Source organism: uncultured Roseibium sp., assembly GCF_963675095.2.
GTDB lineage: Bacteria > Pseudomonadota > Alphaproteobacteria > Rhizobiales > Stappiaceae > Roseibium.
This window is the reverse complement of record NZ_CAXXSJ010000056.1, coordinates 180,001-237,671: the sequence shown is the minus strand read 5'-3', so window position 1 is coordinate 237,671 and position 57,671 is coordinate 180,001. Positions and strand designations below refer to the sequence as shown.

Here is a 57,671-nt window from a genome sequence, read left to right as displayed (position 1 = left end):
CGGTTGTCGCCATGTAGACGTGAATAAGGACGAACAGAGCCATGGCATAGGCGGCGACCACGTGCGTCCAGGCGACCGTTTCCAGCGGCAGACCGGTCAGGGAGACGGTCAGGTAAAGTACGCCGGTGATCCAGATTGCCGGATTGATCACCAGTTTCAGAAACAGGTAGCTCAGCCGTTGCAGGGGATTGTGCTTGCGCCGGATCGTCGGTTTCGACGGGTGCGGCGCGCCGGTGAAAATACCATAGGCATAGTAACGGATTACCGCGCCGAGCTTGTTGAAGGTCGGCAGGTATTGCTGCCATTCGCCGGTGGTGAAATGCCAGAAAATGGCAAAGATCCACAACAGGATGATGAGGCCGGCGGCGATCAGGTGTATGCCGAAAGCCTTCTGCCATGGCAGACCCTCATAAAGACCATGCAGGCGGCCGCCGGTATAGAGAAGGAGCAGCACCAGTGCTGCCTGGCTCCAGTGCCAGAAACGCTCGAAACGGGCGAAGATCCTGACGTATTTCTTCTCGGCCATCTCAGTTCTCCTTCCCGGTTCCGGTTGCCCGGTTCTTTCCGCTCATGACGATGCGCAGGCCGGCATGGCCGGCAATACCGAGGGCTGCCAGGGCAAGCGCCAGCAGTCCGATCCGGTCGGTCAGCGGGAAGCCGTCGCGGCCGGGGAGGTAGAACCCTCCGAGGCTGGCCAGGCGACCGTCCTTCGCATGGCAGGACTCACAACGCAGAGCCTCGCTTGCGGGCGCGACCATGTGGGTGGTCGGCCAGTGCATGGTGGTTTCGACGAAGCCGAATTTCCCCGAATAGGGCACGTCGCTGCCCTTCATGCCGGCGGCGATCGCCTTGCCCCAGTCGAAGTTGGTCCAGAACGCTGTATCCGTGTCCGGACCGAAGACGTTGGAGTAGACCAGGTTCTTGTTTTCGGTGTCGTAGGCCTGCTTGCCGTGCATCACCTTGAACGGATAGATGCGGGAGTTGGGATCATCCGGTCCGCCGAAGATCCTGTTGACCTCGACGATCGTCTCCGGATCGATCTTTTCGCCGAGCAGGGTGTATTCGACCACGCCGTTCCAGAAGGCGTAATCCGGGACGACATCCTCTTCCCATTTGAAGTGGCCTTTTTGCGACAGGTAGGTGTGGCGGCCGTTCTCGTCTTCCTCGTGATAGGGCTTGCCGTCCTTCAGCTTACCCGCGGTCGACCAGTCCCACCAGGTCTTGGTGGCGACGCCGCCCTTGGCGAATTCCGGGATATGGCAGGTCTGGCAGGCCACACGGTCGGTGTGGTCGTTCAGCTTCATGCCCATGACCGAGGTCGTCTTGTGCGGCTTTTCCGTGTGGCAGCTCTGGCAGGTCGCGATGTCGTCGCGCCGGAAGCCGGGTTTCGGCTTCTGGCCGTCGTCCTTGACCGTGCCCAGATACCGGGAGCCGGGCCATTTGTGGCCGTGGGCGGTGTGGCAATCCGTGCAGACCATGTTCGCGCCTTCGGGCGACATGTGCACGTCCACATGGGGCGAAGGGGATATCAGCGCGGTGGAGAGGTCGCCGTGTTTCACGTTGTCGCCGCCGCCGCCGAAGAAATGGCAGGCGCCGCAATTCTCTCGTCCCGGTTCGCCGACGGACTGGGCGACCTTGGCCAGGTCAGGGGGCATGTGCACCTTTCCGCTGGCATCCGTCAGTGGGGTATAAAGCGGATGACCCGCCTTGGTCGGCCACTTGGAATAGGTTTCGGTCTGGTCATGGCAGACCAGGCAATCGACCTTGGTCTGGTCGGTGAAGTCGAAGGTCTTCTCGTCTTCCCAGCCGTAACCCGCATGGCATGAGGTGCAGCGCGGCTCATTGGAGGCGATATTGCCGCAAAAGGCGTTGATGACCGTCTTCTTGCCGAGCTTCTGGCCCGTGACCGGGTGGGTGTAGTCCCACTTCCAGTGAATCGACTCCTGAACCTGCTTGGCGGCTTCCGTATGGCACGTCAGGCAGGCCTTGGTCACGTCAGGGCCGGTGGCGAAGGGGCCCTTGAGAACTTCAAACTTGCTGTGATCCGCGGTCGTGTCCGAATCAGGACCTGCCGCAAGCGCCGAGAAGGCCATTACGAGAAAAAGAAAACCGCCGATAAACGGTATGGGGCCAAATATCTTGGCTTGGCACATGGCGTCGACCTCCAGCCAGACCGAACAAGGTGATCCGCTCAACGCCTGACGGCGCTGACGGTATAGATGCCCCATGTCTGCGATTGGAGCATGAACGGAATTAAATTTCAATTATATGAAAGTAGGTGCGTCGAACTGTCGGGTTTCTGGTTCGTCTGTTGCGGCATTCGTCGTGTCCCCAGGCCATCCGGTCAAGAATCTTGACGTTGCCTGGTAAGGGGATTCAACTTCCTTCTGTTGTGTTCATTCGAATCAGGCTGCGTTCCGACTGATCGCGATGTGCGATCCGGTCGTTGGAGTGGGCATTGGGAAAATCTGCGAAACTTGAGCTTCTGAGACGATTGCTGCCGCTGTTTCTCGGCGTGCTCGGCATTGTCGGCGCGCTCAGCTTCCTGAGCCCGCTGAGCGGCCTCCTTTGCCTGATCGCCGGTGTCGGGATCTATACCGCCATGCCGCGGCCGAAGGTGCCGAAAGGCGCGGTGAAGCCGGAGCCCAGACCGCCGGTCTGGGTCACGGACCTGATCGGTTTTGCCGTCGGCATTTCGCTGTTTTCCCTGTCGTTCCTGGGTGCGCTTTACGCGTCAGGTGCCGGGGTGGTGCTGTTTGCGGTTCTGCTCGTGCCGGCCAGCCTGTCCATCCCGATTTTCATGATCGCGGTCCGGCAGGAAACGTCGTGGATGCGCTTTTTCGGCAATGGCTTCGAGTTCGCTCAGTTCGGCCTGCGGGCGCGGGTCCCTTACGCGGACCTGAAAGGAGTACGCGTGCGGGTGTGGAGCGCGCGCAATGGTATTGGCTGGCTGCTTTCGACGGTCGGTTCCAGGAGCCGGGGACAGGTAGCGCTGTTGTCGGGTGAGAAACAGACCAAGACCCTGGTCTTTACCCGCAGGGATGGGTCGGAATTCGCAGTGTCCTCGGAGGTGATCCCCGATCTGCAGCGGATCCTGATCGGCATGGACCGCGCCGGGATCGATCTGCCGGAAGACCTGAGCGAACGCCAGCGCAAGAAAATCCGCAAGACCCGGGAGAAGCTCTACGGCCGCAAGCCGGAACCAGAGACCGAGCATCTCGATGTCGCCCGGATCGCCGCCGCGGTTCGCAAATACCGGCAGAACAAGACTTCTTGATACCCACTCCTAGGAAGCTGCCACCCAGTTCGGCTTGCGCTTGTCGAAGAAGGCGGAGATGCCCTCCTGCGCCTCCGGGGTTTCCCAGGTATCGGCCAGACGGCGGATGGTGTCGTCGATGACGGCCTCCGACATGTCCGGTCCGAGTGATCGCGCCAGCGCCTTGCTGGCGGCAACAGCTGCGGGGGCTGCTGCAAGATAGGGTTTGATTTCCGCTTCCACGGCTGCGTCCAGCTCTTCGGTCGGGACGACCTTTGCCACCAGATCCAGATCGCGTGCCTCCTGGGCGCCGAAGATCCGGGCGGACATGAACACGCGGCGTGCCTTGCCTTCGCCCATGCGGGCCAGAACATAGGGGCTGATGGTGGCCGGGATCAGGCCGAGGCGGACTTCCGTCAAGCCGAATTTGGCCTCCTCGACCGCGACCACCGTGTCGCAGACGCTCATCATGCCGATGCCACCGCCGAAGGCCTGGCCCTGGACCCGGCCGATGACCGGCTTTGGCATTTCGTTGAGGGCCTTCAGCATCAGCGCCAGCTTGCGGGCTTCCGCCATACGGGTCTCGCGCGTGGCGTCAAACTGTTCGCGCATCCAGCCGAGATCGCCGCCGGCACAGAAGCTTGCCCCAGCCCCGGTCAGTACGACCACACGGACCGCCGGATCGGCGGCCAACTGCCAGGCGGCCTCCGCCAGTTCGTCGATCATTTTGGCGGACAGGGAATTGTGCTTGTCGGCGCGGTTCAGAAGAAGCGTTGCGACACCGCGTTCGTCGGTGGTGATGGCAATGGTTTCGAAAGTCATTCGCTGTCGCTCCTCAAACCCCGGGCGAAGGCGGCGACCTCCGCCAGCTTTTCCAGATCGAGACCGGTCTCTAAGCCTTTGCGGACCATCAACTCCGCGACCGCTTCGGTCGCGACATTGCCCTTGGCGCCCGGCGCATAGGGGCAGCCGCCAAGGCCGCCGATGGCGGAATCGAAGGTGCGCAGGCCCTTGTCGAGGCTGACCTCGATGTTGTCGAGCGCCCGGCCCTTGGTGTCGTGATAATGGCCGGCGAGGCGGTCGGCGGGCACTTCGGCCAGAACCGCGTCGAGCATGCGCCCGATCGTCTCCGGCGTGCCGGCACCGATGGTGTCGCCGAGGGAAATTTCATAGCAGTCGAGATCGAAAAGCAGCTTTGCGACCCGGGCGACCGCTTCCGGCGGGGTGGCTCCGTCATAGGGGCAGTCGGTGACGCAGGAGATATAGCCGCGCACCGGCATGCCGTCTGCATGGGCCTTTTCAATCAGCGGCGTGAAGCGCTCGATGCTTTCGGCGACGGAGCAGTTGATGTTCTTCTTCGAAAAGCCTTCAGAGGCTGCCCCGAAGATGGCGACTTCGTCGACATAGGCGTTACGAGCGGCCGTATAGCCTTTCACATTCGGCGTCAGGGCCGTGTAGAAGACGCCCGGATGACGGTAGATACCGGCCATGACTTCGGCCGCATCGGCCATCTGCGGCACCCATTTGGGGCTGACGAAGCTGGTGACCTCGATCTTGCGGAAGCCGCAGTCCGACAGCATGTCGACCAGTCGGATCTTGTCTGCAGTCGGGACGAAATTCTTCTCGTTCTGCAACCCGTCGCGCGGGCCCATTTCGAAGATGGTGACAAAATCGGACATGTCTCAGGCTTTCGTTTTGTGTGTGGCGCGGTCGCGCAATTCGCGGCGGATCACCTTGCCGGTGGTGGTCATGGGCAAAGCGTCGACGAAGCTGATTTCGCGCGGATACTCGTGCGCCGCAAGGCGGGTTTTGACGAAATCGGCAATTTCCCTTGCCAATTCGTCGCTGCCGGTCACGCCGTCCTTCAAAACGATGAAGGCCTTGACGATCTCGGTCCGCTGCGGGTCCGGCTTGCCGACGACGCCGGCAAGGGCGACGGCCGGGTGTTTCAGGAGACAGTCCTCGATCTCTCCCGGTCCGATGCGATAGCCGGAGGAGGTGATGACATCGTCGTCGCGGCCGACGAAGCGGATCCAGCCCTTGGCGTCGCGCATGCCGGTGTCGCCGGTGAGCAGCCAGTCGCCGGCGAATTTCTTCTGCGTGGCGTCCGAGTTGTTCCAGTAGCCGAGGAACATCACCGGATCGGGACGCCGGACGGCGATATTGCCAAGTTCGTCGTCGCCAAGCACGTTGCCCCGGTCATCGACGATGTTGACGTCATGACCGGGGACGGCGCGGCCCATGATGCCTGGACGGGCGTCCATGATCGCGGACGAACTGGAGACGATCATGTTGCATTCGGTCTGGCCGTAGAACTCGTTGATGGTCAGGCCGAAGGTCTTGCGGCCCCAGCCGATCAGTTCTGCGCCCAGGGTTTCGCCGCCCGACGCGACCGAGCGCAGGTTCAGCTTCCAGCGCGTCTCGGGGCTCTCCACCTGGCGCATCATCTTGAGCGCGGTGGGGGGCAGGAAGGTGTTGCGGATCTTTTCCCGCTCCAGAAGGTCGAAGGCGGCCTCGGGCGTGAATTTCTTGAACCGGCAGGCAACGACAGGCACGCCCAGATAAAGCGCCGGCATGAGCACGTCGAGCAGACCGCCGATCCAGGCCCAGTCGGCCGGCGTCCAGATCCGATCTCCGGGCTGGCCGAGGAAATCGTGGCTCATCTCCACGCCGGGCAGGTGGCCGAGGAGCACCCGGTGACCGTGCAGCGCGCCCTTGGGCTGGCCGGTGGTGCCGGAGGTGTAGATGATGATCGCCGGATCGTCGGCTTTGGTCTGTTTCGGCGTGAAAGCTTCCGGCTGCGCCGCCATGGCCGGAGCCAGATGTTCCGCGCCATGCACCGCGCTGTCGATACAGAAGACCGTTTGCAGCTCGGGCAGTTCGCTCCGGATCTTTTCCAGTTTCGCTGCGCCGCCGGTATCGGTGACGACGACTTTGGCGCCGGAATTGCCGAGTCGGTAGGACAGGGCCTCATCGCCGAAGAGCGTGAACAGCGGAATGGTGATCGCACCGAGTTTCAGCGCCGCGATATGGGCAAAGGCGGTTTCGGGGGCTTGCGGCAGCAGCACGCCCACCCGGTCGCCCGGCTGCACGCCTCGAGACGCGAACAAGTTGGCGAGCTGGTTGGAGCGCCGTTTCAGGTCGGCATACGTGTAACGGGAGGTATCGCCGCCTTCTTCTGCAAAGACCAGCGCCTCGCGGTCCGGCTCCCGGCCGGCCCAGGCGTCGCAAACGGCCGTACCGATATTGAAGTCGTCCGGAATCTCCCAGGAGAAGCGGCCGGCGAGCTCCTCGTAGGTCGAGGCCTCAGGCAGCATCGCTTTCCTCCTCCACAAGCATCAGAAGCACGGTGCCGTCCTGGACCTGTTCGCCGGCGGCGACCATCACCTCGCCGATCACTCCGTCGCGCGGGGCCTTCAACGTGTGTTCCATCTTCATGGCTTCCAGAACCACGAGCGGCTGGTCCCTTGTAACCGTGTCGCCGGGCTTGCCCTGCAGCAGTTTCACCAGGCCCGGCATGGGGGCGATAACCTGATCGCCGGCACCGGCGGCCTCGTCGTCATCGGCCAACCGGTCGGGCAGGCCGAAACTGTGCGCGTTGCCGCCGAAGAAAACGGTCAGATCGTCGAGCCCCATGGCAATCGCAGCCGTTCGGTGGACGCCGTTGCAGTCGAAGACGATGGTACCGTTCTCTATCTCGCGCAGCGCGTAGGTTTGCGGCTCATCGCCCAGATGAACGGTGAACCGGCCTGCGCCGAGCGCGTGGACCTCAACATCGCGGCGTTCGCCGTCGATCTCCAGAAGTGCGTATTGGCGCGACGCGCTCCACATGCGCCAGCCGGCGAGGCTGTCCCAGGGATCGGAGCCTTTGTGGGGTTCGGTCAGGCCGAGGGCTGAAAGCGCGGCCAGCGCAATGGCTTCGTCGGACGGTGCGGACTCGGCGATCAGGCTTTGCAGGTCGCGGTCGATCAGGCCGGTATCGACATCGCCTTTCGAAAAGCCTTCGTGGCGGCACAGGCTTGCCAGGAAGGCGGCGTTGGTCACGCAGCCGGCGACCTCCGTTTCCTCCAGGGCGGCGAGCAGCTTGGCGAGTGCGGCATCGCGGGTCGGTCCGTGCACGATCACCTTGGCGATCATCGGATCGTAAAAAGGCGTGATCTCGTCACCGGAGCGCACGCCGCTGTCGATGCGAACCGTGCCTTCGGGAAACCGCAAATGAGACAGTGTGCCGATTGCGGGTAGGAAGCCCTTGGGGGCGTCTTCCGCATAAAGCCGGGCCTCGAATGCCCAGCCGGAGAAGGTGATCTCCTCCTGGGTCTTGGGCAGCGGATTGCCGGCCGCTACCTGAAGTTGCCACGCGACCAGGTCCTCGCCGGTGATCATCTCGGTCACCGGATGCTCCACCTGAAGCCGGGTGTTCATTTCCATGAAATAGAACCGGTCTGCACTCAGGCCCTCGGAGACATCGGCGATGAATTCGATGGTGCCCGCACCCGAATAGTCGATCGCCTTGGCGGCTGTGACGGCGGCCTCGCCCATGGCCTTGCGCATCTCCTCCGGCATGTCCGGAGCGGGCGCTTCCTCGATCACCTTCTGATGTCGGCGCTGCAGCGAGCAGTCGCGCTCGAACAGATGCACGGCATTGCCGTGATTGTCGCCGAAGACCTGGATCTCGATGTGGCGCGGCTTGGTGAGATATTTCTCGATCAGCACCCGGCCATCGCCAAAGCTGGCCTCGCCCTCGCGTTGCGCGCCTTCGAGGGCACTCAGAAAATCCTTGGGATCGTCGACCCGGCGCATGCCCTTGCCGCCGCCGCCGGCGCGCGCCTTGATCAACACCGGATAGCCGATCTTGTCGGCCTGGTCCTTCAGGAACGTCGGGTCCTGATTGTCGCCGTGATAGCCGGGAACGACCGGCACGCCGGCCTTTTCCATCAGCGCCTTGGCGGCGTCCTTGAGGCCCATGGCGCGGATCGCATCGGCGCTCGGGCCGATGAAGGCGATGCCGGCCTTTGCCAGTGCGTCGACGAAGATCGGGTTTTCCGACAGGAAGCCGTAGCCCGGGTGCACCGCTTCCGCTCCGCTCCTGCGGCAGGCGTCGATGATGGCGTCGATTTTGAGATAGCTTTCGCCGACGGGTGCTGGGCCGAGCCGGTAGGCCTCGTCGGCCATGGCGACATGTTTCGCATTGGCGTCGGCGTCGGAATAGACGGCGACCGTACGGATGCCGAGCTTCCTGGCGGTTTCCATGACCCGGCAGGCGATCTCGCCGCGGTTGGCAATGAGGATTTTCCTGAACATCACGATTGAGCTCTCCTCAAAGCGGTTTCGAGGTGGGTTTTGCTGGAAGCGTCGAAGGCGACGAGGGTCACCTTTTCGACCTGGGGCAGGTCGGACAGTGTCTCGCGGATTGTGCTGACGGCGATCTCTGCCGCCTGGTCTGCGGGATAGCCGTAGACGCCGGTCGAGATTGCCGGAAAGGCGAAGGTCTTGCAGCCTTTTCCGGCACCGAGTCGGAGCGAGGTGGCATAACAGGAGGCTAGCAAGTCCGGCTCGCCGTCGTTGCCGCCGCGCCAGACCGGGCCGACCGTGTGGATGACGTATTGGGCCGGCAGGTTATAGCCGCCGGTGATCTTGGCATTGCCGGTTTCGCAGCCGTCGAGGGTGCGGCATTCGGCGAGCAGCTCTGGGCCGGCCGCGCGATGGATCGCGCCGTCGACCCCGCCGCCCCCGAGCAGCGACGAATTCGCCGCGTTGACGATGGCGCAGACGTCCAGCTTCGTAATGTCGCCCTGTAGGATTTCAATTCGGTCCATGGGATTACATCCTGAACAGGCCGAAGCGCGTGTCTTCGATCGGCGCGTTGAGGGCAGCCGACAGGACAGGCCGAGGATGTCGCGGGTCTTGCGCGGATCGACGATGCCGTCGTCCCAAAGACGGGCCGAGGCGTAGAGTGGGTGGCCCTGTTCCTCGAACTGGTCGATGATCGGCTGCTTGAAGGCGGCTTCCTCTTCCGCCGCCCAACTGCCGCCCTTGCGCTCGATGCCTTCGCGGCGGACGGTGGCCAACACACCGGCGGCCTGTTCGCCGCCCATCACCGAAATGCGCGAGTTCGGCCAGGTCCAGAGAAAGCGCGGGCTGTAGGCGCGGCCGCACATGCCGTAGTTGCCGGCGCCGAAGGAGCCGCCGACCAGCATGGTGATCTTCGGTACCTTGGTGGTGGCGACCGCCGTCACCAGCTTGGCGCCGTCCTTGGCGATACCGCCGGATTCGTATTTGCGGCCGACCATGAAGCCGGTGATGTTCTGCAGGAAGACCAGCGGCACCTTGCGCTGGGAGCAGAGCTCGACGAAATGCGCGCCCTTGACCGCGCTTTCCGAGAAGAGCACGCCGTTGTTGGCGATGATGCCCACGGGAAGCCCGTGAATATGGGCGAAGCCGCAGACCAGCGTGGTGCCGTAGCGCGCCTTGAATTCGTCGAAGCGGGAGCCGTCGACGACACGGGCGATCACCTCGCGGATGTCGTAGGGGGTCTTCAGGTCGCCGGGCACGACGCCGAGGATTTCTTCCGGGTCGTAGAGCGGGTCTTCCGGCGTCTGCCGTTCCACGCTGGTCGGCTTGATCCGGTTGAGGCTTGCGATTGCGCGGCGGGCAAGCGCCAGGGCATGGGCATCGTCCCGGGCGAGATGGTCGGCCACGCCGGACAGGCGCGTGTGGACGTCGCCGCCGCCGAGATCTTCTGCGGTCACTTCCTCACCGGTTGCCGCCTTCACCAGCGGCGGGCCGGCCAGGAAGATCGTGCCCTGGTTCTTGACGATGATGGTCTCGTCCGACATGGCCGGCACATAGGCGCCGCCGGCTGTACAGGACCCCATCACCACGGCGATCTGGGAAATGCCTTTCGCCGACATGTTGGCCTGGTTGTAGAAGATCCGGCCGAAATGGTCCCGGTCCGGGAAGACCTCGTCCTGCTGGGGCAGGTTGGCGCCGCCGGAATCGACCAGATAGACGCAGGGCAGGTTGTTCTGCTCGGCGATCTCCTGGGCACGCAGGTGCTTTTTCACCGACATGGGGTAGTAGGTGCCGCCCTTCACCGTGGCATCGTTGGCCAGGATCATGACCTCGCGGCCTTCCACCCGGCCGATGCCGGCGATCATGCTGGCGGATGGGGCAGCGCCGTCATACATGCCGTTGGCTGCAAGCATGCCGACCTCCAGGAAGGGCGAGCCCGGATCAAGCAGGCGGGAGACGCGTTCGCGCGGCAGGATCTTGCCGCGGGAGACGTGGCGCTGGCGGGCGGTTTCGCCGCCGCCGTCGAGGGCGGTCTGGGCGGCCGTGCGCACCAGCTCCAGGGCGTCTTCATGGGCCTTGCGGTTGGCGGTAAATTCCGCGCTGCGCGGGGACAGGCTGGATTTAAGGATGCTCATGTCATCCGGCTCCCATCGGTTTCGACGTTTCGGGTGCCACGCATTTGCGCACCATCGTCAGGTAAAGGGTTTCGATGTCTTGTCGGGAAAGGCCGCGGCCGGGCCTGTACCAGGTCGGAATCCCGGTCAGCATGGCGATGATGGCGCGGGTGGCGACTTTCGGGTCGGCGACGGAATAGCGTCCGGCTCTGACGCCGTCTTCCAGAATGTCGGACAGGATCTTTTCATATTGCTGGCGGGCGGCCTCGACCTCGGCAAAATTCACCGGCTCCAGGTTGCGCAGCTCCATATAGGCGACAAACACCTCGTCGGCGCGTTCCAGGTGATAGCGGATATGGAAGCGCACAAAGGCGTCGAGCGGGTCTTCGTTTGGAGACCGGCTGGTCGCGTCGCGGTCCCAGGCCGCCAGCAGGTCGGCCATGTGGGCCAGCATCAGATCCTTGAGGATGTCCTGCTTGGTCGGGAAGTGATTGTAGAGGGCGCCGGGCTGGACGCCGACGTCGGTCGCGATCTGGCGGACGGAGACGGCCGCATAGCCATGGCGCGCGAACAGCTTCAAGGCCGCGGCGCGCACACGGCGCGCGGTCTCGTCACCCTTTCTACGGGCCGGCTGTTCCGCCTCGACTTGCATGTCTTTTATGTCCTCCCGATTTCAAAAATAAATGAACGATCATTCATTTTCAACTGAAATCTGGTGATCTTGAATTCCGGCTCTGTTGGCGAATACCGGAACTGTCAAAAAAGCGACACACAGACGCGGTTCACAGTACGATTGTGATCATGCCGATCAGGATCGAAGGGATGTGCGATGAGCGACGATAGTGCCAAGAGCTGGGTCCAGGCCGAATGGGAAGACAGCCTGGATGAAGAATTGGAAATGGAGATCGACGATCTGCTGATCGCCAAGGATCTCGCGTTCATTTCCGAGTTGAAGCACAAGTCCTCGATCGAACGGAATACCTACTTTCACGAGCTGCTGCGCCTTCAGGCAGAGCTGGTGAAGATGCAGGACTGGGTCCAGCACAGCGGCGAAAAGCTGGTGGTCATCTTCGAAGGCCGCGATGCCGCCGGCAAGGGTGGGGTGATCAAGCGGATCTCCCAGCGGCTCAATCCGCGGGTCTGCAGGGTCGTGGCGCTGCCCGCGCCCACCGAGCGGGAGAAGACCCAATGGTATTTCCAGCGTTACGTTCCCCATCTTCCGGCTGCTGGCGAAATGGTTCTGTTCGACCGGTCCTGGTACAACAGGTCCGGCGTGGAGCGGGTCATGGGCTTTGCGAGCGAGGCTCAGGTCGAGGAGTTTTTCAACGACGTGTCGGAGTTCGAGCGTATGCTGGTGCGCTCCGGCATCAGGCTGGTCAAATACTGGTTCTCGATCACCGACCAGGAGCAGCAACTGCGCTTCCTGATGCGCATCCACGATCCGCTGAAGCAGTGGAAGCTGAGCCCGATGGGACCTGGAATCCCGCGTGCGCTGGGAGGACTACACCAAGGCGAAGGAAGAAACCTTCGAGCGGACCAACATTCCCGAAGCGCCCTGGTTCATCGTGGAAGGCAACGACAAGAAGCAGGCCCGGCTGAATTGCATCAGCCATCTCCTGTCCATGGTGCCTTACGAAGACGTTCCCCACGATCCGATCAAGCTTCCCGACCGGGTGGTCCCAACCCGGACTACGAGCGGAAGGTCCATGCCCGAGCACCTTTACGTGCCCAAGAAATACTGATTTTCCGCCTTTGCCCTTGCCACTCCGGCAGGGGCTTGCCATGACTATCGCAATGATATGAGGAGCGTTCCTCAAAACAGTTCATGGAGGCGGACAATGGCGGGGCAGGCAAAACCAATCCGGTGGGGAATTCTGTCGGACGGCGAAGATTCGGGGTGGAGAAGGGTCATCCCGGCCATCGGGCGTTCGCAAACCGGCAGTTGCCGTCCCGCGATTGCGTCGCGGGGGGCTGGACCGGGCGCAGATGGTGGCCGCGGATCTCGGCATTCCGAAGGCCTACGGGACTTACGAGGACCTTGCTTGCCGATCCGGGACATCGACGCGATCTACAATCCTCTGCCGAACCATCTGCATGTGCCGCTGACGGTCCAGGCGGTCGAAGCGGGCAAGCATGTCCTGTGCGAGAAGCCGATTGCTCTTAATGCAGAAGAAGCGCGTCAGCTTCTGGGCCCTGCCGAAGAATCGGGCTGGGTGGCGGAAGGTTTCATGGTGCGAGCGCATCCGCAATGGATCCGGGCCCGAGAGGATCATCAGGTCCGGCGAACTGGGCGAGCTGCGTGCGATCCAGTCGCTTTTCAGCTACTACAATGCCGACCCGGGCAATATCCGCAACATGGCCGATATCGGCGGCGGCGCCCTACTGGATATCGGTTGCTATCCGATGGTGGCGGCGCGTTATTTTCTTCGAGGCTGAGCCGAAGCGGGCGATTTCCATGATCGACCGGGATCCGGTCATGAAGACGGACCGTCTTTTCCAGCGGCATCCTGGATTTCGGTGAGGGGCGTCGGCTTGATTTCACCGTGTCGGACCCAGATGGTTCCCTATCCAGCGGCTCAACCTGTGCGGCACGAAGAAGCGCCTGGAGATCGTGATCCCGTTCAATGCCCCACAGCAGCAGGAAGCGGTTTATCCGGCTCGACGACGGCTCCATCCTCGGCGACGGCGCGGCGACCTCCGAGGACGATCCCGCCGAGCGATCAATATGCCGAACTCGTCGACACCTTCGGCCCGTTCGATCCTGGGAGAAATCAAGCTCCCCTACGGCCCAGAAAGGACGCCCGTCCCAGAACATGGCCATCCTCGACGCGTTGTTTACCTCGGAAAAAAACCGATGGTTTGGGTGACGATCGGGTAACGCCGCTCGGGACTGTCGCGAACAAAACAAAAAAACCCCGCCGTTCGGCGGGGTTTGCAATTCAAACGGACACTCGTCCGCAGCGGGTTGCCCGCTTATTTTGATCGGTGCGAGGACCATCACCATCTGCCGGCCTTCCAGCTTGGGATGGGATTCGACCTTGGCGATTTCCCGCCGTTTCGTCGCGCACCTTGTGCAGGAGCTTCATGCCGAGATCCTGGTGGGCCATTTCACGGCCCCGGAACCGGAGTGTCCACCTTGACCTTGTCGCCGTCGTTGAAGAACCGCAAGCATGTTTTTCATCTTCACCTCGTAGTCGTGGGTGTCGATGTTCGGACGCATCTTGATCTCCTTGATCTCGACGGTCTTCTGCTTCTTGCGGGTTTCGGCAGCTTTTTTTCTGCGCCTGATATTTGTAGCGGCCCATAGTCCAGGATCTTGCAGACTGGCGGCTGCGCGTTTCGGTTGGATCTCTACCAGATCGAGACCGGCTTCCATGGCGATATCCATGGCCTCTTCGGTCGGAATAATGCCCCGGTTGGAGCCTTCATGATCGATCAGCTGGACTTCGCGAACGCGAATTTCTTGGTTGGTGCGCGGGCCTTCCTTGGTCGGGGGCGGGGCGCGGAACGGACGGCGAATGGTCGCTAACTCCCTCTAACGTTGCCAGTTTTCATGCTCAAAAGTTCTGCCTTCCGAAACGATGCACAGATACCCCCGCACGCAAGCGCCAGGGGTGAAAAGTCATCGGGTGCCGGTCAAGGCAGTCCCAGAAAAATCCGGCGAAATGGGCAAAATGTCAACCGAAATCAGTGTTTCAGCGTAGTTCGGGGTCAATTGTTTCCCTGCTTCGCCACACTTTCATGGTCGTTATCGTGGCGCAATGGGTGGTACAGGGTTTTTGTCGGTCAGGCATTTGAATTTCATAATCTTGCTCTTTAGATGAGGCATCCGGAAGGACGCCGTACCGGCGACGGGGGAAAAGGGAAAGCCAATCATGGTTCACGGCGGCAAACTGGGTCTGGCAGATCGTTCGAATTGTCTTCGGCTTCGTCGCCGGCGTTCTGGCGGCGGGTCTCTTTCTGTCCTGGGGCCTGTTCCAGACTTCCGGACCGGATCAGGATCCGGTTGCCTTCGCGGCGATGCTCGGGGACCGGGTTTCGTCACCGCGAGCGTACTGGGGAAGCCTGGCCTTCGTTTCCCCGCGGGCCGTGGCCGTCGTCCTGGCGGAGCTGTTTGCTTGGCGGGGGGATCATCTATCATCTGGCGGCAGCAGGCCTGATCGCGCTTGGGACTGTGGACGCTCGGTGGCGAAGCCATGGATACAGGCCCGAGGCCCGGAACATCGGTTGCGATCGCCGCTGGTTTTTTCGGTGGCCTGGTCTATTGGCTGATTTGCCGGGCGAAGCTCCGGACAGTGGCGTTCGAAAAAGCCTGACACTCGGGATTCGGATTAGATCTCGTCGTCTTCCAGGGCCTTGCGGGCCGCTTCGTAATGCTCGTCGGCGGATGTGGCTCCGGATCAGCGCGATAGAGGCCAGGAGCACGGCCGCATCGTCGCCGAAGCCGATCCCGAGCAGAATGTCGGGGATGCCGTCCCAGCGGCAGCACGAAATAGGCAAGCGCAAGCAATGGCGGTGGTCCGCACCTTGCGCGGCGTCGCGGGATCGAAGGCGCAATAATAGGTAGCAAGGACATCATCCCATGAACGGGGATCTGCCTTGCCGCCTTGCGCACGGTTCTTGCCAGCTTTTCGCGGACGGTCCCGGCGCTGCTCTTCTTCCGGCCCGAGAATTTCCGGATCGAAGTTGAGATCGTCAAAGGGCGACGTCATGAAGCTGTCCAATGATTGGGGTCATGGGTCCTTAGATAGGAGTTGGTATGGGCTATCTTCAACCGTTTTCCTCCCTTCCGCAATCATGCGAGGATGCCGGCTCCCGTTGGGGAAGGTGTCGCGGGCCTGGGGCTGCTTTTCGTGAAAGGACGTCAGGAGAGATCATGATCAAGGCTAGGAAAACTGTTTGCAAACTGCCGTGCTGGCGGCCTGTCTCGCACCGGTTGCCTGTTCAAGCGGGTGAAACGCCCGCACCGGACGGTGCCAAGGTCTATTTCATCAATCTGAAGGACGGCGATACGGTTGCCAATCCGGTCAAGATCCAGTTCGGTCTGTCCGGCATGGGCGTCGCGCCGGCAGGTGTCGAGGACAAGAAGAACACCGGCCATCATCAATCTTTTGATCGGACACCACCCTGGAGGGCGAGGCGCTCAACGAGGCCGATTCCCGGCCGATGACCAGCATCGTCATTTCGGCGGTGGTCAGAACGGAGACAAGCGTCGACTTGCCGGCCGGCACCCACACCCTGCAGCTTGTCCTGGCCGACTGGAGCCACATTCCCCACAATCCGCCGGTGATGTCGGAGAAGATCACGATTACTGTCAAATAGCGGTCGCAGGCCGTTGAAAAACATAGAAGGCGCGGCAAACGAATGCCGCGCCGCTTGTTCGATGACAAAGCCCGGAAATGGCTCGGCCTGACCCCAACCCTCTGTTGTCATCCCCGCGAAATGTACAGACCGGGGACATGGCTGACAGGTGTTCGGGGACATGGTTGACACATTTATATCGCGTTGAGGTCGATTTGTGCGACCTTGTTGGCGCCGAAATAGATGCCGTATTTTCCCGGGTGAGAAGTTGGGCGAATAGCCAGGCTGTGTCCCCTGAATTGCTTTCGGCACAGACCAGAGGCGTCCTTTATAGCTGATTTGGGCCTTGGTTTCTGGGAACCTTGCGGGTGATGGTGCTGTTTTCATAGATCATCTCCGGCAAGGTCTTTGACCAACTGCGCAGCGACGGACGGTAGCGGCTCGCGGGAAACCTTGTCAGACAGGGCTTCATGCGGGCGATGATGGTTGTAAACCAGCCGCCAGCGGTCGAAGGCCTGCTGGAGCTGCTCCTGGCTACGGTAGCAGCGCAAGGCCAGCACCTCTTCGTTCAAGGTTCGGTTGAAGCGTTCATTCTTGCCCTTGGTTTGCGGATGGAATGGCCGGGCGTAGATCACATTCACGCCCAACCTGGCCAGCCAGACCCGTAACGGTGTCCAATGACTGTCCCGATAACTGGAACCCCAGGGGGCGCCATTGTCGACCAGAAATGCATCCGGCAGGCCATAGAGGCTAAAGCTGCGCTCCAGATGGGTCTGGACGGTATGTGTGCGCTGATCCGGACAAGCCGCCAGGCACACCGCGAAGCGGGAATGGTCGTCGACAACCGTTAGCGGATGGCACTCCTGTGCATTGCCCAGGACGGACCCGACCCTTGAAGGTCCATCTGCCACATACGGTTGGCCTCCTCTTCTTCAAAACGCTGCCAGTCTGTCCCGCTCCTGTCCCGGGGCCGGATACAATCATGGCGAACGCAAGACCGCATGGATGGTCGATACCGCTGGAGTGTTGTCGTCGGTGCGTGAAAGCACCGCCGCGATCTTTGCGCGCCACCCCAAGCCGGATGGGCCGTGCGCACCGACAGGATTGCTTCTTCCAACGCGGGGCAAAGGCTGCTGCGGACTCGATCGCGGCCGGCGGCCTGCGGTCCTCAAGCACATCTCCCGCTTCAAACCGGCGCAGCCACTTGTAGCCGGTCTGAGGGGCTGATCCCGAACCGGCGGCAAAGCTCACGCCGGTTCACGCCTTCAAGCCTCGCGAGCCGGACGAACTCTTCTCGCTGTTCCATGATCGACATCTCCTGCCACGGCATGCCCGCCTCCTTCGACGTAAGTCATGCCAAATGTGTCAACCATGTCCCCCGAAACACCTGTCAGCCATGTCCCCGGTTTAAACAGAAAAGCGGGGACCCAGTACTCCATGTCTTCTCGGTTCAAGCAACCGGCCTCGCGGAGTACTGGGTTCCCGGGTCTCACTTCATTCGCCCGGGATGACAATCTTGGGGTGGCACGGGGTATCTGCCCCAATTCCAATGCTCTCCGGTCAGGCTATTGGCTCTCCGGCCCCGGCTCGCGCTGTCGCTTGACCGGGGTGGACTATGGAGAGGGTAGGTCAGTTCACGGCACGCGTGTCGAGGATGCGCCTTGCGATGACCTGGGCCTGGATTTTCGGCGGCTCCCTCGAAGATGTTGAGAATCCGCGCGTCGCACAGGACGCGGGGAGATCGCATATTTCCAGTGCAAAGCCGTTGCCGCCGTGGATCTGCAGGGCGTTGTCGGCCGCCGCCCAGGCGACGCGGGCGCCGAGGAGTTTGGCCATGCCGGCCTCAAGGTCGCAGCGGCGTCCGGAATCCTTTTCCCAGGCGGAGAAATAGGTGAGCTGGCGGGCGATCATCAGTTCCACGGTGATCAGCGCGAGCTTGTCGGAGACCCGCGGGAAATCGATCAGCTGCTTGCCGAACTGGATGCGTTCTTCCGCATAGCGCAGACCCAGGTCCAGGGCGCATTGGGCGACGCCGAGCGCGCGGGCGGCCGTCTGGATGCGGGCGCCTTCGAAGGTCTGCATCAGTTGCTTGAAGCCCTGGCCTTCCTCGCCGCCGAGGAGGTTTTCTGCTTTCACCTCGAAGTCGTCGAAGGCGATCTCGTATTCCTTCATGCCGCGGTAGCCGAGCACCTCGATCTCGCCGCCGCTCATGCCCTCGGCCGGGAACGGGTTCTCGTCGGTTCCGCGGGGCTTTTCGGCCAGGAACATGGACAGGCCCTTGTAGCCCGGCTCGTCCGGATTGGTGCGCGCCAGCAGGGTCATGACGTCGGCGCGGACCGGGTGGGTGATCCAGGTCTTGTTGCCGGAAACCTTCCAGACGTCGCCGTCCTTCACAGCGCGGGTCTTCAGGGACGCGAGGTCGGAGCCGGTATTGGGTTCGGTGAAGACGGCGGTGGGTAGGATTTCGCCCGACGCGATCTTCGGCAGCCACTTCTGTTTCTGCTCCTCGGTGCCGCCGCACAGGATCAGTTCGGCGGCGATTTCGGAGCGGGTTCCGAGCGAGCCGACACCGATATAGGCGCGCGACAGTTCCTCGGAGACGACGCACATGGATTCCTTGCCGAGGCCCAGCCCGCCGTATTCCTCCGGAATGGTCAGGCCGAACACGCCGAGTTCCGACATCTGCTCGATCACTTCCAGCGGGATGTAGTCGTTCTTCAGATGCCATTCATGGGCATGAGGCGTGACGTTGTCTTCTGCAAACCGACGCATTTCGTTGCGGATCTGCTCGTAGGTTTCATCGAGCCCGGTCTCGCCGAAGGTCGACTTGCCGGCCTGATGGCGGATCAGTTCCGCGATCCGGTGACGGATGTCCGGGGTGCTGCCGGCGGCGATCAGCTGGTCGATCTCCGCGGTGCGGATATCGGCGATGTCCTCCATCGTCAGGCCGAGGTCCGTCAGCCGGACGATCTCGCCCTGGTTCATCGGAATGCCGCCGAAGATCTGCGCCAGATATTCGGCAAAGCCGAGGCGGACGATCAGGTCTTCCAGTTCGCCGTATTGCGACTGTTCGGAAAGGCGCCTTGCATAGGCGTCGAGCTGGCGCAGGGACTCCACATAGGTCGCCAGCCAGGCAAGCCCGTGGGTCGCGCGCTGTTCGCGCTCCATGGCCGCTGAGGAGATCCGGCCGTCATCCTGAACCTTTGCCCGGACCTGGCGCGCGGCCTTGTCGAGCAGCCGGTCGAGGCTGGAAACAGCGCCCGCTGTCATTTCGGAAAAATTGGTTCCTGGCTCGGGTGTCGGCACGGTTGCAGTCGACATTTACGCCACTCCGTTTTCATTCGTTGCTTATTGTATCCCAAATTCGCAGCTATGTTGCGTTGCAGCAGGTCATTTGTCGAGCCGATATTTCTTCGCCTTTCGGTGCATAGGCTTTTGGTGACAAGGGTCGCTTTGTTGACCTTTGGCATCGGTCAGGGCACATCAGATTTATGAATTGGAAAAGTCAGGTCAGGGCGACCTATCAGGTCCTCAAGGACGTCATCGGGCATTTCAATCGCGACGACGGGTTTGCCATGGCAAGCCATGTGGCGCTGTCCGCCCTGCTGGCCGTGTTCCCGCTTCTGATCTTCATTGCCGCCCTTGCCGGTTTCTTCGGCTTCGAGGGGGTGGCGACCCGGGCCTCCGATCTGGTGTTCGAAGCCTGGCCGGAGCGGGCAGCTGAACCGATCGTGCAAGAAATCCACCGGGTGCTGACGGTTCCGCGTGGTGACTTGCTGACCTTCGGTGCCGTTGCTGCGCTCTGGTTTGCCTCCAACGGTATCGAGGCGGTCCGGGCGGCGCTCAACCGGGCCTACCGCCAGAAGGAAACCCGGAATTTCCTGCTTCTGCGATTTCAGTCGCTGGTGCTTGTGATCCTCGGGGCGGTCGTCCTGATCGTCTATACGTTTCTCGTGGTTCTGGCCCCGCTGGCGCTTGCGGCGCTGCAAGCGTGGGTGCCGGCGGTCGAGCCGTTCATCGTGTCGATCGATATCGCCCGCTATGCCATTGCCGGCTCCCTGCTGATCATCGGGCTGACCTGCATTCATTGGCTATTGCCGGCCGGAAAGCGGCGGTTCGTCGACCTCCTGCCCGGGATTTTCGCCACGCTGGTGATGTGGATGGTGGCCGGTGCGGCCTTCGGTGCCTATCTGGCGAGTTTCGCGAACTATGTCTCCACCTACGGCGGCCTGGCCGGGATCATGACCGCCCTGGTGTTCCTCTATATCTGTTCGATGGTGTTCATCTTGGGCGGGGAACTTAATGCCGCAATCCTTCGCCAGAAGGCGATCATGCGGGGACAAGCGTCCGGCGGCTCCTGAACCTCAAGCGGATTTCAGGCCGGCCGGTTTGCGCCGGATGACCACGACTGCCAGGACGATCAGGGTCATGCCTGCGATCTGAACCAGCGTCAGCGTTTCACCGAAGAGAAAATAGCCTTCGATCGTGGTCGCCACCGGCACCAGGTAAAACAGGGACGCGACCTCCGAGACGGCGCCCTGGCGGATCAGGAACATCAGCAGCAGGATGGCACCGATCGACAACACCAGGGTGAGCCAACCGAGCGCGAAAATGAATTCGCCCGACCAGATGACGGCCCAGCTTTCGGTGAAGGCCACCGGAACCGTGACGAGGAGCGCGCCGACATATTGCCAGAAGGTCGCCGCCATCAGGTCCGTGGTCGGAACGAAACGCTTCTGATAGATCGTGCCGAGGCTGATCGCCACAACAGCGGCGAAGGCAGCGGTGATGGTTTCGGCGTCGATGCCCGATCCCGCCTCGCCCAGCTTCGGTCCGAGCACGAGGAGAAGGCCCAGTCCTCCCATGACGATCCCGCCCCAATGCCTCGGCAGGATCCTTTCGTGGAGCAGGGGAGCGGCCGCCAGAACGGTCAGCACGGGCTGGAGCCCGACGACGATCGCGCTCGCGCCGGCGGGCATGCCCTTGTGGACCGCCCAGAACACCCCACCCAGATAAATCCCGTGCACGAGCGTGCCGGTGACGATGCAGTGAACGATCGCCCGGGCACTGGTCGGCCAGCGCGCGCCCATCATGACGGCTATACCCGCGATCAGGGGCAAGACGGCCGCGAAACGGATGCTGAGAAACACCATCGGATCAGCGTAAGGCGTCCCCATTTTGGAGCCGATGAAGCCGGTCGACCACAAGAGCACGAAGACGCCAGGGGCGGCGAGGATGAGGATCCGTTTCAAGAGAAGTCCGGTCGATTGGAGACGTTGCGCGGGAGAGACTTGATAGACCGCGGAGCCGTGAAGCGCAATCGATTGCTTGTCGCCGCGGTTGACCGGGATATGCCGGGTCCGGTGAATTCCGGAGTTTCAACCGTTGCGTTTTCTGCGAATGTAACGCGGCGTTGTGTCTGTCTGGCGAAGGCGGGAAAGCCGTGCTAGGTCATGATCAAATATAAAGTTTTTACAAGAGGCGGAACGGGATGCAGGAAACGATCATCATAGTTGGAGCGGGGCAAGCCGGAGCACAGGTCGCGCAATCGTTGCGCCAGGGCGGCTTTGAAGGGCCGATCCGGCTGATCGGTGATGAGCCTTACGCCCCTTATCAGCGCCCGCCGCTCTCGAAGAAATTCCTTCTGGGCGAGATCGGCCCGGAAGGCCTGTGGTTGCGACCGCCGGCGTTCTACACGACGCAGAAAATCGACCTGATCCCGGATACGACGGTCGTGTCGATCGACCGCGCCTCGAAGCGGCTTGAGTTCGACAACGGCGACACGCTCGGCTACGACAAGCTGATCCTGACCACGGGTACCAAGGCCCGGTCGATCCCGCTTGAAGGCGCAGATCTGGACGGGGTGATGACCCTGCGCACGATCACGGACGTGGATGCGATCCGCACCAAGCTGGAAGGCAAGAGCAATCTTGTGATCGTCGGTGCTGGTTATATCGGTCTTGAGGTCGCGGCGGTCGCGAAATCGCTCGGCAAATCCGTGACGGTGGTGGAGGCGCTGGACCGGCCGATGAAGCGCGTGGTTTCACCGGTGGTGTCCGATTACTTCACGAAGCTGCATCGTGCGAAAGGCGTCGACCTGCGTCTGAATACGGGTGTGGAAGGCTTCGTCGGCGAGGGCAGTGTTTCCGGCGTCCGGATCGCGGGCGGCGATGTCCTGCCGGCCGATCTGGTTCTGGTGGCCGTGGGTGCGGAACCGAACGATGGCCTGGCAACGGCCGCCGGCCTGGAAGTCGACAACGGAATTATCGTCGACGGCTGCGGCCAGACCACCGACGAGGCGATCTATGCTGCCGGCGACTGCACCCGGTTCTTTTCGAACCGCTATGGCCGCTCGGTGCGCATGGAAAGCGTGCAGAATGCCATCGACCAGGCGAAGGCCGTGGCGCAGGCGCTCCTGGGCGAAGAGGACGTCGACTACGATCCGCTGCCCTGGTTCTGGTCCGACCAGTATGACATCAAGCTGCAGATCGCGGGTCTTTCCGACGGCTATGACGACACGAAGGTCGTCGGTTCGCAGGACGCCAACAAGTTCTATGTGGCTTACCTGAAGGACGAGCAGCTGATTGCGGTCGATAGCATCAACTCGCCGCGGTCGCATATGATGGCACGCCGGACGATCGGCGAAATGTGGCGCGATGATTTGCTGCCGGAAGCCTGAAGTCGGGACGTTTTAAAATCTAAAAAAACGCCCGCGCAATGCGCGGGCGTTTGCTTTTCATGGGACTTATTTTTTTGCCGAATGGCCGGCATGGCCGCCGGAGATTTCTTCCGTCTGTTCGTCCGTCACGTTCTCCGGCAGGACGAGATTGAGAATGATCGCCAGGAAAGCGGATGGAAGCAGGCCGGACGACAGCAGCACCTTGGCGGTTCCCGGCAGATGCTGCAGGGCGCCGGGCTCCAGCTGCAGGCCGAGGCCGATGGATAGCGATACGGCGAAGATCACCATGTTGCGCCGGGTCCAGTTGACGTCGGACAGCATGGAGACGCCGGCCGCGACCACCATCCCGAACATGACGATCACGCCACCGCCGAGAACCTGGATCGGTACGGTGGAGATGATGGCACCGACCTTGGGAATGAAACCGGCGAGGATCAGGAACAGCGCGCCGATGGTCACCACGTGGCGGCTCATGACGCCGGTGATGGCGATCAGGCCGACGTTCTGGCTGAAGGAGGTGTTGGGCAGAGCTCCGAAAACGCCTGCAATCGCCGAACCGAGACCGTCGGCGTAAGTGGCACCCGTGATTTCCTTGTCGGTCGCCTCGCGTCCCGCGCCACCCTTGGTGATGCCGGAGACGTCGCCAACCGTTTCAATAGCGGAAATGATCGCCATCAAACAGAAACCGATCACCGCGGCCAGAGAGAATTCGAAGCCGAAATGGAACGGGTCGGGGAGGGCAAACGGTGCCGCGCGTTCCACATTGCCGAAACTCACCATGCCCATCGCGAAGGCAACGATATAGCCGACGATCAGGCCGATCAGGATCGCGGAAACCGAAAGCATGCCCTTGGCGAAGAATTTGAAGCCGAGCGTGACGACGATCACCACCAGGGCCACGGACCAGCTCTGCAGGTTACCGTATTCCGGCTTGCCGATGGCGGGAACGCCGCCGGCGGCATACTGGATACCGACCTTGACCAGCGCCAGTCCGATCATGGTGACCACGAGACCGGTGACCAGCGGCGGCAGGGCGAAACGGATCTTGCCGACAAAAGGTGCCAGGCAGGTGTGGAACAGGCCGCCGATCATCACGCCGCCCATCAGCACCGCCATGGCGTCGACACCCTTGCCGGCAACCAGCGGAATCATGATCGGAATGAAGGCGAAGCTGGTGCCCTGGACGATGGGCAGGCGCGCGCCGACCGGGCCGAAGCCAATCGTCTGGAACAGGGTCGCCACCCCGGCAAACAGCATGGACATCTGGATCATGTAGATCATGTCCGGGAAGTTGGGCGAATTCGACCCGAACCCGAATCCGGCCGCACCGGCGATGATGATGGCCGGCGTCACGTTGCTGACGAACATGGCAAGCACGTGCTGGATCCCGAGCGGAACGGCCTTTGCCAAAGGCGGCGTATAGTTCGGATCCTTGAGTTGGGCTGCTGTTCCCAAAGAACTGGATGTCATTGATGCTCCTTCGTCCGGGCCGCACGAAGTACCCCCTTCAGCCTCTCGGCTTGCCCCCGGATCTTTACCGTTTATTAACCGGCTCATTAGGGCCGTTTTTTTAGGCAAGAACAATCTTGAGGCGGTGACCGGAGGAAAGTTTTTTTCGAGCGGTCTGGAAAACCGGCCTTTTTCCGCAGGAAACATCGCCGCGGAAATCGTTGCCGGCTTTCCTGCCGACCGCCGTTTCTCCGTTGCGAATCAGCTGCAGGCCGTATTTTGCAGGATCAGCCGGGTGACTTCCTGCGGTATTTCCAGATGGGGCATATGGCCGACCCGTTCGAAGATATGGGTGGCAACGGTGCCGGGCAGCTTGTGGGCCTGCCGGGTCGGCAGCACCCGGTCCTGGGTGCCCCAGACGACCTTGATCGGCATGGGCAGGGCGGCGAGTTCCGCCCGCGGCAGGGTCTTCTGGGTGGTGCCGTCGATGATCTCGTCGGCAATGGCTGCAAGCGTTGCTGCTGCTCCCGGCCGGGCGCGGGATTCCGCTGCGGTGCGGGCGAGAAGGGGCGGCAGTTTGAATTCCCAGCCGAAGAACTGCTCCAGCAGCATTTCCATTTCGTCCGGGCTGGTTGCGGCCGCATAGCGGCGCAGGAGCTTGTGATTGATTTCCGGACCGAAGCCGCCTGGGGCGAGCAGGGTCAGGCTCGCGATCCGCTCCGGTGCGCGCAGCGCGATCAGGGCCGCGATGGCCCCACCCATGGAATGGCCGACCAGATGGACCTTTTCCAGCTCAAGCGCGTCCAGAGACTGGCTGACCGCCTTGGCGGCGATGGCGGCGTTGCCGATCCTCGGCCAGTCCAGCGCGTCGCCGTGCCCGGGCAGATCGAAGGCGATCGAGCGGCGGGACGGGGCAAGGGCTGTCTGGAGGTTCAGCCAGGTTGCCTTGTCGCCGCCGAAGCCGTGAAGGAGGACAACAGGAGTGTTCTCCGCAGCCTCAGAGCCTTTCTGGTCGTGATAGGGCAGGTGGGCCGGGGCGGTCGGGCGAAGGTCGGTCATGGATGGTCCTGAACAGTGATTTCGTGTTGAGCGAGCGGGTGCTGCCGGGGCATGCGTCCGGCCCGGAGGATTGGGATCAGTTGGCGGGTTTCAGAGAGAACAAGGGGCGTTTGGAGGCAAAGCCGGTCAGCTCGAAGGAGCCGACGGGGTCCAGCCGGTCCGGGACGAGATCGGCGATGTCCTGGGTCATAAGGGTCTCGACCCCGACCGCCTTGGTCAGGGCTTCGATGCGGGCGGCGGCGTGGACCGTCTGGCCGATGACGGAGAAGGTCAGCCGGGTGGACACGCCGATATTGCCGAACATCACATCGCCGACGGAAAGGGCCATGCCCACTTTCAGAGGATGCTTTTCCTCGCCGGTCCGGTTGAGGGTTTCCAACCGGTGCCGGACCTCGTCGGTTGCGGCGATCGCCCGGCGGGCGGCCTCCTCCAGGCCAAGGTCGCTGATCGGAAAGATGCCCAGCACTGCATCGCCGATGAAATCGAGAACCTCGCCACCTTCCTTCAGGACGGCGCCGGCGGTGACATCGAAGTAGGTGTTGAGAAATTTCAGATACCGGTCCGGCCCGAGATCCTCCGCGATCGATGTCGAGTTGCGCATGTCGCAATAGAAGATCACGGCCTTGATGGTCTCGCCATCGCCGTGGCGGATCTGACCGCTCAGGACCTTGGATCCCGCCCAGGCGCCGAGATAGGTTTCGGCGATCGTTCGGGTGATCTGGGCTTCCAGATTGGCCCGGGCCGCAAGCGCCAGACGTTTCTGGATGTAATGGATGGCATGCAAGGCATCGTCGGGAAAACCACCCGGGGTTCGCGTCGCCCAACTGACGATGATTCCGGTCTTGCCCTCCATGTCGGCAATGGCGGGCATGTCGAAATGAATCTTGAGGACGAGATAATCGGTGTAGCCGGCCTCGGCCAATTCCTTGCAGAGCGGATAGTCGTACTCCGCTTTAGGCTGATCCAGGCAACGGCGCAGCATCGGTTCGGGGCTGTCCAGCAGTGCGCGCATCGGGCTCGCCAACCAGGCTTCGCCGTCGGTTTCGCTGTGCTCGATCTTCTCGTGGCGCACCGCCTCGCCGGCCTGCCAGAAAGCGACCTCCGACCGAATAAGCGGGTGAAGCGTCGCCCAGGCAAGCATGGCCCGGTCCACCGGCACATGACAGTCGCGCAGGCGCCGGCACATTTCGCCGAACATGTCGGGAACCAGCGCGGATCCGAGCGCCTGCTCGATCAGCCAGTCCTCCACCGCGTCGATGTCTTGCATGTTCACCATGGCGCCACGTTAAGTCGGTTTTTTGGTAATCGCTATGGTCAGTTCGATTGCCGCGGAAATTTAATCGGATCCGGCGTCGGCAACCTTGCCCGGCGGCACGATGATCCAGTTGAGGGTGACGGGGCGCATGGTGCCGGACCCCGGGGCGTGAAAGCTCTTGAAGCCTTGCCGGGTGGCTGTCGGATAGAGGTGCCGGAACATTTGCGGCATCTCCGTCCCATCGCCGGTCCAGACCAGGAGCACACCCTTTTTCTGGATGTCCTCCGCATCGATCCACGGACTTTCGATCGGATCGTGATTGAGGAACATGGATGGCCGGCTCGGGGCGAACAGGGTCAGGTGGGCGGCGGGCCACATCTCGCCCGCGACATAGGCCAGCGGCGTGCCCGTTTCCTTTTGCCATTCGTCGGAGAGGAACAGGGCGGTCTCCCGTCCCGGATAGTGGATCCGCGACAGCTTCTTCTTCCAAAGGGGTTCCAGCAGTGCCTGGCCGGTGATGACGCCAAGGAAGATCGCCTGGATGAGCGCTGCCGTGATGAAGGCTCGTTTCGGGGAACTCCAGTCTACAGGGACCCGAAACGCGCAGACGGCGAGGATGCCTGACAGCACGAACATCGGCGTGCCCCACATCTGCTTGAACTCGTTGCCTGTCACGGCGGATGCCAGCAGAACGACACCGAGCGGCAGGAACGCGAACCAGAGCAGGAAGAGGGAATCGGACCGGTTTTCCAGTTTTGGGGCCGGCAGCTTCAGCCGGATTTTTTTCAAGGATGCAAGGCTGAAACCTGCAAGCACGACCAGGAACAGCCCTGCGTGATTGGCAATCTGGGCGCCGAGGAAGTTGACCGGATTGTAAAAATGATCAATCCAGCCGGCGGCTCCATGGCTGCGGCTTGCGGCGTATTGGAAGGTGATGAAGTCGGTCTTGGCCAGCCAGGCAAGGTGCGGCGCGAAGGCGAGCAGGCAGACCACAGCGGCGAGCCAGGGCCCGGGCGTCATTACATGGCGGCGGGCGGAGGGGAACACCAGAGCATAAAGGCCGATCGCCCCGATCAGCAGGGCGACAAAATATTTGGTGTAGAGGCCAAAGGCGGCCAGCAGCCCCAGGATCACCCAGTCTATGAGCCGGCCCTTTTCCAGGGCCCGATGAAAGAACAGGATCATGCCCGCCCAGACCGGGATCTGCAGGATATTCGGGTTGAACTCCGGTGCGGGCAGGGTGAAGTAGAAGGTGACGCTGGTTAGGACAATAGCCCAGAAGGCCTGCCGGGCACTCAGGCCAAGGCGGCGTGCCAGATGCCAGATGGCGAGATAACCGAGGCCGATCGAGATCCCGCTGAGCCAGTAGGCGCCATAGGCCTTGCCGCCAGTCAGGTGAAAGCTCAGCTCCAGGAGCCAGGCCTGCATCGGCGGGTGCTTGGTGTAGCCGAGCGCCATCTCCCGACCCCAGGCAAACCCTTCCACCACGTCGAGCGGCGGGTTGGGGAAGAACAGGGAAGGGATCAGCGCCCAGAGCAGGCAGATCGTTATTCCATAGGCGAGGGCAGAGCGTTCGGCGGACATCATGCAGTCTGACTCACAAGTCGTGCTGGGGGGCGGAGAAGGCCCAGAAGCGCGCGCCGAGGAACGTAAGCGCGGGGACCACCGCAATTGCAAACAGGATCCCGAGCGTGTCCGGCCAGGGCGTGAACGCGAGCCAGCTTGCGAGCACGCCGGAATTCAAGGCGAAACCACTGATCGCCAGCAGAAAGAACCGGCGCATGCGCCGGACTGTCTGTCCTGGCGTATGGGTTGCCGCGAAGCTCCAGAAATGATGGCCGCTGAAGGAGACGGCGAAGGCGACCAGAAAGCCGACGATATTGGCGGGGAAGGCGTTGAGGAGGTTCGTGTTCAAGAGGGTGACGGCGACACCGGCATGGGTCAGTGTCGCGATGGCGCCGACCACGGCGAACCGGCCCGCCATACCGGCTTCGGCGACGACCTTGCTCTTCGCAGTCCCGGTCACTTGGTGGGCGCCTTCATCTTTTCAGGGGCTTTGCCTTCGATCACGTCCTGGACCAGATAGACGGGGCGTTGTTTGGCTTCATTGAACAGCCGGGCGATATATTCGCCAATCATGCCGATGGACAGAAGCTGGATGCCGGAGAAGAACAACAGGCCGACCATCAGCGAGGCATAGCCGGGCACATCGATGCCGTAGACCAGCACGCGAATGACCAGGTAGAGCGCATAGGCAAAGGAAAGGGCTGCCACCAGTGCTCCGCCATAGAGCCAGACGCGAAGCGGCATGGTGGTGAAGCCGGTCAGTCCGTCGATGGCGAAGTTCCAGAGTTTCCAGTAATTCCACTTGCCCTCGCCGGCGCGCCGCGGCGGGCGCTCGTAAGGCAGGGCCATGGTGGGGAAACCGACCCATGCGAACAGCCCCTTCATGAAGCGGTTGCGTTCGGGCAGTCTTAAAAGCGCATCGACAACCACCCGGTCGATGAGCCGGAAATCGCCTGCATTGGCGGGCATGTTGATATTGGCGAGGCGATTGAACAGCCGGTAGAACAGGTCCGCAGAGCCGCGCTTCATCAACGTATCGGAGGAGCGGTCGACCCGCAGCCCATAGACGACGTCATAACCGGCGCGCCAGCCGTCGAGCATTTGCGGAATGAGCTCCGGAGGATCCTGCAGGTCGGCGTCAATGATGACGATGACATCACCCCTGGCGTGTTCAAGGCCTGCGGACAGCGCGGCCTCCTTGCCGAAATTGCGCGACAGGCCGACGAGCCGGCCCGGCAGGCTGCCTTCCAGTTGTCCGGAGATCAGATTGGCGGTGTTGTCCCGGCTGCCGTCATCGATGAAGACATATTCGTAAGGCAGGCCGAGCGGATCGAGCACCGCCCTTGTGTCGTTCAGGAAGTGGTCGATGACGTCTTCTTCGTTGAAGACCGGTACGACGATGCTGATGAGCGGGGCTTCCGGGCGGGTTTCATGGCGCCGGCGCAGGTAGGGTGTACTGTCTTGCTCAGTCATTGTGCTCATGCATCAAACCGGTCGTCGCCCCTGACTTGAAAGTCGGGCTGGCTGTTCATGCGCCTTGCGTACCCCGGTTTCGGACAAATGTCACACGGGAAGACCGGACACCGCTAAACGGTGTCCGTTTCGATCCGGACGACGGTTGGGTGCGATCCGAGAATGCAGGGTTCGGATGGCGCCTACTGGGCGGCATCCAGCGGGACTTCGTCCTTCGCGCGCGAGCCCTGGAGGATCTGTTTTTGCTTCTTGGCCTTGGCCACGGCCGCCCTGGAGGCGTCGTTCAGCTCGAACATTTCCAGGCTTTCCTCTTCGCCCTCGACAACCGGCTTGATGGCAAGATCGGTGTAGCTCCGGTTGCTCTTGTCCTTCTGGATCCGCATGCGCATGCGGTTGAGCTTCCAGGCATAGGCGCCGAACTTCAGGTATTTGATCAGGCTGTCGACGGCGAAGGCCGGATAGAACAGGATCGACGGGACCCGCTTGAAGCCGGGACGGCGCTGCTCGGGGTCCTTCAGGCGGAGATAGCCGCACTGCTGCGGATGGACACCCTCGAAATGCATGGCGCCGTAGATCTGCAGGCACATGCGCCAGACGCGGACAGGCTTGATGCCATAGGCCATGTTCCGGCGCATCAGGGTCTCGATATGCTCGTCCGTGTAATACCAGTCCCAGATATCCTCGTAGGTCTGCTGCCAGACCTCCTTGCTCATCTTCGGGTGCTCGATGGTGGCGTGTTCGAGGTCGTAGCGGTTGAGGTCGGGATCGAGCCAGGTGCCTTTTTCGTAAAGCACCTTGTGGTCTTCGGAGCCGGGCAGCGGCGTGAGCATGGTGAACTCGAGCACGTCGACCGGCAGTTCCCGCTTCACCAGTTCGATGTCGCGCCGGATGCTCTCCGGCGTGTCGTTCGGCAGTCCCATGATGAAGCCGGCATAGGTCATGATGCCGTGCTCCTTCCACATCTGGAACATCCTGCGGTATTCGGTGATCCGGTTCTGGCCCTTCTTCATGTGGACCAGGTTTTCCGGATTGATGCTTTCCAGGCCGATGAAGACGTTGGTGCATCCGGCCCTTGCCGCCTTTTCGATGAAATTCGGCAGCCGGTGGGCAAGCGTGTCGACCTGGATCAGGAAGCGGATGCTGATGCCTTCCTTCTCGCGCAGCTCGATGATCCGGTCGAAGATCGGTTCCCAGTTCTTGTTGCGGGCGAAATTGTCGTCGGTGATGAAGAACGAGTGGATGCCCTGGGCATGGTTGGCGCGGATCAGGGTTTCGATGTCGTCCGCATCCCGCCAGCGCGACTTCCTGCCCTGCACGTTGATGATGGTGCAGAAGGAACACTGGAACGGGCAGCCGCGTCCGGCATCGAAGGAAGACGTCTTGCCGTCGTATTTCCGGACAATGCTTTCCGGCAGGAGCGGCGCCACCTGATGCTGCAGGCCCGGCAGGTCGTTCATCTTGTTGTAGATCGGCTGCAGCTTGCTCTCGTAGGCCTCCTTGAGGAAGTCGTCGAAACATTCCTCCACCTCGCCGGCAAAGAGCGTCACGCCCAGATCGAGAGCGTCCTGAAGATCTTTTGGAAGATCCTTCAGCATGGAAATGCAGCCCGACACATGGAAACCGCCGATGGCGACCGTAATGCCTTGCGCGCGCAGTGTTCGGGCGATGTCCAGGGCGCGGGGGTACTGATTGGACTGAACGCCGACCAGGCAGACCATGCCCTTGTTGTCATTTGACTTGATGGTGCGGGCGATCCGGTCGAGCGGAAGGCGCATGGTCATTTCGTCATAGGCGTTGACGACGACGTCGACATCCTCACCCAGAACCTTGCGGTCGGCGCTGTCCTGGGCGATCGCGTAGAGGCAGGCCATCGAGTTGGAGGGGATCCAGGCCTTCCACCACTGAAGAACATAGCCGTCATTGTCGTAGTGCGACGGTTTGATGATCTCGATATGGAATTTCGGCATGTTTGAACGCCCCTCGCCTGTAACGCCTGATCGTCAATTCATCTCATCAACGGCTTTGTATTGCGCAATACCAAACGTCGTGAGCCTGCTTGTCCGGGTTAACAAGTTCTTAACCCAGCGTAATGTGCCGGGGTATTTTCAGCAAGCGGCAAGTTGCAGCGGAAAGGGTCGAATTTCAGGCAGTTTCCGATAAAAAAAAACCGCCATCCGAATTGTTTCGGACGGCGGTTTTATGATCGCAGGTTTGTCAGGAGCCGATCAGTTCAACGCCCCGTGGCAATGCTTGTATTTCTTGCCGGAGCCGCAGGGGCAGGCCTCGTTGCGGCCGACCTTGCCCCAGGTTGACGGATCCTCAGGATTGCGGGCCGCAGCGGGGGCAGGCGGTGCGAGCTGAGCATCTGCCAACGCCATTTCGTCCATGCCCGTTGTTGCATCGACATGATGTGCATGCATTTCCGGCAGTTCTTCTTCCGCGAAGGCGGGCGCCTGTTCCTGCACCAGTTCGACCCGCAACAGCTGTGCGGTCGTGACCTGGCGGAGCTGGGACAACATGGCCTCGAACAGCGTGAAAGCTTCGGTCTTGTATTCCTGCAGCGGATCGCGCTGGGCGTATCCGCGGAAACCGATGACCGAGCGCAGGTGGTCGAGGTTCGACAGGTGATCCCGCCACAGGTGATCGAAGGTCTGCAGCAGGATTGCTTTTTCCACCTGGCGCATGATGGGCGCGGAGTATTTGGCCACTTTCTGCGCCATGGCTTCATCGGCGACCCGGCGGAGGCGGTCCTTGACCTCTTCCTCCGCAATGCCTTCCTCCGCGGCCCAGTCCTTGATCGGCAGGTCCATGTTGAGGATGTTCCGGACTTCTTCCTGAAGGCCCTCGGTATCCCATTGCTCCGGATAGGCGCGTTCCGGGATGTGGCGGGCGACAAGGTCCTCGATCACGTCGTGACGCATGTCGGCCACGGCTTCCTGGATGGCTTCGCCGTCCATGAGTTCGACGCGCTGCTCGAAGACCACCTTGCGCTGGTCGTTCATGACGTCGTCGTACTTGAGCACGTTCTTGCGCATGTCGAAGTTGCGGGCCTCGACCTTCTGCTGCGCTTTTTCCAGGGCCTTGTTGATCCACGGGTGGATAATGGCCTCGCCTTCTTCCAGCCCGAGCTTCTGCAGCATGGAATCCATGCGCTCGGAGCCGAAGATGCGCATCAGGTCGTCCTGCAGCGACAGGAAGAACTTGGAGTGACCGGGATCGCCCTGACGGCCGGAACGGCCGCGCAGCTGGTTGTCGATCCGGCGGCTCTCGTGCCGTTCGGTCCCGATCACATAGAGACCGCCGGCCGCAAGTGCTTTTTGCTTGAGTTCCTCAACCTCGGCGCGGATCGCCGCGATTTTGGCGTCGCGCTCTTCGCCTTCCGGAACATCGGCGATTTCGCGTTCGATGCGCAGGTCGGCGTTGCCGCCGAGCTGAATATCGGTGCCGCGGCCGGCCATGTTGGTGGCGATCGTTACCGCACCGGGCAGACCCGCCTGGGCGATGATGAAGGCTTCCTGCTCGTGGTAGCGGGCGTTCAGGACCGCGAAGATCTTTTCCTTCGAGGTGCCCTGGTCGCCGTCATAAAGCGGGGCGAAGGCGTCGGGATCGGTTACGTCGATCTGCTTGTAGCCGTGTTTCTTCAGAAGCTCCGCCAGATATTCCGATTTTTCGATCGACGTGGTGCCGACCAGGATCGGCTGACCGCGTTCCTTGCAATCGTCGATCAGCTTGACGATCGCGTGGTACTTTTCCTCGACCGTGCGGTAGACCTCGTCATCGTCGTCGATACGGGAAACCGGCATGTTGGTCGGGATCTCGATCACGTCGAGCCCGTATATGTCCATGAATTCGTCCGCTTCGGTCGAGGCCGTGCCGGTCATGCCGGCCAGCTTGTCGTACATGCGGAAGTAGTTCTGGAAGGTAATGGAGGCGAGCGTCTGGTTCTCCGGCTGGATACGGACCTTTTCGCGGGCCTCGAGTGCCTGGTGCAGCCCTTCGGAGAACCGGCGACCCGGCATCATGCGGCCGGTGAATTCGTCGATAATGACCACTTCGCCGTTGCGGACGATATAATCCTTGTCGCGCTGGAACAGCTTGTGCGCCTTCAGCGCCTGCTGCAGGTGGTGCACGACGGAGACGTTTTCGACGTCATAAAGCGACTCGCCTTTCAGAAGGCCGGCCTCGCTGAGAAGCTTCTCCAGCTTTTCGTTACCCGCTTCGGTGAAGTGGGTCGACCGCTGCTTTTCATCGAGTTCGAAGTCTTCTTCCGTCAGGTGGGGGATGAAGGCGTCGACAGTGTTGTAGAAGTCCGAACGGTCTTCGAGCGGACCGGAAATGATCAGCGGGGTTCTTGCTTCGTCGATCAGGATGGAGTCGACTTCGTCGACGATCGCGAAGGCGTGGTCGCGCTGAACCATCGATTCACGGTCGTGCTTCATGTTGTCGCGCAGATAGTCGAAGCCGAACTCGTTGTTGGTGCCGTAAGTCACGTCGGCCGCGTAGGCATCACGGCGCTCTTCATCGGACAGTCCGTGGGTGATGCAGCCGACGGACAGGCCGAGGAAGCGGTAGACCTGTCCCATCCAGTCGCTGTCGCGTTGGGCGAGATAGTCGTTGACGGTCACCACATGGACGCCGCGTCCTGTCAGGGCGTTCAGATAGACCGGAGCGGTGGCCACCAGGGTCTTGCCTTCACCGGTTCGCATCTCGGCGATCCGTCCGGAATTCAGAACCATGCCGCCGATCAGCTGGACATCGTAGTGACGTTGCCCGAGCGCGCGTTTTGCGGCTTCGCGAACGGTTGCGAAAGCGGGAACCAGAAGGTCGTCCAGAGACGTTCCGTTCTTGTACTGCTCTCGGAACTGACCGGTTCGGGCGCGCAACTCGTCGTCCGAAAGAGCCTGTATTTCCGGTTCGAGCGCGTTGATCTGGTCAACCGTTGCCCGGAATGATTTTACCTTGCGGTCATTGGCGGAACCGAAAATCTTACGTGCTAAAGCGCCAAGGCCAGCCATGTGGCGGTCCTTCCCCTGTCGGGCGGCGACCAAAAGACAGTGTCAGGCGCCAGCCCATGAAATCGTCTCAATTGCTGTCCACTTTCTTCTGATCGTGCCAGTGCACAAGCAGAAAACTCGCGGCGAAGATCATGCCCGAACCCGAAGGCCGGGACGCTCGACAGATAAGAGGGGGGCCAGATGCTTGTCAACGCCGCTGGTTTCGGCAAAGTTGGGCAACGCCCTGCCGGGTAGGGCCGTTATAAAAACAGTTCCGAATTGCAAAGGACACCAAATGTTCCATTTTTCCACGCGCCGGTCTGCACGGTTGCTTCTCGTACCTGCGCTCGCACTGACGCTGGGTAGTACGGCAATTCATGCGGCAGAACCGGACGATGTTGTCGCGAAGGTCGGCGATGCGGAGATCACCGAGGCGGATCTCGCCTATGCCGCCCAGGATATCGGCGCCGACTTGCAGAAATTTCCGCCGACGCAGTGGCGTTCCATTCTGCTCGATGTCGTCGTCGACATGGAACTTTTCGCCCAGGCGGCCGAAAAGGATGGTCTCGGCGACAGTGATGACGTCAAGCGTCAGTTGAATTTCCTGAAGCTGAAGGTGCTGCGCAACGCCTATCTGAAAGACAAGATCGACGCCTCGATTTCCCCCGACGATCTGAAGGCGGCCTATGACAAGGAATACGCCGACTTCAGCGGTGAGGAAATCAGCGCGCGTCACATCCTGGTCAAGGACAAGGCGGAAGCTGAAGAGATCATCAAACAGTTGGAAGACGGCGCCGATTTCGCCGAACTGGCCAAGGAAAAGTCGACCGGGCCGTCCGGACCCAAGGGCGGCGAGCTCGGATATTTCTCTAAGGGTCAGATGGTGCCGGAATTCGAAACGGCCGCTTTCGCCCTGGGCAAGGGCAGCATCACCAAGGAACCGGTTCAGACCCAGTTCGGCTGGCACGTGATCAAGGTCGAGGACAAGCGTCCGCTGGAAAAGCCGAAATTCGAAGATGTCGCCGCACAACTGCGCCAGCAGCTCATTCGCGAACGCTATGAGACCGTGATGGCGGAACTGAAGGCAGACACCCCGGTCGAGATCCTCGATCCGACGCTCGCGGAGCAGCCGGAAGCGAAATAAGCGCATTTGCGTTTAAACACTCTGGACGAGACCGCTCCGGCACAGGCATAAGAGCCTGAACCGGAGCGGTTTTCTTTTTCTTGATCCACGTGCTGCAGGAGTTTGGCCTATGGCCGCGTCAGCGTCAGTTTCTCCCCTTGCCCCCAAATCCTATCCGGACATGCCGGAAATTGATGGCGTTCGTTTCGCAACGGCCGAAGCCGGCATCAAGTACAAGGGCCGGACGGACGTCCTTCTGGCGCGGATCGACGCGGGAACCACCGTCGCCGGCGTCTTCACCAAGTCGCGCTGCTCGTCGGCACCGGTCGACTGGTGCAAGTCCATCCTGAAAACGGGAAGCGCTCGCGGCCTGATGGTCAACTCCGGCAATGCCAATGCCTTTACCGGCAAGAAGGGCAAGGCTGCCGTCGAACTGTCCGCACGGATCGCTGCCAAGGCGCTGGATTGCAAGCCGGAAGAAATCTTTCTGGCCTCGACCGGCGTAATCGGCGAGCCGCTTGCGGCGGAAAAATTCGAGACCGTGAATCGACGGCCTTGCCGCGATGGAAAAACCGGCCGCGTGGATCGACGCCGCCAAGGCGATCATGACCACCGATACCTATCCCAAGGTGGCCACCGCCTCGGTCGACATCGACGGGGAAACGGTGACCATCAACGGCATGGCCAAGGGAGCGGGGATGATCGCTCCGGACATGGCGACCATGCTGTCGTTCATCTTCACCGATGCTGCGATTTCCGCCGACGTGCTGCAGGCCATGCTCTCCGGCGAAGTCGACGGCAGCTTCAATTCGCTGACGGTCGACAGCGATACCTCGACCTCCGACACGGTGCTGCTGTTTGCAACCGGTGCGGCGGCGAAACGGGGCGTGGAACCCATCGCCTCCCTCGACGATCCGCGCGTGGACACGGTGCGGGCCGCGCTCGCCGATGTGATGGTCAACCTGTCCCAGCAGATCGTGCGGGACGGCGAAGGCGCGCGGAAGTTCGTCGAAATCCAGGTGGAAGGTGCGGAAAGCGATGCCTCTGCCAAGGTCATTGCCATGTCGATTGCCAATTCGCCGTTGGTGAAAACGGCGATCGCCGGTGAGGATGCCAACTGGGGCCGTGTGGTCATGGCGGTCGGAAAGGCCGGTGAGCCTGCGGACCGGGACCGGCTGGCCATCTGGTTCGGCGACGTTCGGGTCGCCGTGGAGGGCGAACGCGATCCGGACTATTCGGAAGCGGCTGCAAGCGCGGTCATGAAGGAGGAGGAGATCGTCATTCGCGTCGATCTCGGTCTCGGCAGCGGCCAGGCCCGGGTCTGGACCTGCGATCTCACCAAGGAATATGTCGCCATCAACGGCGATTACCGAAGCTGACGGCGGACGGACGGCGAAATACCCCGTGCAGAGTCTTAAGAAGTGTTGCGCAACAGGGTAAACCGTCCGTAAGTCATCTGTCAGACAGTGGAACAGTCACTTCATGAGCCGTATTGTCCTGGTCGCCGCCTGTGCCCTTGTCGATATTGACGGGCGTATCCTTCTCGCTCAGCGGCCGGAAGGAAAATCAATGGCCGGATTGTGGGAATTCCCGGGCGGAAAGGTCGAGGCGGGCGAGCGACCGGAAGAGACACTTATCAGAGAACTTTATGAAGAGCTCGGCATAAGCCGTTAACGAAGCGTGCCTCGCACCCCTGACCTTTGCGAGCCACGCTTACGAAGATTTTCACTTGTTGATGCCACTTTACGTCTGTCGTCGATGGGACGGAACGCCGAGCGCGATGGAAGGTCAGACCCTGAAATGGGTTCGCCCCGTCCGGCTTCGCGATTACCCCATGCCTCCCGCCGACGAGCCGCTGATACCGCATCTGATGGATCTGGTATCGACGTAAGGGGCATGTTGCCCCGATCCGTTTGGTGAAAGGGCACTGTCATGACGCACGTTGGAAAGGCGACCGGCTTCTTCGAAAACTGGACTAGCGGCTTCCGTGCAGCGTTTCTCCAGAGACGAGACAGGTGCCACCACGGTCGAATACGGCATGATCGTCGGCATGATCAGCGTCGCCATCATCGCGACCATGACGTCGATCGGCGTCACCATCCGGGACGATATCTTCGGCGTGATCTCCACCGCGATGAGCGGCGGCGAGGCGGACTAACCCTTCTTTCCGACTACTTCTTCAAATCGTCGTCCTGCGCTTTCAGCGCATCGGCGAGGCTTGTCTTTGCGGATCCCGGCTTCAAGGGTTTCTGCTGGCTCTCGTGCGGGGCCCAGCCGGAGAGCGACACGAGGGCGAAGGTTGCCCTGATCCGTCCATCCGCATCCGCGTGATCGCGGGCGTAAAGCTCCGCCGCCCTGAAGAAAACCTGTTTCGGCAGGGGATTTCTGCTGCGCTCCCGAAGGACGGATGCCGCCCCCATCGCCCTGAGATCGTTCATCAGGTCGAACAGCGTATTGTAGCGAACCGTGATCCGGTCGAGGTCGGTGACGGGCAAGGTGAACCCGGCCCGCTGGAGCAGGCTGCCCAGTTCGCGGACATCGGTGAACGGGCCGACCCGCGGGGCTGCGCCGCCGCTCAGTTCCAGTTCCGCGCGCATCAGCACATCGCGGAGTTCGAAAAGCGTCTCGGCGCCCGGCAGCGTGGCCAGAAACAGGCCATCGGGCTCAAGCGCCCGGCGGATCTGGATCAGGGTGCCTGGAAGGTCGTTGACGAACTGCAGCGAAAGTGCGGAGACGATCAGTCCGACCGACCCATCCTTCAGGGGCGGCAGGGCATCATCAAAGACGAAGTCGGGCGGGTCGAGGGCCGGATCAGGGTCGAACAGGTCTCCCCGGTAGACGGCGTCGACCTTACCGCTTTGTCTCAGCATGTCGGCGATATGCCCGGTGTGGCCACCCAGATCGATTCCCGTTTTGAAGCTGCGGCTGATCATCGAAAGCCGGTCGGCGAGGTCGTCGTTGACGGCCTTCAGCAGGAAATCGGCGCCGCTTACTTTTTTCCGGAGCGCGTTGAGACGGCGTTGCCTGAAAAGCCGGCGATCGAAGATGTCGGGAGCGGTCATTGAATTTCGCGGGTCCTGCTGACAGCCAATTCCGGCTGCGCTCTTTCGTTGACATAGGCAATGCAACCGTCCGCGTCAAAACGTGATAGCCTGAGCGGCGTTTTTCGGGGGTGGACCGTGCCGCAGTTGAGTTTGGCAGGGAAGGGGCTTGTCGGAATTGCCGGGCGGTGGAGCCGCCGGGCCGCCGGCGGCATGCTCGATCTGTTATTGCCGCCGCGTTGCCTCGCCTGCACGGCCGTAATCGATCAGCCTGGCGGACTATGCGCCGATTGCTGGCGCGACATGCCGTTTCTGGAGCCGCCCTGGTGCGCGCGTTACGGGACGCCGTTTTCCCATGATATCGGCAAGGACGCTCTGTCTCCGCGTGCCATCGCGGAGCCGCCGGTGTTCGACAGGGCGCGGGCGGCCACCCATTATTCCGGTCCGGCACGGGATCTGGTCCTGGCTTTGAAGTTTTCCCGAAGGCGGGAACTGGCCGGGCCCATGGGACGCTGGATGGTCCGGGCGGGCCGGGAGTTCCTGGGCGAAAACAGCGTGATCGTTCCGGTTCCGCTGCATCGCTTCCGCCTCTGGCAGCGCCGTTTCAATCAGGCCGCCGATCTTGCGCGCGCGGTTGCCGAATTGTCCGGCGGGACTTATGTGCCGACATTGCTGCATCGCAAACGAAGGACCCGGCAGCAGGTCGGCCTCGATGCCGCCGCCAGGCAGAAGAATGTGCGCGGCGCTTTCGCTATCCGTGAGGATCTGGAGGGATTTGTTTACGGAAAACAAGTGGCTCTCGTTGATGATGTGCTGACGACGGGCGCGACGGTTTCCGCTTGTACGAAGATCCTGAAGTCGGCGGGTGCTGCGGGTGTCGACGTGCTGACGTTTGCAAATGCGGATCCGGCGGGTGTTCTCGAATGAGTGAGAGATCTCGCAATTGTACTCGGCTTGAAAATAGCCATATAACGGGTCACCTTTACGGGCGGACAGCCTGAAAACCCAAGGAAACACAATGGCCGAAGTCGTCATTTATACACGCCAGCTTTGCGGATTCTGTACGGCGGCAAAACGTTTGCTGGAGAAGAAGGGCGTCGCCTTTCAGGAGTTCGACGCAACCTTCGATCCCGCGCTCCGCCAGGAAATGGTGCAGCGCGCAAACGGACGCGCGACATTCCCGCAGATCTTCATCGGCGCGACCCATGTGGGCGGCTGCGACGAGTTGCACGATCTGGAAAGAGCGGGCAAGCTGGATCCGCTTCTGGCCGCCTGAAGACGGGATGCCCGGATGAAACTGACAGGTGGGAACCGGCAATGAGCGAATTCACCGCAGCATGCGTGCAGTTGCGCAGCGGAAAAAACATCGCCGAGAATATCGAACAGTGTTCGGACCTGATCCGGCAGGCGGCCGACGCCGGTGCCCGGTTCATCCAGACGCCGGAAATGTCCAATGTGCTGGTGCGTAGCCGCGATGAGTTGATGGAGCGCATCGCTTTCGAAGACGACGATATGACCGTCGGGCGGCTCCGCAAGCTGGCGGCGGAACTCGGCGTCTGGATCCAGATCGGGTCCATTGCGATCCGTTTTGGCGACAAGGTCGCGAACCGCGGCTTTCTCCTGTCGCCGGAAGGGGGTATCGTCGCGCGCTACAGCAAGATCCATATGTTTGACGTCGATCTGCCAAACGGCGAAAGCTGGCGCGAGTCCGCGACCTATGAGCCGGGCACGAAAACGGTCATCGCCGACCTGCCCTGGGCGCGCCTGGGGATGGCGATCTGTTATGATGTGCGGTTCCCCGCGATCTTCCGCGCGCAGGCCCGGCAGGGTGCGGACATTCTCTCGGCGCCGGCCGCCTTTACCCGTCAGACCGGCGAAGCCCATTGGCATGTGTTGCAGCGCGCCCGTGCCATCGAGAACGGGGCCTATGTGATTTCGGCCGCCCAGGGCGGCCGCCATGAAGACGGGCGGGAGACCTACGGGCACAGCCTGATCGTCGATCCCTGGGGTGTCGTGATCGGCGAACTCGATCACGATGAACCAGGCTTCCTGACGGCCGTCATCAAGCCGGAGGAAACCGGCAAGGCACGTCAGCGCATTCCGGCGATCGCCAATGAACGCGACTTTTCGGTCGAAATCGTCCGTCAGGTCCAGGAGGCGATGAATTGATCCGTTACGCGCTGACCTGCGACTTTACTCATGAATTCGAAGGATGGTTCCGCAATTCGGATGACTTTTCGACCCAGAGCGACAGGAAGCTGATTTCATGCCCGGTCTGCGGGTCGACCGATATCCGGAAAAAGCTGATGGCGCCGGCGGTTTCCACATCGCGGGCGAAACAGCGGTTGGTCGAGAGCGGCCCTGCCGCCCAGATGCCGGCCGTTCCGGACACGCAGGGCAGTGTCCCGGCACCGGTTGCTGCAGGCACCGACGCGCAGGTCATGCAGCAGGCCGCGCTCATGCCCCAGGACGTGCGCCAGAAAGAAGTTATCGAGGCACTCAAGACCCTGCGCAAACGCATGGTCGAGGCATCCGACTATGTCGGCAAGGATTTTCCCGAAGAAGCCCGCCGCATGCATTACGGCGAAACGGAAGAGCGCAACATCTACGGGGAATCGAGCCTCGAAGACGCCAAGGCGTTGCTGGATGAAGGGATAGACATCCTGCCGCTTCCCGTTCTTCCCGACGAGAAGAACTAGGCGAAAAGAACCAGCCTATACTCATCCGGTTGGGACAGGCTTCTTCCGAAGCCTGTCCCTTTGCCAATTTTCCAAATATACGAGGCGGGTGAAACCCGCGACTCAGCCTTTGCTGGCCGTTGTCTTCCTGCGGGAAACCGGCTTGGTGGCTTCCTCCATGCTTTCTTCCGCGGCATGGGTCAGTTCGGAGACGGTTTCCATCGCGGTCTCGCTGAGTTCTTCCACGGTCGCCATGCCTTTGTTCAGACCGCTTTGAAACAGTTCGATCTGCTTGGTGAAATGGCTTTGATATTCGTCGGCCATTTTCGTGTAGAAGGTCTGCAGGGTGGCAAAGGCCTGGTCGGGCATCGTGCATTCGCCCAATGCCTTGGCGCATTCGAAGTCCTCATGCAGCCGGTGGCTGACGAAGTTCATGTGATCGTCCAGCGCCTTCTCGGCCTGCTCCCAGACCGCGCGCTGGGCATGCTGGATGCCTTCGAAGGTCTTTTCCTCGAGCCTGTCTTCCCGCTCGGCGAAGGCCCAGTTGGAAAACGCGGGCATCATCATCTTGGTGAGATCGAATGGTGCTGGTGTGGTCTTTCCCGACATGACGTTCCCCTTTGCTGTTGAAGAGAGTTGAAGCAAGGATGCCTGCGGTCCAGTCGAACCTGATCATTAGCCGGCTTTTTACCTTGCCTAGCTATTAACATTATTGCAATGCACCCTAATTGATCTACGTCATAGAGTTGTGACGATTTTAAGGGAAATTTCGCGCTTGTGATGACAAAATTTCCCTGGTCGACACCAGAGGTACGGAGGGCGCGATGCCCGTAAAGCCTGATAAATCCAAGTCTGCCTCCCGCAAACAGGACAGCAACAAGTCCCTGCTCGAACCCTTCCAGCTGGACATCGAACCGGATCTGGAGGCCGTCGAGGACAGCTATTCGGTGACCGCATTCGCGGAACTGATGGATCGGGCGACACGGGCAACCATCGCCCGCACCACCATGGGCATTTCTCCTGCCGCCTTGTGGAGCGCCTATATGGACTGGGCACTGCATCTGGCCATGTCGCCCGGCAAACAGGGGCGGCTTGTCGAAAAGGCCTGGACCAAGTGGCAGCGGCTGCTGCGCTTCTCGGCCGGGGTCTGCGCGACCCATGGCGATGGCGAGCGCTGTATCGAGCCCCTGCCGCAGGACCACCGGTTCGATCATCCGGGGTGGGAGAAGTTTCCCTTCAACCTTTATTCCCAAAGCTTCCTGCTCGGCCAGCAGTGGTGGTACAACGCCATGACCGACGTTCGGGGCGTGACTGCTCATCACGAGAAGGTGGTTGACTTCACGACCCGGCAGATCCTGGACTTTTTCTCCCCTTCCAATTTCTTCTGGACCAATCCGGAAGTGATCGAGCGGACGGTCAAGGAAGCGGGGATGAACCTCATTCAGGGGGCTCAACACTTCACCGAGGACCTGGACCGCCAGAGCCGGCATCTGCCGCCGGCGGGGCTGGAGGACTTCGAGGTCGGCGGCAATCTGGCGAACACGCCCGGCAAGGTCGTCTACCGAAACCGGCTGATCGAGCTGATCCAGTACACGCCGACAACGGACAAGGTCCGGCCGGAACCGGTCGTGATCGTGCCCGCCTGGATCATGAAATATTACATTCTCGACCTGTCGGAACAGAACTCGCTGGTGCGCTATCTCCTGAGCGAAGGCTACACGGTCTTCATGATTTCCTGGAAAAACCCGGGCCGGGAAGACCGGGATCTGGGCATGGAGGACTACCGCAAGCTCGGGGTCAAGGCGGCGCTGGATGCGGCGCTCGCCATCACGGGTGCGGACAAGGCCCATATGGCGGGTTACTGCCTGGGAGGTACGCTGCTATCCATCGCGGTTGCCGGCATGATGCACAATGGCGGGCACCATGTCGCCAGCCTGTCCCTGTTCGCGGCCCAGACCGATTTCACCGAGGCCGGGGAACTGACCCTGTTCATCGACGAGAGCGAGGTCTCGTTCCTGGAAGACATGATGTGGGAACAGGGTTTCCTGGATACCAACCAGATGTCGGGGGCTTTCCAGCTGCTCAGGTCCAACGATCTGATCTGGTCGAAAGGGGTGCGCGAATATCTTCTGGGCGAACGGGCACCCATGTTCGATCTGATGGCATGGAACGCGGACGGAACGCGCATGCCCTACAAGATGCATTCGCAGTATCTGACCGAGCTTTTCCTGCACAATGATTTTGCCGAAGGGCGATACGAGGTCGATGGCCAGCCGGTTTCGGTCGAGGACATCCAGGTGCCGATCTTCGCGGTCGGGACCGAACACGACCACGTGGCGCCCTGGCGTTCGGTCTACAAAATCGTCCATCTGGCGGATTCGGAAGTGACCTTTGTTCTGACCGCCGGCGGGCACAATGCGGGCATTGTCAGTGAACCGGGCCACAAGCACCGCCATTACCGGATCATGACCACGCCCGAGCATGACGGCTATATCGATGCCGGAACCTGGAAGGAACGCGCCAATCTGTGCGAAGGCTCCTGGTGGGAAGCCTGGTCGGACTGGCTCAATCACCGGTCCGGCAAACCGGGCGATCTGCCGCCCATGGGGAACGAAGACAAGGGCTATGGCGTGCTTGGCGACGCGCCGGGAACCTATGTTCGCATAAGCTGAACTCCGGGCTTTACTCCGAAAGCCAGCGCGCCAGTTCCGCGGTCACCGCCGCGGGCTCTTCCAGGGTCGACAGATGGCCGGAGCCTTCGATGACCGCCAGCCGGCTGCCCGGGATCAGGCCGTGAATTTCCCGGGCGAGGTCGGGGGGCGTCAGCCGGTCGCCATCGCCGACCAGGACCAGCGTCGGGCATTTGATCTCGTGAAGCGTGGGACGGGAGTCATCGCGCCGGATCAGGGCCGTCATCTGCCGGATGAAGGCGTCCGGACCTGTGTCCATGGCCATTTCGACTACGATGGCCTTCAGCTCCTCGTCATCTTCCCGGCTTTCATGGACGAAACCCGGATAAAGCAGGTGCGGAACCTTCTTGAAATCCCTTTTCCGGGTCAGGTCGATCAGGAACTCGCGCCGCTCGGTCTGGTCCGGCGTATCCGCGCGCGCATTGGTGTCGAGCAGGGCCAGGCGGCTTACCCGTTCAGGCGCGGTCCGCATGATTTCCATGGCAATGTAGCCGCCCATGGAAAGTCCAGCGAGGGAGAATTTCTCCGGAGCCTGTTCCAGAATGCTTGCCGCGATCGCGGGGATGGTATCGTGCTGCCGGTGATCTGCAATCATCAGCGGCCTGTCGGAAAAGGCGACGATCTGCGGCGTATAGAGCAGCTCGGTGCACAGGGAGGCCCGGCACAAAAACGATCGGTTCCATCGGCTTTCCGCCCTCAGGTTTCGGTTTTCAGGTTTGGGTTTTCAGGCTTCAGGCCGTTCGGCCAGAAGCATATAGTTCACATCCATATCCCGTGACCGGCCCCATGTGTCGGCAAGCGGATTGTAGCTGACGCCGCAGCGATCGATGATCCGCATGCCCGCCTCGCTCAGAGGCGCCTCGATTTCCGCGGGCCGTACCAATTTGTCGAAGCTGTGGGTTCCTTTCGGCAACCAGCGCAGGACATATTCGGCGCCGACAATCGCAAGCGCGTAGGCTTTCAGCGTACGATTGATTGTCGCAACAAACATCAGGCCGCCGGGGCGGACCATTTTCGCCGTTTCCGCCAGGAACAACGGCACATCGGCGACATGTTCGATCACTTCCATGTTAAAGACGACGTCGAAGGTTTCGCCCGCGGCTGCAAGCTCTTCGGCCGTCTGCGCCCGGTAGTCGATCTCCAGCCCGGAACTCTGCATGTGCAGTTTCGCAATCTCAATATTCGTCGTCGAGGGATCGGCGCCTACGACGTCGGCCCCAAGGCGGGCCATGGGTTCGCTCAGGAGGCCACCGCCGCAACCGATGTCGAGAAAGCGCAGCCCCTTGAAGGCCTCGGGTGATTTCGGGTCGCGGCCGAATTTTTCGCAGACGGTTTCCTTGATATAGGCAAGACGAACCGGGCTGAACTTGTGCAGGGGACGAAATTTGCCGGTCGGATCCCACCAGTCGGCCGCCATTGCGGAAAACCGGGCGACTTCCGCATCATCGACGGTGCCGGCGCTCCCGGGGTTTCGGGCGCTCTGGGCGGTCGCGTCACTCATATCGGTTCCTTTCCTCAGGATACTGCCTGACTGCCTTTACTCTGGTCGAGAACTTGAAGCTCGGACACGTTTTGTCAAGACGCCCTGTTGCGGCGAAAGACCTCTGCCTGTATGTGTGTCGCCCGATCCGCCGGGCGCGGTCAGCGCTCTCGTTCCTTTCATGAAAAGACTACGACCACTATGGCGCGACTGGTAATGAAATTTGGCGGCACCTCGGTTGCCGACCTGGACCGCATTCGAAATGTGGCCCGACATGTGAAACGGGAAGTCGATGCCGGGCACGAGGTGGCGGTGGTCGTCTCCGCCATGGCCGGCCAGACAAACAAGCTGGTGGACTTCTGCCGGGACGCCTCCCCCCTTCACGATGCCCGGGAGTATGACGCCGTCGTCGCTTCCGGCGAACAGGTGACCTCGGGCCTCCTGGCAATCGTGCTTCAGGACATGGGCGTCAATGCCCGGTCCTGGCAAGGCTGGCAGATCCCGATCAAGACCGATGCGAGCCATGGCGCAGCCCGGATCACAGATATCGACGGAAGCCTGCTGATCGAGCGGATTTCCCAGGGGCAGGTCGCCGTCTGCGCCGGTTTCCAGGGGATTTCGCCGGACAACCGGATCTCGACGCTCGGCCGCGGCGGCTCCGATACGAGCGCGGTGGCGATTGCGGCCGCGATCAAGGCCGATCGCTGCGATATCTATACCGATGTGGACGGGGTCTACACGACAGATCCGCGCATCGTGCCCAAGGCGAAGCGGCTCGACCGGATCTCCTTCGAGGAAATGCTGGAAATGGCCTCGCTCGGCGCAAAGGTGCTGCAGGTTCGCTCAGTAGAAATGGCCATGGTCCATGGCGTGCGCACCTTCGTGCGCTCCAGCTTCGACGACCCGGATGCGCCGCAGATCGGCATCGGCAATCTTCCCCCTGGAACCCTTATTTGCGACGAGGACGAACTCGTGGAACAGCAAGTTGTGACCGGCATCGCTTTTGCCAAAGACGAAGCCCAGATTTCGATTCGTGACGTGGCCGACAAGCCGGGCGTTGCCCATTCGGTCTTCGGTCCGCTGGCCGAGGCCCATATCAACGTCGACATGATTGTCCAGAACATCTCGCCGGACGGCAAGACGACGGACATCACCTTCACCGTGCCGGAAACCGACTACCAGCGCGCGATCAAGGTTCTGGAAGAGAACCGGGACGCCATTGGCTTCCAGAATCTGGAAGGTGCCACGGATGTGGTCAAAGTGTCGGTCATCGGCATCGGTATGCGCTCTCATGCGGGTATTGCCGCCCAGTGTTTCCGCGCGCTTGCGGAAAAAGGCATCAACATCCGCGCCATTACGACATCGGAAATCAAGATTTCCGTCCTGATCGATTCTGCCTATACGGAACTTGCAGTCAGGACTCTCCATTCGCTATACGGATTGGACGGATAGAACGGTCCGATTCAGGCAGGGGGGCCGAAAAGGCCTTTCGTTTGCCGATAATGCGAACCTGACGGGGTAGGCGATGCGCAGCAACCTGGCCGGTCCGCGCCTGCTGCTTCGCAGGCTCCGCGAGGTCATGGCGGAGCCGATCACGGCGCAGGAGCGGCTCGACAAGATTGTGGTCCTGATCGCGGCGAATGTGGTCGCCGAGGTGTGCTCCGTCTATATCCTGCGGGCTGATGGAGTTCTGGAACTCTATGCCACGGAAGGTCTGAAGGCCGAAGCGGTCCACCAGGCGTCGCTCCGGGTCGGGCAAGGCCTCGTCGGTCTGATCGCGGCGGAAGCGCGCCCGCTGAACCTGCCCAATGCGCGCGCCCATCCGGGCTTTGCCTATCTGCCGGAAACGGGCGAGGAGGAATACAATTCCTTTCTCGGCGTGCCGATCCTGCGCGCCGGCCGGACGCTCGGCGTCCTTGTCGTGCAGAACAAATCGCACCGGACCTACCTCGAGGACGAGGTCGAGGCGATGCAGACCACTGCAATGGTCATTGCCGAAATGGTCGCCGCCGGCGAACTCGAGGCGATTGCCCAGAAAGGAACCGGTCTCGATCTGTCGCGTCCGATTCACGCGATCGGGGTTCCGCTTTCCGAAGGTGTCGGTCTCGGTCATGTTGTGCTGCATGAACCGCGGGTCGTGGTCACCAACCTGATTGCCGAAGACACGGACAAGGAAAGTCACCGGCTCGAAGCGGCCATCAACAGGTTGCGCCTTTCCATCGACGATCTCCTGTCCAGCGGCGACATGGCGGCGATGGGCGAGCACAGGGACGTGCTCGAAGCTTACCGCATGTTTGCCAACGACCGGGGCTGGATCCGCAAGATCGAAGAGGCGATCCGCAACGGCCTGACGGCCGAAGCGGCGGTCGAAAAGGTCCAGAGCGACATGCGCGCACGCATGCTGCGCCAGACCGACCCCTATCTGCGTGAGCGGCTGCATGATCTGGACGATCTTGCCCATCGCCTGATCCGCGAGCTGATGGGGCGCCAGCATGGTCCGCTTTCCTCGGAATTGCCACAGGATGCCATCATCGTGGCCCGCAACATGGGGGCCGCGGAACTGCTCGACTACGGCCGCGACCGGATTCGCGGTCTGGTTCTGGAAGAGGGTGGGCCGACCAGCCATGTGACCATCGTCGCCCGGGCACTGGGGATTCCCACCGTCGGTCAGGTGGAGGATATCGTCAGCCTGGCGGATGCGGCCGATGCCATCATCGTCGACGGCGAGGCCGGCGAGGTCTATCTGCGTCCGGCGACGGATGTCGAGAACGCCTATGCCGAAAAGGTCCGGTTCCGGGCACGGCGCCAGGCGCAATACAGGCGCCTGCGCAACAAGCCGTCCGTCACCAAGGACGGGGTCGAGATCTCCCTGCAAATGAATGCCGGACTTCTGGTCGACCTGCCGCATCTGGTGGAAGCAGGGGCGGTGGGCGTCGGGTTGTTCCGGACCGAACTGCAGTTCATGGTCGCCTCGTCGTTCCCCCGTATGCGGGAGCAGCAGGCGCAATACGAGCAGGTGCTCGATGCCGCGGACGGGAAACCGATCACCTTCCGCTCGCTCGATATCGGCGGCGACAAGGTGCTGCCCTATCTGCGTTCCATTCAGGAAGAGAACCCGGCAATGGGCTGGCGCGCCCTGCGTCTCGGACTTGACCGGCCCGGATTGCTGCGGACGCAGATGCGGGCGCTGCTCAAGGCGGCCGCCGGCCGCGAGCTGAAGCTGATGTTCCCCATGGTCGCGCAGGTGGACGAGTTCCTGAAGGCCAAGAGCCTGGTGGAGCGCGAGATCAAGCATCTCCGGCGCCACGATCACGGGGTTCCGGAAAACATCCGGCTCGGGGTGATGATCGAGGTGCCGTCGCTCCTGTTCCAGCTGGACGAACTTCTGCACCATGTCGACTTCGTCTCGGTCGGGTCCAACGACCTGTTCCAGTTCTTCTGCGCGGTCGATCGGGGCAATACGCGGGTGGCCGACCGGTTCGATCCCATCAACCTGGCCTTCCTGAGGGCGCTCAAGACCATTGTGGATGCGGCAAATAAGGCCCCATGTACCGGTCACCCTGTGCGGCGAACTTGCTGGGCGTCCGCTGGAAGCCATGGCCCTCATCGGCCTTGGATATCGGGACCTTTCCATGTCGCCGGCTTCGCTGGGACCGGTGAAGGCGATGCTGCGTTCGCTCGATGCCGGACGGCTATCGGCCCGGCTTCTGCCGCGCCTGGAGCCCGGCCATCCGGAAACGAACATCCGCGAATTCCTGCTGCGTTTTGCGTCCGATATGGACGTGGCGCTTTAGCTACGTTTTCAAGATCAATCAGGCCTGCTTGTCAAAGGCCTTGAAGGAGACAGGCGCTCATGCTGGCGCGTAACAAGCTTGATACATTGTTGGACCGGTTCGCCGAGATCGAGCACCAGATGTCCGCCAACCCGGACCCGCAGACCTATGTGAGATTGTCCCGGGAATATGCCGGGTTGGAACCGCTGATTTTCAAGATCCGGACCTATCTGAAGGCTCAGGACGACCTGGCGGACGCCGAAGCGATGCTGTCTGATCCGGATACGGATCCGGAAATGCGCGAACTCGCGGAAGCCGAACGGGACGAACTTGAGGAAAATCTTGAAACCCTGACCCAGGATGTCCGGATCGGGCTGCTGCCGAAGGATGCCGCGGATACCAACGATGCCATTCTGGAAGTGCGGGCCGGGACCGGCGGAGACGAGGCCGCGCTCTTTGCCGGTGACCTGTTCCGCATGTACCAGCGCTATGCGGAACTGCACGGCTGGAAGGTGGAGGTCCTGTCGGCCAGCGAAGGCGAGGTTGGCGGCTACAAGGAAATCATTGCCGCCGTTTCCGGCGAAAGCGTTTTTGCGCGCCTGAAATTCGAATCCGGCGTCCACCGGGTTCAGCGGGTGCCGGCCACCGAATCGGGTGGCCGGATCCATACGTCTGCGGCGACCGTTGCCGTGCTGCCCCAGGCTGAAGACGTGGATGTCGATATCCAGGACAGCGATCTGCGCATCGATACGTTCCGGGCTTCCGGTGCGGGCGGGCAGCACGTGAACACGACGGACTCGGCGGTTCGCATCACTCACATTCCGACCGGGATCGTCGTCGCGGTCCAGGATGAGCGGTCCCAGCACAAGAACAAGGCCCGGGCCATGCAGCTTCTAAGGGCCAGGATCTACGATGAGGAGCGCGAACGCGCTGCGAGCGAGCGCACAGAGGCCCGCAGGCTTCAGGTCGGTTCGGGCGACCGTTCTGAACGGATCAGAACCTATAATTTTCCGCAAGGCCGGGTCACCGACCACCGGATCGGCCTGACGCTCTACAAGCTGGACCAGATCATTTCAGGCGAGGCGCTGGACGAGGTGATCGACGCCCTGATCATGGATCACCAGGCCTCGCTGCTTGCCGCCGAAGAAGTCTGACGATGAAGATCGGCGCCCTCGTTCGTGAACTCAGGGACCGGTTTCGCGATAAAGGCCTTGAGACCGCCGATCTCGATGCGCGGTTTCTGGTTGCCGATGCTCTGGATCTGGATGTGTCGGCGGTCATTCTGTACACCGATGATGAGGCTTCGGCCAAAGCGTGCGGCAAGGCAAGGGTGTATTGCGAAAAGCGGTTATCCGGCATGCCGGTCGGGCGCATTCTCGGGCATCGGGAATTCTGGGGCCTGGAATTCGGCCTCAATGCGGAGACGCTGGAGCCTCGGCCGGACACGGAAACGCTGGTCGAGGCGGTTCTTGAGCGGACGCCGGCAGACAAACGCTTTGTCTTTGCCGATATCGGCACCGGCACCGGGGCGATCGCAGTCGCGCTGTTGTCCGAACGCACAGACAGCCTGGGAGTGGCTGTCGATATTTCAGAAGGTGCGCTGCAGTGTGCGGCTGAGAATGCCGCAAGGATCGGCGTTGCCAACCGCTTGCTCTGCGTTCGCGGGGACTATTGTGCCGCCCTTGGGCCCGGGTTCGACTGGATCATCAGCAATCCGCCCTATATCGCATCCGCGGTGGTCGAGGGGCTTGGCCGGGAAGTGCGCGATCATGATCCCCGACGGGCTTTGGACGGGGGAATCGATGGTCTGGATGCCTATCGCTCAATCATTACGCAGGCCAAAAACTGCCTTAGCGTTAACGGGCGAATCGCCCTTGAAATCGGCTTCGACCAGGCGGACTCCGTTGCGTCGCTTCTCGGCGACTACGGGTTTTTGCTATTGAAATCATTCAGGATCTTGGCGGAAACGACCGGGTTCTTGTTGCAAAGCGAAACAAAAAACAGGCGTTTTAAGCCTGTGGCGAAAAACCGCTTGGAAATCCGGACAGAAACGGTTAGGTTCACCTCGCCGAGACCGGAACAAGTGATCAGCAAATTGCGGAGCACGCCCATCCGGCAACGTGGGGACAGACGCTTGAGCGTTTTGGAATTCGTTGCGCAAAGGATGACCCGGACTTTCGGACTGTCGCAGAAACCAGCGAGTGCATCGGTTGCTGACCGGTAGGACAGAACTTGTGTGGTCGTTTCAAATGACAGGCGCTGACCTTCACGGTTGGTTTCGGCGTTTATTTCGTATCGGTTTTATAGAAACCCGATGATGGGCCGGCGTTAAGCAGGCCGCCGTTCTTTAAGAGAAAACGGCAGGATGAGACCAGGAAATCAAAACAACAAGCGCATGCGTGGGCGCGGCCGCAAAGGGCCGAATCCGTTAAGCCGGAGCTATGAATCGAATGGCCCGGACGTCAAGATCCGCGGAACTGCACTGCACATTGCAGAAAAGTACCAGCAGCTCGCTCGGGATGCGCAGGCTTCCGGCGATCGGATCATGTCTGAAAACTATTTCCAGCATGCAGAGCATTATCTGCGAATTGTTGCTGCGGCCCAGGCACATCTGCAGCCGGCCGTGCAGAGCAACCGTTCGGATAGTGACGATGACCAGGATGTTGTCGTTTCCGGTTCCGGCGGAAATGGTTCGGCCGATCGGCGCGACCAGGTGGCGCCAGCCTCCGGCGATATGATGGGTGAAGACAGCCCGCAGCCGTATATCGAGAACATGCCGCTTATCGACCGGTCCGGCCAGGTCAACGGCCATGCCGCCGAAGGCGGTTCGGAAAACGATGAGGATACCAAGCCCCGCCGGCGTGCACGCGGCACACGCGGTCGTGGCGCCAAGTCCGAGTCGGCTGAAACCGCTGGCGAAGCGAATGCTGCTCCTGAAGAGGCAGCTGGCCAGAGCGACGATGAAGAGGCGCCCAAGCCGAGAGCCCGTCGCGCACCGCGCACGCGCAGAGCCAAGCCGGCCGAAGAAGGCACCGATGCAGAGGCTGTCGCGGCTGGCGAATAAGGTCAGCCCCGATCAAGCTGAGCGATTTAAAACGGCGTCCTTGAGGGCGCCGTTTTCTTTTGTCCTAGTCGAGACGCAAAATTTCGTCGCCCCCTCTTTTGTTGTCATTTTGCAACACTATATCGGAGGAGCGGGGCTCAACGAGACCGCGCAGATGCTTTGATGAAAGATCTGCATTCCGAAATCATCGGCCATGCTTCGGGTGGTTCAGATGGCAAGGAGGATGAATATGAATTTTGAAAAATACACTGAGCGAGCACGTGGTTTCGTCCAGTCGGCTCAGACCTATGCTCTTGGTCAGGGTCATCAGCAATTCACCCCGGAACATGTTCTCAAGGTTTTGCTGGACGACCCGGAAGGGATGGCCAGCGGACTAATTGAGCGGGCCGGCGGCCAGGCGAAGGTCGCGCAGGCCGAGGTCGAACGTCTTCTCGAAAAGATGCCGAAAGTTTCCGGCGGTAGCGGCCAACTCTATCTGGCGCCCGCCACGGCGCGTATTTTCGACCAGGCCGAAAGAATCGCGGAAAAGGCCGGCGACAGCTTCGTGACCGTCGAGCGCCTGTTGCTGGCATTGGCGATGGACGCCGACTGTGAGGCCGGCAAGCTTCTGAAAAACGCCGGCGTGACGCCGAACAGCCTGAATGAGGCGATCAACGCACTTCGTCAGGGGCGTACCGCCGACAGCGCGACCGCCGAAAACCAGTATGAAGCCTTGAAGAAATATGCCCGGGACCTGACCCAGGTCGCTCGCGACGGCAAGCTCGATCCGGTGATCGGCCGCGACGAGGAAATCCGCAGGACCATCCAGGTCCTGTCGCGGCGCACCAAGAACAATCCGGTTCTGATCGGCGAACCGGGCGTGGGCAAGACCGCGATCGCGGAAGGTCTGGCGCTTCGGATCGTCAATGGTGACGTTCCGGAATCCTTGAAAGACAAGCGGCTGCTTGCTCTGGACATGGGTGCGCTGATTGCCGGTGCGAAGTATCGCGGCGAATTCGAAGAGCGCCTGAAGGCGATCCTATCGGAGGTCGAGTCGGCTGCCGGTGGCATCATCCTGTTCATCGACGAGATGCATACGCTTGTGGGTGCCGGCAAGGCGGATGGTGCGATGGATGCCTCCAACCTGCTGAAGCCGGCGCTTGCCCGTGGCGAACTGCACTGCGTGGGTGCGACCACGCTCGACGAATACCGCAAGCACGTGGAAAAGGACGCTGCCCTGGCCCGCCGGTTCCAGCCGGTGTTCGTGAGCGAGCCGACGGTTGAGGACACGATCTCCATTCTGCGCGGGATCAAGGAAAAATACGAGCTGCATCACGGCGTACGGATCACCGATTCAGCGATCGTCGCGGCCGCGACCATGTCGAACCGCTACATCACCGATCGGTTCCTGCCGGACAAGGCCATCGATCTCGTGGACGAAGCTGCAAGCCGGTTGCGCATGCAGGTCGATTCCAAGCCGGAAGAACTGGACGAACTCGACCGCCGGATCATCCAGCTGAAGATCGAGCGCGAGGCGCTGAAGAAGGAAGACGACAAGGCCGCCAAGGACAGGCTGGAGAAGCTCGAAAAGGAGCTGTCCAACCTGGAGGAAGAATCCGACGCCATGACCCGCCGCTGGCAGGGGGAAAAGGAAAAGCTGAACCTTGAGCAGAAGATCAAGGAACAGCTCGACCAGGCGCGGATTGATCTGGAAATCGCGCAGCGGCGCGGCGATCTGGCGAAGGCCGGCGAGCTTGCCTATGGCGTGATCCCGGAGCTGGAGCGCAAGCTGACGGAAGCCGAGGAGGCCGAGGACAGTGACGCCATGGTGGATGAGGCGGTCGCCCCGACCCACATTGCCCAGGTGGTGTCCAAGTGGACCGGTATTCCTGTCGACAAGATGCTGGAAGGCGAGCGGGAAAAGCTGCTCCGGATGGAAGACGTTCTGGCAAACCGCGTGGTCGGCCAGGCCGAGGCCATTCATGCGGTCTCTACCGCCGTTCGCAGGGCCCGCGCCGGACTGCAGGATCCCAATCGGCCGATCGGTTCGTTCATGTTCCTCGGTCCGACCGGGGTCGGCAAGACCGAACTGACGAAGGCGCTGGCAAGCTTCCTGTTCGACGATGACAGCGCGATGGTGCGTATCGACATGTCGGAGTTCATGGAAAAGCATTCCGTAGCCCGGCTGATCGGCGCTCCTCCGGGTTATGTCGGTTATGAGGAAGGTGGCGTCCTGACGGAAGCGGTCCGCCGCAGGCCGTATCAGGTGGTGCTCTTCGACGAGGTCGAAAAGGCTCATGGCGATGTCTTCAACGTGCTGCTGCAGGTTCTCGATGACGGCCGTCTGACCGATGGTCAGGGCCGGACCGTGGATTTCCGCAACACGCTGATCATCATGACGTCGAACCTGGGTGCGGAATATCTGGTCAACCAGCCGGAAGGTGAGGACTCCGATGCGGTCCGGGATCAGGTGATGGGCGCGGTGCGGGCGCATTTCCGCCCCGAGTTCCTGAACCGTCTCGACGAGATCGTTCTTTTCCATCGCCTGCAGCGCTCGCAGATGGCCGACATCGTCGCGATCCAGCTGGAGCGGCTGCGTGGCCTTCTGGCCGACCGCAAGATCGCGCTGAAACTGGACGACGGGGCTCTCGGCTGGCTTGCCCAGAAAGGTTACGATCCGGCCTATGGCGCCCGGCCGCTGAAGCGGGTGATCCAGAAGGAGGTCCAGGATCCGCTGGCGGAAAAGCTGCTCGCCGGCGACATCGTCGACGGGCAGACGGTCGAAGCGACGGCCGGAGGAGATCGGTTGATCTTTTCCACCCGGGACAGTTCCGCTGCTGCGGCCTGATCACGGCACACATAAACGAAAAAGCCGGCCATGATTGGCCGGCTTTTTTACTTCCAAAGCGCTTTCGCTCGGCGGTACTGAAGCCCTATTGGATCGCGGAGGCGACCCTGGAGGGGCGCCGTGCCTGATCCAGCAACGCATCAATGCGGAGGCGCTCGGTCTCGAATTGCGCCAGCATCTCACCTTCGAGCACACGGCCACGGGGCAAGCGAATCCGCATCGGATCCACATAGCGTTCGTTGACCTTGACCTCGTAGTGCAGGTGGGGACCGGTCGACAGGCCCGTCGACCCCACATAGCCGATGATCTGGCCCTGGCGCACCTGAACGCCTTCTTGGATGCCTTTGGCGAAACCGGACTGGTGATTGTAGGTCGTGATATAGCCGTTGGCATGTCGGATTTCGGTCCGGCGGCCGTAACCTGAGCTCCAGCCGGCCTTGATCACGGTGCCGTTGCCGGCGGCCATGATCGGCGTGCCGCGCTGGGCGGCCCAATCCACACCCGTGTGCATCTTGGAATAGCCGTGGATCGGGTGTTTGCGCATGCCGAAGCCGGACCGGAACCGGCCCTCCGGCACAGGTTTGCGCATAAGGAATTTCTGGGCGCTTTGACCGTTGGAATCATAATAATCGATCACCCCGTCATCCGGGGTGCGGAATTGGTAAAAGCGTCGTTTCGTGGAACCGGTGTCGAGCGAAGCATAAAGGACTTCCGGCGGATTGTCGGCGTCCTTGTCCGTGTCGGCGTAGAAGACTTCAATCGAGTCGCCTGGCTGGACCCTGGAATTGAAATCGACGTCGAAGGAAAAGACCCGGATGAGTTCCTCGATCAGCGGCTCGGGCATGTCCTGCTCGAGGGCCGTCTGGTAGATACTGTCATAGATCGCCGGTGTCGGGCCGCCGTAGGAAATACGGTCGGCTTCGGCGAAGGCGTCGGCCAGGAAAGTCGTTGGCGCCTTGGCCTTGACGTAGGCGCCTGTATCGGACCGTGCGACCGTTGCCTTGTGAACTGTATCGGAATAGAGGCTGATGCGTTCCGGACGCATGCGGCCCGTCCTCGGGCTCGGCGCATAGGCAATACGAAGCCGTTGGCCAGCGACCAGTGCGTCAATGCCATAGGTGTTGACGAAGGCGTTCTGGACCAGTTCGGCCTCTTGCGGGGTCGCGTCATTATCCGCAAGGACATCCGAGATCGCGCTGTCTTCGGAGATCGGAACGATTTTCTCGTCCATCCCGGCATACCGGGTTTCGTCGTCCCGTTTGGAAATGAAGGAGACGTTTTCCGGAGTGATCCGTACGGCCAGGCGGGCGTATTCGGGCTGGCGGGCGAGATTGAAATCGAAGCGGCCCGGATCGACGATCGATTTTGCCGCCGTTTCCACCGTGCTGTCCGCGAGGAAACGCGCGGTCTGGCGAACGCTTTTTTCCACTTCGGATTCGTCAGGCGTCTGATCCAGATCGATCGACGAACTGTCTTCCGGGAAGGACGTCAGGCTGATGCTGACCTCGCCTTCGACCTTTGCACCGTAGTCGGCGTTGGAGAATATGGATTCCGTCGCCAGCCTTTTGGGTTCGACCTGAACATCGGAGAACATGTCGAGCGGGTTGAAGGGCGGGATGACGTCGGTCAGCTCGGAATTCTTCCGGGTCGCGAGGCTGGAACTGATCAACACATAGGGTCGAACCCGAATGTGTTCCCGTTCGCCGTCCCGTGTCACCACATTGACCGGGATGACCTGCCGGTTGGCGTATTCCTCTGCGGTCCGTATCACCCTGTCGCCCTTGGTGCCCGGCCCACCCGATGGCGGTGCGAACTGGGCATTGCCTGCATACTGGTCCGGGTTGGGAGCCGCAGTGACGCTGTATTGTCCGTCAAGGGCGGCAAACAGAGCGCCTCCCATCAGTACGAGAGACGTGATGCCTGTCAGCACCGATCCGGTCAGCCAGCGGAGAGAGACGTTTTTCCGATCGGGCAGGACCTGGCGTTCGTCATAGACGACGAGGGGCGGGATATCACCGAGATCGACCGTCGAATGGTGGTGCGTATGAAAAGGGCCAAAATGCATTTCGCGGCTCAGGTTCCTCGCAGTCGCATGAAGACATGTCGAATGATCGTCATGCGCATCCAAACGGTATTTACAGGTGCAGGCGAAAAATGCCGTTTTGTTGGCTATCCGTCAATCTGCAGCACGGGTAAAGATGTCTTTGTTGCCAGCTTCATAAGCCTGACGGACTTATTTTCGAACAATCGGGCCAATCTGGGGCAGAGATCGCAAAGAGGACCTCTTTATATAGAGAGGTTCATTGCCGGCGGTTCCCGATCGCTGCGAATTACTGTCAGGGCGCGCTCCAAACAGGCTTTTGGCCCGATGGTTATGGGCAAACGGCCGTCACCGCTCGGCACATGAAAAAAAACTTGCAGAAATTTTCCATTCGATTGCCTCAGGCTGGGTTTCCCATCGGGATAAGGGCCCGGAAACCCGCCGCTTTTTTGTGGTTTTGGCCTGTGTGAATCTTTTTTGACAAAGGTTGTTGACTCGGAATGGGCCCCTGCGTAT

40 protein-coding genes and 9 pseudogenes (1 of these 49 running past the window's edge) are annotated in these 57,671 nt (G+C 61.3%); 23 read left to right on the top strand and 26 right to left on the bottom strand.

Going from position 1 to position 57,671, the window contains the following annotated elements; all coding sequences use genetic code 11:
* A protein-coding gene (locus tag ABIN98_RS22455) for a cytochrome b/b6 domain-containing protein (RefSeq protein WP_346913294.1) crosses the window boundary here: on the bottom strand, positions 1–526 show its 5' portion. It extends 74 nt beyond the left edge of the window; 526 of the gene's 600 nt are visible here — the first part of the coding sequence; its start codon is at positions 524–526; its stop codon lies beyond the left edge, outside the window.
* A gap of 1 nt (position 527) precedes the next feature.
* A complete protein-coding gene (locus ABIN98_RS22450) occupies positions 528–2,153 on the bottom strand; it encodes a tetrathionate reductase family octaheme c-type cytochrome (protein WP_346913292.1) in 1,626 nt (541 codons plus the stop codon).
* A 305-nt stretch (positions 2,154–2,458) separates the two neighbouring features.
* Between ABIN98_RS22450 and ABIN98_RS22445 the strand changes: the two genes are divergently transcribed.
* On the top strand, positions 2,459–3,277 hold the full coding sequence (locus ABIN98_RS22445; protein WP_346913290.1) for a hypothetical protein: 819 nt from the start codon (positions 2,459–2,461) through the stop codon (positions 3,275–3,277).
* A gap of 9 nt (positions 3,278–3,286) precedes the next feature.
* Here the strand turns inward: ABIN98_RS22445 and ABIN98_RS22440 are convergent, their stop codons facing one another.
* The 7 genes and pseudogenes from ABIN98_RS22440 to ABIN98_RS22410 form a co-directional block, all read right to left on the bottom strand.
* Positions 3,287–4,078, bottom strand: coding sequence for a crotonase/enoyl-CoA hydratase family protein (locus tag ABIN98_RS22440; RefSeq protein WP_346913288.1), 792 nt, complete (start codon positions 4,076–4,078; stop codon positions 3,287–3,289).
* Positions 4,075–4,935 carry a hydroxymethylglutaryl-CoA lyase gene (locus tag ABIN98_RS22435; RefSeq protein WP_346913286.1) on the bottom strand — a complete coding sequence of 287 codons (861 nt, stop codon included), beginning with the start codon at positions 4,933–4,935 and terminating at the stop codon, positions 4,075–4,077. Before ABIN98_RS22435 ends, ABIN98_RS22440 begins: the two co-directional genes overlap by 4 nt.
* A 3-nt stretch (positions 4,936–4,938) precedes the next feature.
* Positions 4,939–6,573: an acyl-CoA synthetase gene (locus ABIN98_RS22430; RefSeq protein ID WP_346913284.1), complete on the bottom strand. Its 1,635-nt coding sequence runs from the start codon at positions 6,571–6,573 to the stop codon at positions 4,939–4,941.
* Positions 6,563–8,557 (bottom strand): acetyl/propionyl/methylcrotonyl-CoA carboxylase subunit alpha, encoded by a 1,995-nt coding sequence (locus ABIN98_RS22425; protein WP_346913336.1) that lies wholly within the window; start codon positions 8,555–8,557, stop codon positions 6,563–6,565. The genes ABIN98_RS22430 and ABIN98_RS22425 overlap by 11 nt, the downstream gene beginning before the upstream one ends.
* A complete protein-coding gene (locus ABIN98_RS22420) occupies positions 8,557–9,072 on the bottom strand; it encodes an O-acetyl-ADP-ribose deacetylase (protein ID WP_346913282.1) in 516 nt (171 codons plus the stop codon). The genes ABIN98_RS22425 and ABIN98_RS22420 overlap by 1 nt, the downstream gene beginning before the upstream one ends.
* 4 nt (positions 9,073–9,076) lie before the next feature.
* Positions 9,077–10,683 (bottom strand): annotated as a pseudogene (locus tag ABIN98_RS22415) (carboxyl transferase domain-containing protein).
* Position 10,684: 1 nt separating this feature from the next.
* Complete coding sequence (locus ABIN98_RS22410) at positions 10,685–11,314, bottom strand: TetR/AcrR family transcriptional regulator (RefSeq protein WP_346913280.1); 630 nt, start codon at positions 11,312–11,314, stop codon at positions 10,685–10,687.
* A gap of 177 nt (positions 11,315–11,491) precedes the next feature.
* Between ABIN98_RS22410 and ppk2 the strand changes: the two are divergent.
* From ppk2 to ABIN98_RS22395, 3 genes and pseudogenes are all read left to right on the top strand, one after another.
* Positions 11,492–12,404: pseudogene (gene ppk2, locus ABIN98_RS22405) on the top strand (polyphosphate kinase 2).
* A gap of 57 nt (positions 12,405–12,461) precedes the next feature.
* Positions 12,462–12,812: pseudogene (locus ABIN98_RS22400) on the top strand (Gfo/Idh/MocA family oxidoreductase); the annotation flags it as partial.
* A gap of 13 nt (positions 12,813–12,825) precedes the next feature.
* Positions 12,826–13,098, top strand: coding sequence for a hypothetical protein (locus ABIN98_RS22395; RefSeq protein WP_346913338.1), 273 nt, complete (start codon positions 12,826–12,828; stop codon positions 13,096–13,098).
* A 646-nt stretch (positions 13,099–13,744) separates the two neighbouring features.
* On the opposite strand, the gene infC is transcribed toward ABIN98_RS22395, so the two are convergent.
* The gene (infC, locus tag ABIN98_RS22390; protein ID WP_346913334.1) at positions 13,745–14,182 is read right to left on the bottom strand and encodes a translation initiation factor IF-3; all 438 of its coding nucleotides are present in this window, start codon (positions 14,180–14,182) and stop codon (positions 13,745–13,747) included.
* Positions 14,183–15,568: 1,386 nt separating this feature from the next.
* On the opposite strand from infC, the pseudogene ABIN98_RS22385 reads away from it, so the two are divergent.
* Positions 15,569–15,984: pseudogene (locus tag ABIN98_RS22385) on the top strand (DUF4399 domain-containing protein).
* A gap of 130 nt (positions 15,985–16,114) precedes the next feature.
* Here ABIN98_RS22385 and ABIN98_RS22380 read toward each other — a convergent pair.
* Together ABIN98_RS22380 and ABIN98_RS22375 are read right to left on the bottom strand one after the other, a co-directional pair.
* Positions 16,115–17,293, bottom strand: a pseudogene (locus tag ABIN98_RS22380) (IS481 family transposase); the annotation flags it as partial.
* A 299-nt stretch (positions 17,294–17,592) separates the two neighbouring features.
* Positions 17,593–19,233: pseudogene (locus ABIN98_RS22375) on the bottom strand (acyl-CoA dehydrogenase family protein).
* A 221-nt stretch (positions 19,234–19,454) separates the two neighbouring features.
* On the opposite strand from ABIN98_RS22375, the gene ABIN98_RS22370 reads away from it, so the two are divergent.
* A complete protein-coding gene (locus tag ABIN98_RS22370) occupies positions 19,455–20,324 on the top strand; it encodes a YihY/virulence factor BrkB family protein (RefSeq protein ID WP_346913278.1) in 870 nt (289 codons plus the stop codon).
* Between the two features lie 3 nt (positions 20,325–20,327).
* Here ABIN98_RS22370 and ABIN98_RS22365 read toward each other — a convergent pair whose 3' ends face one another.
* Entirely contained in the window at positions 20,328–21,215 is an 888-nt protein-coding gene (locus ABIN98_RS22365) for a DMT family transporter (RefSeq protein WP_346913276.1), read from the bottom strand.
* Between the two features lie 239 nt (positions 21,216–21,454).
* Here ABIN98_RS22365 and ABIN98_RS22360 point away from each other — a divergent pair, with 239 nt between their 5' ends.
* Complete coding sequence (locus ABIN98_RS22360) at positions 21,455–22,642, top strand: FAD-dependent oxidoreductase (protein WP_346913274.1); 1,188 nt, start codon at positions 21,455–21,457, stop codon at positions 22,640–22,642.
* A gap of 66 nt (positions 22,643–22,708) precedes the next feature.
* Here the strand turns inward: ABIN98_RS22360 and ABIN98_RS22355 are convergent, their stop codons facing one another.
* The 8 genes from ABIN98_RS22355 to secA form a co-directional block, all read right to left on the bottom strand.
* A complete protein-coding gene (locus ABIN98_RS22355; RefSeq protein WP_346913272.1) occupies positions 22,709–24,112 on the bottom strand; it encodes a nucleobase:cation symporter-2 family protein in 1,404 nt (467 codons plus the stop codon).
* Between the two features lie 240 nt (positions 24,113–24,352).
* Entirely contained in the window at positions 24,353–25,150 is a 798-nt protein-coding gene (locus ABIN98_RS22350) for an alpha/beta fold hydrolase (protein WP_346913270.1), read from the bottom strand.
* Positions 25,151–25,226: 76 nt separating this feature from the next.
* On the bottom strand, positions 25,227–26,426 hold the full coding sequence (locus ABIN98_RS22345; RefSeq protein WP_346913268.1) for an adenylate/guanylate cyclase domain-containing protein: 1,200 nt from the start codon (positions 26,424–26,426) through the stop codon (positions 25,227–25,229).
* A gap of 60 nt (positions 26,427–26,486) precedes the next feature.
* A complete protein-coding gene (locus tag ABIN98_RS22340; protein ID WP_346913266.1) occupies positions 26,487–27,992 on the bottom strand; it encodes a glycosyltransferase family 39 protein in 1,506 nt (501 codons plus the stop codon).
* 10 nt (positions 27,993–28,002) lie between these two features.
* Positions 28,003–28,431: a GtrA family protein gene (locus ABIN98_RS22335; RefSeq protein WP_346913264.1), complete on the bottom strand. Its 429-nt coding sequence runs from the start codon at positions 28,429–28,431 to the stop codon at positions 28,003–28,005.
* Positions 28,428–29,453 (bottom strand): glycosyltransferase family 2 protein, encoded by a 1,026-nt coding sequence (locus tag ABIN98_RS22330; RefSeq protein WP_346913262.1) that lies wholly within the window; start codon positions 29,451–29,453, stop codon positions 28,428–28,430. The genes ABIN98_RS22335 and ABIN98_RS22330 overlap by 4 nt, the downstream gene beginning before the upstream one ends.
* 173 nt (positions 29,454–29,626) lie before the next feature.
* On the bottom strand, positions 29,627–31,411 hold the full coding sequence (locus ABIN98_RS22325) for a radical SAM protein (RefSeq protein ID WP_346913260.1): 1,785 nt from the start codon (positions 31,409–31,411) through the stop codon (positions 29,627–29,629).
* A gap of 258 nt (positions 31,412–31,669) precedes the next feature.
* Positions 31,670–34,459: a preprotein translocase subunit SecA gene (secA, locus tag ABIN98_RS22320; RefSeq protein WP_346913258.1), complete on the bottom strand. Its 2,790-nt coding sequence runs from the start codon at positions 34,457–34,459 to the stop codon at positions 31,670–31,672.
* Between the two features lie 274 nt (positions 34,460–34,733).
* On the opposite strand from secA, the gene ABIN98_RS22315 reads away from it, so the two are divergent.
* The 4 genes and pseudogenes from ABIN98_RS22315 to ABIN98_RS22300 all read left to right on the top strand — a co-directional run bounded on the left by ABIN98_RS22315 (position 34,734) and on the right by ABIN98_RS22300 (position 37,719).
* Positions 34,734–35,582 carry a peptidylprolyl isomerase gene (locus ABIN98_RS22315; RefSeq protein WP_346913256.1) on the top strand — a complete coding sequence of 283 codons (849 nt, stop codon included), beginning with the start codon at positions 34,734–34,736 and terminating at the stop codon, positions 35,580–35,582.
* Between the two features lie 109 nt (positions 35,583–35,691).
* Positions 35,692–36,940: pseudogene (gene argJ / locus ABIN98_RS22310) on the top strand (bifunctional glutamate N-acetyltransferase/amino-acid acetyltransferase ArgJ).
* A gap of 103 nt (positions 36,941–37,043) precedes the next feature.
* Positions 37,044–37,452, top strand: a pseudogene (locus ABIN98_RS22305) ((deoxy)nucleoside triphosphate pyrophosphohydrolase).
* 96 nt (positions 37,453–37,548) lie between these two features.
* Positions 37,549–37,719, top strand: coding sequence for a Flp family type IVb pilin (locus tag ABIN98_RS22300; RefSeq protein ID WP_346913254.1), 171 nt, complete (start codon positions 37,549–37,551; stop codon positions 37,717–37,719).
* Positions 37,720–37,732: 13 nt separating this feature from the next.
* On the opposite strand, the gene ABIN98_RS22295 is transcribed toward ABIN98_RS22300, so the two are convergent.
* Complete coding sequence (locus tag ABIN98_RS22295; protein ID WP_346913252.1) at positions 37,733–38,623, bottom strand: methyltransferase domain-containing protein; 891 nt, start codon at positions 38,621–38,623, stop codon at positions 37,733–37,735.
* A 117-nt stretch (positions 38,624–38,740) separates the two neighbouring features.
* On the opposite strand from ABIN98_RS22295, the gene ABIN98_RS22290 reads away from it, so the two are divergent.
* The 4 genes from ABIN98_RS22290 (at position 38,741) to ABIN98_RS22275 (ending at position 41,301) form a co-directional block, all read left to right on the top strand.
* Positions 38,741–39,529 carry a ComF family protein gene (locus tag ABIN98_RS22290; RefSeq protein WP_394701586.1) on the top strand — a complete coding sequence of 263 codons (789 nt, stop codon included), beginning with the start codon at positions 38,741–38,743 and terminating at the stop codon, positions 39,527–39,529.
* A gap of 91 nt (positions 39,530–39,620) precedes the next feature.
* The gene (gene grxC / locus ABIN98_RS22285) at positions 39,621–39,878 is read left to right on the top strand and encodes a glutaredoxin 3 (protein ID WP_346913248.1); all 258 of its coding nucleotides are present in this window, start codon (positions 39,621–39,623) and stop codon (positions 39,876–39,878) included.
* Between the two features lie 41 nt (positions 39,879–39,919).
* Entirely contained in the window at positions 39,920–40,771 is an 852-nt protein-coding gene (locus ABIN98_RS22280) for a carbon-nitrogen hydrolase family protein (protein WP_346913246.1), read from the top strand.
* On the top strand, positions 40,768–41,301 hold the full coding sequence (locus ABIN98_RS22275) for a DUF1178 family protein (RefSeq protein WP_346913244.1): 534 nt from the start codon (positions 40,768–40,770) through the stop codon (positions 41,299–41,301). The genes ABIN98_RS22280 and ABIN98_RS22275 overlap by 4 nt, the downstream gene beginning before the upstream one ends.
* A gap of 102 nt (positions 41,302–41,403) precedes the next feature.
* Here ABIN98_RS22275 and ABIN98_RS22270 read toward each other — a convergent pair whose 3' ends face one another.
* Positions 41,404–41,889, bottom strand: coding sequence for a phasin family protein (locus ABIN98_RS22270; protein WP_346913242.1), 486 nt, complete (start codon positions 41,887–41,889; stop codon positions 41,404–41,406).
* 215 nt (positions 41,890–42,104) lie between these two features.
* Here ABIN98_RS22270 and ABIN98_RS22265 point away from each other — a divergent pair, with 215 nt between their 5' ends.
* Positions 42,105–43,952 (top strand): alpha/beta fold hydrolase, encoded by a 1,848-nt coding sequence (locus ABIN98_RS22265; RefSeq protein ID WP_346913240.1) that lies wholly within the window; start codon positions 42,105–42,107, stop codon positions 43,950–43,952.
* Between the two features lie 10 nt (positions 43,953–43,962).
* On the opposite strand, the gene ABIN98_RS22260 is transcribed toward ABIN98_RS22265, so the two are convergent.
* Both ABIN98_RS22260 and ubiG read right to left on the bottom strand, forming a co-directional pair.
* On the bottom strand, positions 43,963–44,637 hold the full coding sequence (locus ABIN98_RS22260; RefSeq protein WP_346913238.1) for an alpha/beta fold hydrolase: 675 nt from the start codon (positions 44,635–44,637) through the stop codon (positions 43,963–43,965).
* Between the two features lie 57 nt (positions 44,638–44,694).
* Entirely contained in the window at positions 44,695–45,471 is a 777-nt protein-coding gene (ubiG, locus tag ABIN98_RS22255) for a bifunctional 2-polyprenyl-6-hydroxyphenol methylase/3-demethylubiquinol 3-O-methyltransferase UbiG (RefSeq protein ID WP_346913236.1), read from the bottom strand.
* A 180-nt stretch (positions 45,472–45,651) separates the two neighbouring features.
* Between ubiG and ABIN98_RS22250 the strand changes: the two genes are divergently transcribed.
* The 6 genes and pseudogenes from ABIN98_RS22250 to clpB all read left to right on the top strand — a co-directional run bounded on the left by ABIN98_RS22250 (position 45,652) and on the right by clpB (position 55,114).
* Positions 45,652–46,902, top strand: a complete 1,251-nt coding sequence (locus tag ABIN98_RS22250; RefSeq protein WP_346913234.1) for an aspartate kinase — start codon at positions 45,652–45,654, stop codon at positions 46,900–46,902.
* 73 nt (positions 46,903–46,975) lie between these two features.
* A pseudogene (gene ptsP / locus ABIN98_RS22245) lies at positions 46,976–49,244 on the top strand (phosphoenolpyruvate--protein phosphotransferase).
* 59 nt (positions 49,245–49,303) lie between these two features.
* Complete coding sequence (gene prfA / locus ABIN98_RS22240) at positions 49,304–50,377, top strand: peptide chain release factor 1 (RefSeq protein WP_346913232.1); 1,074 nt, start codon at positions 49,304–49,306, stop codon at positions 50,375–50,377.
* Positions 50,378–50,379: 2 nt separating this feature from the next.
* Positions 50,380–51,447, top strand: coding sequence for a peptide chain release factor N(5)-glutamine methyltransferase (prmC, locus tag ABIN98_RS22235; protein ID WP_346913230.1), 1,068 nt, complete (start codon positions 50,380–50,382; stop codon positions 51,445–51,447).
* A 141-nt stretch (positions 51,448–51,588) separates the two neighbouring features.
* Positions 51,589–52,287 carry a DUF4167 domain-containing protein gene (locus tag ABIN98_RS22230; protein WP_346913228.1) on the top strand — a complete coding sequence of 233 codons (699 nt, stop codon included), beginning with the start codon at positions 51,589–51,591 and terminating at the stop codon, positions 52,285–52,287.
* A 229-nt stretch (positions 52,288–52,516) separates the two neighbouring features.
* Positions 52,517–55,114 carry an ATP-dependent chaperone ClpB gene (gene clpB / locus ABIN98_RS22225; RefSeq protein WP_346913226.1) on the top strand — a complete coding sequence of 866 codons (2,598 nt, stop codon included), beginning with the start codon at positions 52,517–52,519 and terminating at the stop codon, positions 55,112–55,114.
* An 85-nt stretch (positions 55,115–55,199) separates the two neighbouring features.
* Here the strand turns inward: clpB and ABIN98_RS22220 are convergent, their stop codons facing one another.
* Entirely contained in the window at positions 55,200–57,179 is a 1,980-nt protein-coding gene (locus tag ABIN98_RS22220) for a M23 family metallopeptidase (protein WP_346913224.1), read from the bottom strand.
* 42 nt (positions 57,180–57,221) lie between these two features.
* Between ABIN98_RS22220 and ABIN98_RS22215 the strand changes: the two genes are divergently transcribed.
* A complete protein-coding gene (locus ABIN98_RS22215; protein WP_346913222.1) occupies positions 57,222–57,521 on the top strand; it encodes a hypothetical protein in 300 nt (99 codons plus the stop codon).
* Positions 57,522–57,671 lie beyond the last annotated feature (150 nt).

Coding starts and splice junctions, on each gene's coding strand:
- clpB (WP_346913226.1), top strand. CDS start 52,517: ATGAATTTTGAAAAATACACTGAGCGAGCACGTGGTTTCGTCCAGTCG.
- ABIN98_RS22435 (WP_346913286.1), bottom strand. CDS start 4,935: ATGTCCGATTTTGTCACCATCTTCGAAATGGGCCCGCGCGACGGGTTG.
- ABIN98_RS22315 (WP_346913256.1), top strand. CDS start 34,734: ATGTTCCATTTTTCCACGCGCCGGTCTGCACGGTTGCTTCTCGTACCT.
- ABIN98_RS22330 (WP_346913262.1), bottom strand. CDS start 29,453: ATGAGCACAATGACTGAGCAAGACAGTACACCCTACCTGCGCCGGCGC.
- ABIN98_RS22440 (WP_346913288.1), bottom strand. CDS start 4,078: ATGACTTTCGAAACCATTGCCATCACCACCGACGAACGCGGTGTCGCA.
- ABIN98_RS22355 (WP_346913272.1), bottom strand. CDS start 24,112: ATGACATCCAGTTCTTTGGGAACAGCAGCCCAACTCAAGGATCCGAAC.
- ABIN98_RS22350 (WP_346913270.1), bottom strand. CDS start 25,150: ATGACCGACCTTCGCCCGACCGCCCCGGCCCACCTGCCCTATCACGAC.
- prmC (WP_346913230.1), top strand. CDS start 50,380: ATGAAGATCGGCGCCCTCGTTCGTGAACTCAGGGACCGGTTTCGCGAT.
- ABIN98_RS22280 (WP_346913246.1), top strand. CDS start 39,920: ATGAGCGAATTCACCGCAGCATGCGTGCAGTTGCGCAGCGGAAAAAAC.
- prfA (WP_346913232.1), top strand. CDS start 49,304: ATGCTGGCGCGTAACAAGCTTGATACATTGTTGGACCGGTTCGCCGAG.
- grxC (WP_346913248.1), top strand. CDS start 39,621: ATGGCCGAAGTCGTCATTTATACACGCCAGCTTTGCGGATTCTGTACG.
- ubiG (WP_346913236.1), bottom strand. CDS start 45,471: ATGAGTGACGCGACCGCCCAGAGCGCCCGAAACCCCGGGAGCGCCGGC.
- ABIN98_RS22340 (WP_346913266.1), bottom strand. CDS start 27,992: ATGATGTCCGCCGAACGCTCTGCCCTCGCCTATGGAATAACGATCTGC.
- ABIN98_RS22360 (WP_346913274.1), top strand. CDS start 21,455: ATGCAGGAAACGATCATCATAGTTGGAGCGGGGCAAGCCGGAGCACAG.
- ABIN98_RS22325 (WP_346913260.1), bottom strand. CDS start 31,411: ATGCCGAAATTCCATATCGAGATCATCAAACCGTCGCACTACGACAAT.
- ABIN98_RS22250 (WP_346913234.1), top strand. CDS start 45,652: ATGGCGCGACTGGTAATGAAATTTGGCGGCACCTCGGTTGCCGACCTG.
- ABIN98_RS22370 (WP_346913278.1), top strand. CDS start 19,455: ATGAATTGGAAAAGTCAGGTCAGGGCGACCTATCAGGTCCTCAAGGAC.
- ABIN98_RS22430 (WP_346913284.1), bottom strand. CDS start 6,573: ATGCTGCCTGAGGCCTCGACCTACGAGGAGCTCGCCGGCCGCTTCTCC.
- ABIN98_RS22230 (WP_346913228.1), top strand. CDS start 51,589: ATGAGACCAGGAAATCAAAACAACAAGCGCATGCGTGGGCGCGGCCGC.
- ABIN98_RS22450 (WP_346913292.1), bottom strand. CDS start 2,153: ATGTGCCAAGCCAAGATATTTGGCCCCATACCGTTTATCGGCGGTTTT.
- ABIN98_RS22220 (WP_346913224.1), bottom strand. CDS start 57,179: ATGCATTTTGGCCCTTTTCATACGCACCACCATTCGACGGTCGATCTC.
- ABIN98_RS22270 (WP_346913242.1), bottom strand. CDS start 41,889: ATGTCGGGAAAGACCACACCAGCACCATTCGATCTCACCAAGATGATG.
- ABIN98_RS22295 (WP_346913252.1), bottom strand. CDS start 38,623: ATGACCGCTCCCGACATCTTCGATCGCCGGCTTTTCAGGCAACGCCGT.
- ABIN98_RS22410 (WP_346913280.1), bottom strand. CDS start 11,314: ATGCAAGTCGAGGCGGAACAGCCGGCCCGTAGAAAGGGTGACGAGACC.
- ABIN98_RS22265 (WP_346913240.1), top strand. CDS start 42,105: ATGCCCGTAAAGCCTGATAAATCCAAGTCTGCCTCCCGCAAACAGGAC.
- ABIN98_RS22345 (WP_346913268.1), bottom strand. CDS start 26,426: ATGGTGAACATGCAAGACATCGACGCGGTGGAGGACTGGCTGATCGAG.
- secA (WP_346913258.1), bottom strand. CDS start 34,459: ATGGCTGGCCTTGGCGCTTTAGCACGTAAGATTTTCGGTTCCGCCAAT.
- ABIN98_RS22425 (WP_346913336.1), bottom strand. CDS start 8,557: ATGTTCAGGAAAATCCTCATTGCCAACCGCGGCGAGATCGCCTGCCGG.
- ABIN98_RS22395 (WP_346913338.1), top strand. CDS start 12,826: ATGCAGAAGAAGCGCGTCAGCTTCTGGGCCCTGCCGAAGAATCGGGCT.
- ABIN98_RS22420 (WP_346913282.1), bottom strand. CDS start 9,072: ATGGACCGAATTGAAATCCTACAGGGCGACATTACGAAGCTGGACGTC.
- ABIN98_RS22215 (WP_346913222.1), top strand. CDS start 57,222: ATGATCGTCATGCGCATCCAAACGGTATTTACAGGTGCAGGCGAAAAA.